This window comes from Candidatus Poribacteria bacterium, from assembly GCA_026706025.1.
In the GTDB taxonomy this organism is placed as follows: domain Bacteria; phylum Poribacteria; class WGA-4E; order WGA-4E; family WGA-3G; genus WGA-3G.
Window position 1 is genome coordinate 1 of sequence record JAPOZO010000003.1, and the last position, 57,671, is coordinate 57,671.

Below are 57,671 nucleotides of genomic sequence, written 5' to 3' on the forward strand. Positions count from 1 at the left end.
GAAAGGATACCCAGTATCCTGACTTTTGACAACTATTATTTATGAAACACCCTCAATTAATTCAATATCAATGATCGCACGTACTTCCTGTTCATAATCAAAAGGTTTTCTTTTGTAGAAGTAGGGGTAATATAGGAGATTCTCTGTATCTTCAAGCATCTTAGTTTGGTTTCGATTCTCAATGGATTCACATCGTAGTCTACTTTACCGATGAATATATTAGGTTCATCCGGTAAACTATTCTTCAAATTCTCCATAGTTGTTTTGATTGCGATACCGTTATTGCGTAGGTGATATTTGTCCCACATTGCCATTGATTCTTCATCACCGTGATGCCAACAGTTACACATGATGTATTGACGAAGTTCTGGAACACTACGGGCACGCGTGGCTGTGTAATACCGCATTATTAATTCGGGGATGTATCCTTCAAACTTATCATTGTATTTATCGGCACTTGAAAAAAATAAGCATCCTGTTGCTAAAATATCGGCGAATTTCTCAAAACTCATATATCGCCACACAGTATCTGTATTTTTAGGTTGTACGATGCCTTTCAGTTCTATAATCATAACCTGTTTCCCGATAACTTATCCTTCACTTTCCGTGAAAATCTCTGAAGGCATCACGAGTTTTCATGGCGATAGATTCAATAGTTCCTACATCAAATGTCAGCATATCCATATCTTCAAATTCAGTCTTAACATGTTTTGACATCATGGCATAGATGAACTTATGAGATCTGAACCAGTCATCTATATTATCCATATCAGGCATCTTATCTTTTATCACTCTCATTCTCACCATGTATTTATCGAGAGTCGCGGGAAGATCAGTCAACTGATAGCGTATAAATCTGATTTCTACTAATTTCCAATCTATATCAAAGCCCTTTGATTCTTCTTTCAAAGCTTTTTCAAATTTCTCCTCAAAATTAGTTTTCATGATTACCTCCTTTATATATATAGTGAGAAAAACTGTATCGCCAGCGCGTCCGCTCTTGCTTTTCTATATTCCGGTCACCTTGATATAAAAGATAACATGCACTCGGAAGAAAATCAAGTGAAAAAGGAAGCTGCTGTCCAAAGTATACCAAGCGTAGATAGCATGGAGGTGGGTCGATCCTAATGAGTTTTGACGTTCAAATCAGGTAAACTTTCCTAAATGAAATCACCTTTTTTGATTGTCAAATTTTATCAGGAAGCGGGAAACGTGTCGGCGTTGTGAGTTATCTACTTCGCAGGTGCATCTAAGACAGGTTCTAACGCGTTGATGGCAGCTTGTTCGTCCTGCTCAATTTCGATTTAGACTGCGCGTTTGGCATGCTCCAGAAGGTGTTTCGCGTGGTAGCGTAGGTTATGAGAAAAGTGGTAGATTACAACGCTTTTCTATGCCCCATTTTAATTTGCCATAAGGCAACTCAAAATGTTATAATTAGAAGGTAAACAAAGCCAATATTAGAATCAAGATTATCAATACCTATTAATCGAACCCGTATGGAATCGAAATATTCCCCTGTCGTGATGCCGTTCTCAAAGTCCCCAACACTTTTAATCGAACCCGTCTGGAATCGAAACTGGTGCTTCGACTTTTTGGCAGAAAGGCCCCGGAAGTTTTTCAGTTTATAATTGCCTATGAAATTTCAAAAAAAATAGAGAGGGCTGATTATGAAACGGACAACTTATTTTGCTATCTTTCTTGTTTGTTTGATAACCACATTCGCAGGGTGTGCGCAAAGACAGACTGAAAAAACTATTGTTATGACCCCTTTACAAGAGGCAAAAACCGCCTACTGGGCGTATCAAAAAAAAATGGTAGAACTGCATAGGTCTTTAGAAAAACAGGGGAAATTAAAAACAGAAGAAGACGCAGAAATACCTCCTTCCATCGTTAAAAAACAGGATGATCTCAAAATGAAATACCTTGGCATTTCTGAAGAACTGAGCAGTTTATTGCATCGCATCTATTTTCATGAGTATGCCGAAAAGTTTGGTAGAACTATCCGGCTTTCAGTAAGTGAGCCACCGCTACTCATTGCATATCTGCGTATCCGTTACACGTACCCTGACAAGTCAGAAGGGGCGTTAAGAGAACTCTATAGGGAATCTATAAAACGGGGTGAGGTACACGCAGTCATAGGTGGTGAAAATTGGGGATGGGTCCCTAAAAACGATAGACTTGACACCGAAAAATAGACGTGTACTCTCTACAGAATGGAGATAAGAAGACCATGACCGTATTTATGATAATCGTTAATGTTCTGTTTTTTATCTATTCTCGCTATCGTAATTATTTAGAGGAAAGCACCAAATGCTTCTACGCACAGTTGGTTATCTAATTTAGAATTGTATTTGGTCAAATACAGCAGACGGTTGATCACAGGACTTGTTGTCACTTGGGTAATGTTTAACATAGCGGTATTTCAAGTTGCCCAGGACTTACGCAATTTTGTTCATCGCAGCCTCTGTGAGAGGAGGCCCCTGTAAAAAACGCAGTCGGTTTCAGGGCACAACCTGACAGGTTATGCTACAAAAGAGTGCTCTGCGTAAGTCCTATTGCCTTAAAAACACACTCCACCGGTTTATACGCTGGCACTCTGCTGGCGATTCCTGTTTTTTCGTAATAGCTATAGCGAAACCCAATAGGTCAAAGCATGGGTGTGATAATACTTGTGTTGGGTTTCACTGGGTTCTTGCTGGCTGAAGGTTTCTGATCTTCTGTTGCTGTGTGGGCAACTCTCGGAAGGGATGTGGACATAACCGTTCAACCCAACCTACAAGAGCTAAAAGCCGATTCTCAAGCACAGATCGGAAACTATGATCCTATAAATCCCATAAATCACAGTTCTGACCTTTCTTCCCCTCAAAACCTTCATGTCACAGATGTCGCCCTGCTGGGACTTGTTTTTTTATGGGGCTGTGCGTCTACATACCATAGGTGTCAATTTAATAAAAATAACCGTCGCGACCCCCAGTCCGGTAGATTCGGTTTTGCGGTGTACATACCCAAATGCGATCTGCATTCCAACCGAACCGGACTTCTACAAACTTATCCACCTTGGGGAAGTCCCGTAGGTGTTTTTGCTGGGGGTCTTTGCTTGGGTATTTCTGCGGATTTCCGTTAGGTTGAACGGCGTTGAGAAGTGAACTGTTGGTAGGCCAAACACACCTGAAAGTTAATATCCCACTATATCTACTCAAGAACGGAGTGAAACCCAACTTTACACTGTCAGCACAGCGGAACCTTCAAAGCAAAAGTGTTGGGTTTCACTCAGTTTCTGGGGCCTGTGGTGTATCTGGAGCAAGTCGTGTTTTTCTCTGATTTGGAGGGTTTTGGTGGCATCCGTTCTACCCAACCTACGGGAAACTCAAGGTTTTCGCGTAGGAGCCGGTTCGGTTAGGAAACCGAACCTACCGGTCTGGGGGTCGGGACGGTTATTTTTTTTAAATTGACGCTTATGGGGCTGTGCGTCTACGCACCTGTCGCCCTGTTGGGATTGAGGATGGTTTGTAATCACAGTGAATCCCTAAATCACATAAATCTTGGTTCGGACGCATTAATGCGAGCGGAATAAGAAAAAGAGGAGGTAGGAGGCAACGAACAGGACGTTTACGATTACCAGACACCAGCGCGCAGGTCGGGTTTTTAGTCTTGGAAATAGATAGATGGAGGCGGCAAGGATGATAATACGTTCTATCGGTGCGACGATGCGACCGTAGTGATCCGAATCCCAATATGAGATCGGGCTTTCAAAGGCGAAATCGGAGAGTGGGTAGAAATGGTGGTGTCCGTCGTCGTGGTGTGTGAGGAAGTCGAAGGCACAATGGATCAGGAGACTCCATGCGAAAACGGTTATTCTTTCGGAGTTTAGGAGGTAGTACCCGATCCCTAATAGAATCAGGATCAGTGGGACAGAATTGAAAATATCGAAGAAATTTTGCCACGCCTCGGTGAAGTATCGGGTGCCCCAGAGTTCGTTTTCGGGTGTCCTAAGGATGATGCTTTCAATGATGAAGAAGATGAATAAGGGTAGGTCGGGTAGCACGGCGCCGATGAAGGCATAACGGTGCAGAAACGGTTTGTCTCGCTTGGAGAGGAGTGCTATATTCAGGATGGCGTGCGAGTGTGTTGTCATGGTAATTGGCTGTCAGCCGTCGGCTGTCGGCTTTCAGTAAGAAGAGGGATTATTATAGTAAAACCTAAAAATATTAGGGCACTTCTTGGCACAACGGGCAATAATGCACGTCGCAACCCCCTTTATCCCCCCTTATCAGGGGGGAATAAGATGGGAATCGCTTCGATTTGATGTGTTTCAATAATTATGGGCTTTACTATAAAACTGATTGCTGATTGCTGATTGCTGATCCGCTGATTGCTGACGGCTGATAGCCGATAGCCAATTCAAAGATGCCAGATTTCGCTTTTGAATTCGGGAAATAGGCAATCGAGTAGTACGGCTGCAGTGTCGTTTGTCCAGCAATCGACGAAATTTGATGCCAATTCTGCTGTGCGGCACCGTCCGCATAGGAGCTGCAGAAAGGTGAGATCTGGAAATTGGGCATCACCGGCTTCAATGTCTTCTGGTGTCCAGTCTGCTATCTCTTTTAGGGTACCGTGATGGAATTTGAGATGTATCCCGCTCCGATAGAAACTGATTTTGAGTTCGCCGGTGTATCCTTCCGCAACGGTGCCGATGAGGTGTTTTTCGAGGGCTGGCTGGATATGCCGTAGGAACGCTACTAAATCCGGTACCCGGATATACCATGCGTACGGCGGTTCTTTACGGACAGCACCTTTAGGGAAGACGTTATGGACGGGATGCTCACGTCCCAATATGAACTGGACGCCTGTCGTTTCTGGATTGTTGATTTCAGGTGCTGCTGGCGTTGCCTCCGCCTGTTTCCACAGTGCTCGTAATAGCGAACGGATCAGGTGCAGATACCCAACTCCCGGTTTTAGTTCCATCCGCATGACAAGTAAGTTGGTGCCGGGAGCTCCGGATTCGCAAAACCCCTTGATACACCACTGAAGATGTTGCACGTATCCGAGTTGCGTTCCCTCTATATCTTCGATGATGCGCCATTCATGCCGTGCATCACTCTCTGCGGAGCGTCCGTTGAACTCATATTCCCAGAGTGCGGGTGTCCGTGGACATACGAAAACGTGTGGTTCAACAGCCTTTGCATAGAGTTCTTGGATGAAAGCGTTATCCGCATCTGTTCGCGGTCGGAGCCGACACGTCTCGGTCTCCTCTTTTTTGAGTTTCGGGATGTGCATGCGGTCAATGACTTGTGCTGCCTCCATATCGAGTGCCATCTCATATCCGAAGAGTCGGTAATACCACGGTATACCAGTGATACCGAGCATCAGTTCTCCGCGCGCCTCGCTCAATGCATGAATCACCTCAAACTGTTTTCGGACGAGTCCTCTTCTGCGGTATGCAGCTTCGGTAGCGACAAATTCGGGCTGTCCGAACTTGAACGGGATGCCGCTATAGGTCCATGTCTGTGAAATCAGGCAGGTAGATGACACAATTTTCTGGGTCTTGGTATCTTCAACGACGGTAAAATCGCTTGCCTTACAGGTAGGGTGATTTCCTGACATCAGGTCCCGGATATTCGGTCCCACATTCTCGGCTTCGTGGAGGCGGATGTTGAATTCAGCGAGGGCGTTCGTGTCGTCCGATGTCGCGAATCGGAGTTTTAGGTTATCGCCTAAATCCATCGGAAGTTGCGATAAGATGTTGTTTTTTGACATTGATGTTCCTGTGTGGTTTCCGAGACTCTGACGGTGTGAAGTTGGGTTTCACTGTGTTCTTGGTTACGGACGACAACACGCTGGATTTGAGAGGTATTTGGAAAACACTCCTGCTTTCTGAGTTCTGTTCAACCCAACCTACGGTACTACAGGGGTATGAGCGGATCGCGAGCACAGCTCGCTCCTACAGCGGATTTCAATGTTTTTACGGTATATAAAGATTATAGCATAAAGGCAGAAAAATTTCAAAAAATCGTACGCCTGTCGCCCGCTGCGGTTAGCATTGAAACATCGTATGTGTTTTTGCTTGGGTGTTTCTGCGACCCTGACAGTGTAAAGTTGGGTTTCACTCCGTTCATGAGTGGATATAGCGGTATATTAGTTTTCAGGTGTGTTTGGTCTATCAACATCCCACTTTTCAACGCCGTTCAACCTAACGGAAATCCGCAGAAATACCCAAGCAAAGACCCCCAGCAAAAACACCTACGGGACTACCCAAGTCTAAAGGCTTGGGCTTCCAAACCGTAAATTTAGGTGGATATTTTCAGGAATCTTGGTATAATAGCCGGACGTTCTAACCAAAATCCTGTTGGGTTCAGATGAAGTTCAAGCTGCGTCCCGCGCTCTATTTTCTTATCCCGTATCTACTCGGCATCATCGTAGGCGGATGGGTATCTATCCCGTTGTTGTGGTTGTGGTTCACCGTGCTACTCTGTCTTATCGGTAGTATCGTGACGCGGCAGCGGCGGCGTTATCTCTGCTACGGGTTGCTCCATCTTGCTGTTTTTGCGGGCGGTATGCTCCGTCTGGAAACCGCTTCGCATTCACCGATTCCGCCGCATTTTTACGATCAACCGATCAGTTTCTCCGGCACCACCACATATCAACCCGAACGCGGGGAGGCGTGGGATGCGTGTTATGCCGCTGGCGAACTTCAATTGCTGTCGGATCCAACGCAGCAGGTGTCGGCGAAATTTCTCATCAGATTCCAAAAGTTAGTACCGCTTCGCTACGGCAGACATATAACCCTCACGGGTGTTCTACGGCAACCGCAAGGCAGACGGAATCCCGGCGGTTTCGACTATCGTGCTTACCTTGCCCGGCAAGATGTTGTCGGCATCATTGATGCGAAAGGGCTGCTACGGATAGATGAACAGGGCGGATTTTTGCCCGGACGCTGGATAGAGGCACTCCGTATCCGTACCGAACGTGTTATTGACAATATCTACACCGCATCCGGAACGGTAGCACCTTCGTTGCACGCGCAGTTACTCAAAGGCATCTTACTTGGCAAACGGAGCGACCTCCCGACAGAGACGTTAGACATCTTCCGAAATAGCGGTACGTTTCATGTGCTTGCAGTGTCTGGTTTGCACGTCGGGCTTGTTGCGATGTTCTGCTACTTCGGATTCGGATGCTTCCGGTTGCCACAAAAAATCCTTTGTCTGCTGACAATCCTTGCAGTGCTTATTTACGCCTCTCTGGTCGGTTTCCGTCCGTCTGTCTTCCGTGCGTCGTTAATGGCAATCCTCTTTCTTTTCGCAACCCTTATCGACAGGGATGCCGATCTCTTTAATCTGTTAGCATTTGCGGCGTTGGTGTTGCTCCTTTTGAACCCGCTTCAGATATGGGATGTCGGGTTTCAGCTGTCTTTTGTCGCTGTGGCTGCGATTGTCTATTTCGTTCCGAAAATGGAGCAACCCCTGCGTCGGTTGTGGGAAAATGAACAGGATAGCGTTCCTGTCCTGAGTAGATTTAGAAACGCTGCTGTGAAATGGCTCGTTCTCTCCTATCTTGTTACACTCGCGGCACAAATTGGGACGACACCGTTGATCGCCTACCACTTTTTCCGAACCTATCCACTCGGTTTCGTTGTGGGCCCGTTTGCCGTCGGGCTTGTCTCGCTTATCGTTGCTGTGGGTATGGTATCGGTATGTGTCGGTTTTATTTGGCTTCCGCTTGCGAAGTTGATTGCCCTCCTTAACCATGTGATTATCTCTGTTTTCTTGGCACTGATCGGGACGTTTGGTCAGACGTGGGGTGTTGTGAAGTTAGCACCGCCGACATTCGGTCTCTTCGTTCTATATATCGGTGTGTTCTTAGGTATCGCACACTGGCGATATGCCTATAAACAGTGGCGAGCTGCAAGTCTCATTGGGTTGTCTGTTTTGGCAATCTGGGTTTGGGATACAGCGTTCCACGAAAGGGGCAAGCTGCTGGAAATCGTCACGCTTGACGTTGGGCAGGGTGACGCGGCGTTTGTCCGGTTTCCTGACAATCGGACGCTGTTGATTGACGGCGGTATCCAGCGGTCATATTACGACGCAAAGAAGCAGCGGCGGGTTGACTATGATGTCGGTAAACGCGTTGTTGAACCCTATCTCGATTTTCGCGGGATTCGGAAACTTGACATGGTGGTGTTGACGCATCCGGACGTTGACCACGGCGGCGGTCTTGGGTATATCTTAGAAAATTTTGAAGTCGGACGCGTCCTCGGTATATCCGATATGTCGCTTAATTCCGAGACACATCAACGACTGCATACGATTGTGAACGCAAACCACATCCCTTATGCGTTTCCGTTTGCTGGGGCAATTGAACTCACACCGACAGCGAGGTTGAATCTATTGCATCCGATAGATGCGGCATCAACCAATTTGCTGGATCAGGATAAGAACGACGATTCTCTGGTAATCAAGCTTACATATCACGAGGTAGACGTCCTGTTCACTGGGGACATCGGTAAGAAAGCGGAGTCTCGGCTCATCGCGTCAGGGCAAGACCTGCGTTCTGAGATTCTGAAGGTGCCGCATCACGGGAGCAGCACATCCAGCAGTGCAGCGTTTATAGATGCGGTTCAGCCGCGTTATGCGATCTTCTCGCTCGGGCAGAGTAGTCTCTATCAATTTCCGCATGCGGATGTCGTTACCCGCTATCGAGAACGCGGCTGTGTCCAGATCCGAACCGACGAATTCGGTGCGATTATACTCCGTACCGATGGCAAACGGTGTTGGGTTGAGGGGGTAGAGTAGTTGTCGGCTGTCAGCCGTCAGCAATCAGCAGTCAGTCCCGTAGGTTGGGTTGAACGGTTTTAAGAAAACATATGTTGGTGTGCCAATACCCTCAAATCCAACTTGTCATCATATACGTCCAAAAACGTAGTGAAACCCAACTTCACACCCCCAGATGCCCGTAAACCGCTAATGCGTTGGGTTTCTCTCGGTTTTTTGTTTCGTGTCCCATCTATGAAGAGGGTTTAGGCTTGTGTTACTTTTCAGCGTTTTGGGGTATCCGTTCTACCCAACCTACAGAACAATACGGTTTTTTCTAAAATTGACACCTATGGTGCAATAGCGATGCGGATCTCGTCCTGACGTATTGCGTGTTCAAAGGCTTTGTTGATGTCCTCTAATTGGTATGTTTGTCCAATAAGTTCAGCAAACGGATAGCGGGACCGGTTTTCTTCTACGAAATGGAGTGCGGTGCCGAGTGCGGTGTAGTGGTAGTTGTGAACGCCTCGGAGTGTTACACATTTTGTGACAAGGTGATGTGCATCGACAGAGGTATGTGCGTTCGGATAGACGTAGCCGAGCGTTAAGACGCGTCCACCGATTGCCGCCCACGTAACCAGATGCGACAATCCAATCGTTGCGCCACTAACTTCTACCCCGAGATCAACCCCGCGCCCGTTTGTAAGTTGTTTTAGCACCGAATCAATTTCCTCGATGGATGTCTTGTCTGGGTTGAAGGTGTGTGTTGCTCCGAAGCGTTTGATGGTCTGTAAACGTTGTTCGTTGATGTCTACAACGGCAACGATATTATAGCCTTGCTCCCGCAAATAGCAGGCCGCATAGATGCCTAACATACCTGCACCGTGGATGATAGCCGATTCGTTAGGCTGTGTACCGATGGTCGTCAAGCCGTTGACTACGGTCGCAAAGGCGCAGTTGACCGGTGCCGCCTCTCCGTCTGTTACACTATCAGGGATATGATAGACAGCCGTCCCCGGCTGCAGTTGGATATGGCTGGCAAATCCGCCTGACAAAGCAGCAGCACCTTCACTCCGTGCGTGTCCGTATTTGAAAAGCGTCTCACACTTCTGTGGGAGTTCTCTGTTGACGCAATAGTCGCAGGTGCCACAAGAAGCCATGAGACTCCACGTAACCCGGTCTCCTTCGTTTAGTGGGGCACCGGTTAGGGAACGGAGATGTGTCGGTGCTGCAACGGTGCCGACAATTTCGTGTCCAAGCACACAGGGTGTATCTGCACCACGCCGACCTGATACGGTATGGAGATCGGAACCACAGATGGTCGAGAGCGTGACACGGACGAGGATATTATCTGACGTGATGGTTACAGGCATCTCACGAATCTCGAAAGGTGTGCCTGTGCCGTGAAATTGGGAAATTTGTGCTGATATTTGCATTGGGTAGTTGTCGGTTATCAGTACGATTTTTCTGCGAAAAATCTTTCAGTACTCAGTTAAGAGACAATGGGTGTTCCTTGAAATATCGGTTTTAGTCTTTTTAAGTATACAGGTTTTGATGTATTATGTCAACGAAATTTTATAGTCGTCACTTAAAGAAGTTTGCTGCTACTTGAACAGTAACCTCAACTGCCACAAGAGTCCTCTTAACTGAAAACTGCTCTCACTGCGAGGCACGATAACTGACAACTACTCTTCTGACAACCGTTTTAATTTGACAAAATTCCAAGCACTTCGTATCATATAGTAAACACTATTCTATTAGACGTAGAGGACAAAACATAGCAAAATGAACAGAACGGCTGAAGTGCTTATTGAAGCTTTACCTTACATCCGCCGCTTTTATGATCGGCAGATTGTCATCAAATATGGCGGTGCTGCGATGGAGGACGAGAGTCTTATCCATTCCGTTATGGAGGATGTCGTCTTGATGAAATATGTCGGTATTCGACCGATCATCGTTCACGGCGGTGGCCCCCGGATTACGACATGGATGGACAAAATCGGGAAAGTGCCAGAATTTGTGCAAGGATTACGTGTAACGGATGCTGAAACGGCTGAAATCGCCGAAATGGTGCTCGGATCGATTAACAAAGAGATTGTGTCGCGTATCAACCAACACGGCGGGAAAGCGATAGGACTCTCCGGGAAAGACGCTAATTTGGTGCTTGCCGAAAAACAGGAGACTCAGGTTACCGATGAAAACGGGCAGACTATAGACGTGGACTTGGGGTTCGTTGGGAAGATTATCGGGGTCAACACCGAGTCGGTTTCTGCACTTGATCGGTCAGGTTATATTCCTGTTATCACACCGATCGGTGTCGGTGTTGATGGGCAAACTTATAACATTAACGCCGATACAATGGCAGGCGAGATCGCCTCCGCGTTTCAAGCAGAGAAACTCATTATGCTCACCGACACGCGCGGCATTCTCCGAGACCTCTCGGATGAGGCATCGTTAATGCCAACGATCCGTATGAGAGAGGTGGACGAATTTATTAGAGAGGGTTGCATCGCGGGCGGTATGCTGCCGAAGGTAGAGGCGTGTATAACGGCACTCATCGGTGGCGTGTATAAAACACATATTATTGATGGTAGGATTCCGCATTCGCTGCTGCTTGAAGTTTTTACAGAGGGTGGCATAGGAACCGAAATCGTTAGATAGCGGATCGCGAGTGCAGCTCGCTCCTACAAAGGATGGATCGCGAGCGACAAGAAACACCCAAGCAAAAACACTCGCTCCTACAAAGGATGGATCGCGAGCGCAGCTCGCTCCTACAAGGGACACGAATGGATCGCGAGCGCAGCTCGCTCCTACAAAGGATGGATCGCGAGCACAGCTCGCTCCTACGGGAGGGAAGAAGATGGCTGATAGTAAGAAAATTGCTGCGATTATTACGACCTATTTTCAGCACTCGCATGCAGACGTAATCGCCACGAAATACATGAAAGGTTTTCCAACGGATACCGGACTGCAGACGCCGCGCGTTGAATTGGTATCTATCTATCTCGATCAGGTTGATGAACGAGATATTGGTGTCGGCTTGGCAGCTGCGCATAACGTTCCTATCTATCCGAGTATTCGACAGGCACTAACGCTCGGCGGCAACGAACTGGCGGTTGATGGCGTACTGCTTATCGGTGAACACGGCGATTATCCGTATAACGAATTAGAGCAACACATGTATCCGCGCCGGTATATGTTTGAACAGATTTGTGGCGTTTTTGCATCGAATGGGAAGTCGGTGCCTGTCTTTTGCGATAAACATCTCTCCTACAATTGGGACGATGCGATTTGGATGTATGAGAGAGCAAAATCACTTGATGTGCCGTTCATGGCGGGGTCTTCGCTACCACTCGGTTGGCGGAAACCGTTCTTAGAGCATCTGCTTGATACGGCATTGGAATCGGCTGTCGGCATCGGTTATGGTGGTGTGGAGTCCTACGGTTTTCATGCGCTTGAGACGTTACAATGTATGATTGAACGCCGAGAGGGTGGCGAGTCCGGGGTTGTAGCGATCCAGTGCTTGGAGGGTGAAGCGGTTTGGGAAGCGGGCGAAGCAGAAAAATGGTCTTTGGGATTAGCGGAAGCGGCGTGCGCGCAGATCGAAAATCGTCCAGATAGCACGTTTATAGAGGGGTGTCCAAATCCGACGGCGTTCCTGCTTGAGCATAGTGATGGATTCCGTTCCGCTGTGCTGATGTTGAACGGTTATGTCTCTGATTTCGCTTATGCCGCAAAAGCGGGTGATACGGATTATGCCACAGAGGTCTACTTACAGAATGGACCCCCACATTCCCATTTCAGTTATTTGAGTCTCAATATTGAGGAGATGTTCGTGACGGGGGTGCCGCAGTATCCGGTGGAACGGACGCTGCTTGTGACGGGTATCCTTGATGCGCTGATGCACTCGCGAGCAGACGGATATGTTCGTGTTGAGACCCCGCATTTAGGGGAACTCGCGTATCGCTCTTACGAGAGGATGCCTATCCGACCAGTGGCACCGCGTCCTGAAGGTGCGACGTTGGAAACACAAGTTTAAGAAGTACTTTCTGCAATCCGAACAGTGGTTATTGAAACTGTCGAAGAAAGTCAGTTGCTGTTACGATATGAATCCCTTGATAGTGCTGCAGTGGTAACAAGTGTCTCTTGTCCCCAGTAACAATGTGAGTAGCACCACCAACAACAGCACATTCTATTATTTTATCGTCGTCAGGATCTTTGGTGACCCCTTTAAGTTTATTTGTAATTTTAACGGTTCGGAGGCAACCAAGGAGTCTGGTAACGATTCTTGAGATTCGGAACTGCGGATATTCAAGTTTGGTGGTTAACTTTTCAGTAAATTCATCAATTATTTCGGCACAGATTACGCCTTCAATTCTATCTGTCATTGCGAGTTTGATGCAGTCATAAGGAGTTCCACCCCATACCATACCGGATATCAAAATATTTGTATCATAAACGACTATTGGTCGCATTCCCTGTCCTCGTGAACGAGATCATCAATAAAACCTATTCGTTCTTCTTCGGTCATAGCGTCCCAATCTAACCCGCGTGCTGCACATACCTTACGGACCTTTGCTTCGCCGTATTGTATCTGTTCAGTGTGTTCGGCGTGTGCCTGCTCAGCGAGTTTAGTGAGGACTGCGAGTTTCTCTTCCGGCGGAATCTGCTGGATAAAATCAATGATTTGTTCTGTTGTTAAATTAACAGTGAACTCCATTTTAATTCCTCCTTTTAATTGGATGTAGTAAGCGCGGCAATAAAGCCGCGCCTATTGTTTTAGCGTTCTGGACGCGCGGGGACTCCTGTATCTGCGGATTCATAGATGAGATCCATCAATTCAGATTGGATAATCCCGTTCATCGGATTTGTCCGGGGTTCTGCTCTGCCCATGAGTGTATCAATGAAGTTATCGTCAGGTGAGCCAGCGGACATGTCATCTGTAATTGGCGGTGGATCTAATGCTTCGCCACCTTTCCAGACGCGAATCCAACCGCCGCCCCAACCGTCAACTTCAATCCGACCGTTCTCAAAGACTAACGCCATGTGCGTGCCGCCCGGACTTGGACAATTACCACTGACCGCCATTGCAGCAAGGACACCGTTTTCAAATTTGACGTTAATCGAAGAGTTGATGTCTACATCACGGTCCTGATTATCGGTATAAGCATAGACTTCAGCGACTTTCGATTCGACTGCCCAGCAGAGGCTATTCAGGAGGTGCGCCCCGCTGTCATAAGCCTGTCCACCACCGGAGAGTTTCGGATTCTGCCGCCACGTTCCAGTTGTCCCGCCTTTCCAACCTTGTGTAATATACCCGATTACCAATTCCAACTTACCGAGTTCTCCGCTTCGGACGACCTCTCGGGTATAGTAGAAGTTTGGTGAGCACGGCGTATTGTAACCGATGGTAAGCGTGAGTCCGGTTTCTTCCACCTTCTCAGCGAGGGTATACGCATCTTGAGAAGACGTAACCATCGGTTTTTCCATTAACACGTGGCACCCGGCTTCAAGTGCCTGCATGCCCTGCTCAAAATGGAGTGTGTGCGGTGTAGAGATCACCACGGCGTCCGGTGTTGTCTCTTTGAGCATTTTACCGATGTCATCATAGGCACCCGGACGTGGGCTGAGATCGGACAGATTCCGATCAATGTAGCCCTTGGCGATGTCTGTACTTACATCACAGGTGCCGACGATTTGTACGTCGGGGTTTGCGTTCATACGTCTGGCGTGGCCGGAGGAGTTTCCGCCACACCCAATCATGGCAAGTCGAATCTTCGCCATATTTTTCTCCTTGTTTAGTAGTTGTCAGTAGTCAGGGCGGATTTTTTCAAAAATCCTTTCAGCAGTCAGTAGAAGAGGTTATCGTTTAACGAGGAACGCTTTACTGATTGCTGATTGCCGATTGCTGATTGCTGGCTGCTCCGAAACCTAATAAACGAGTGGGCTTTCATGCTGAAACTTCGATAAATCGGCGACACGAATCGCGTCATCGCCGAACACCCGCGTAAAGATATGCCCGTTATGTGACTTCGTGTCACCATGCATGTAGCAGACACTAAACGCGCGTCGCGGAATATCCGTATCGTTTGTCCCGGAACTGTGCAGCATCCAATTATGGAGTAAAACGACTTCTCCCGCTTTCAGCTCCATCGGTAGCGGTGTAGCCTTCGCGACGATGTCGTCGATGTGCTCCTGTGTGAGAAAACCGGATCCATTTTCAGGGTTGATGAGTCTGCTATGCGACTTCGGAATGATATGTACACAACCGTTCTCAATCATTGCTGGGTCCAAGGCGGTATAAATGGTAATCTGCGGATCGCGGTCGAGATCCTGCCACCTGTCTTGATGCCACGTGAGCTGCGTGCCTTCGTGTGCGGGTTTATTCATGAACATCGCCCGAAAACAGGTAACTGGGGTATCATCGCCGTAGATTTTTGCGCAAACTTCCTCAAAAACCGGTTTCTGGAGATACGCCAAAAAGATCGGATCGAGTTCAAGGTTCTGAATCTTCCGATATAGGAGTGTTGCCCCTTTGTGTCCTTTAGACTGCGGTCCGGGTACGTTTTTTCCGGGTTCTCGGTCAAGCTGCATCATGATCTGGTCGTAATCCAAGGGTGCTTTGCCGAGCATGATGTCATCCATCCGTTGTTGTATTTGTGCGAGCTCGGCATCCGTTGCGACTTGTCCGATGCGCACATAACCGTTTTCCTCAAAATGTTCCCACTGTTCGTCTGTTATATGGTGTTCCATGCTGTACCTCCGAGTTGAGCATGTCGTGGTTCCAACTTTTGTATAGCAAGTTTTGACTTGTAAGCTGTGCCAAAAGTCTGTATACAAATTATAGCATATATTTTACGATGTATAAAAGCAAATTGCGATTTTGGGTGAATTTTAGAATTACTTGGACATCTTTAGCAAACACAAATCCCCGTAGAAGAAACACCCCAGCAAAAACACCCCCCTTATCTGGAGGGAATTTGGTTATTGATTGTCTAATCTCAGGGATTTTTTTAAATAATGCAACCTTTTGAAATCTAAGTTACGTCACTACAATCAATGGATGTTAAATTTCAGGCGAGTTGTTCCGCATAAATTGAACGGTCTCTTCATTTTCAAAAGACACTTCGGAAGGAGAAAACCGTGCGCTTTTTCATGATTAATCTGATTCTTGTCTTTTTGTTCTTCTTTGGGATTGGTTACCTTGCTTTCGGCTAAACTCCTGACAAATTAAGGACGCAGACACTTGAGCAGCGAGAGGCAGAAGATAATACTGACGGATGTTTAGCCCAACCGGAGATCAATTTTTTAGTTTTTTCAGAAATAATGCAACCTTTTGAAACGTAAGTTACGTCACTTCAATCAACAGACGGAATAATTAATTCGGGAAGGAGGCGTGCAATGCAACAGAGCGATGCGCAACTCATTCAGCAGGTATTACAAGGGAACCAGGAAGCATTCAGTCCCTTAGTTAAAAAATATCAAAAAGGTGTTCATGCGTTGGCGTGGCGGAAAATCGGTGATTTTCACATCGCCCAAGAAATTACGCAAGACGCGTTTCTCAAGGCGTACCGGCAACTACGGACATTGAAAGACCATAACGCGTTTGGCGGCTGGCTTTACGTTATCGTAGCCCGCGAGTGCCTTGATTATCTCCGAAGGAATCGCATACCCATGGAATCCCTTGATACTGAGGATTCAAACGAGGTGGACAAAGTGTCATATTCTCAATATGTAGCAGAAAAACAGGAAGAGGATGCCGATGAGACGCGCCGCGAGGTCGTCAAGGAGCTGCTGAAAAAATTACCGGAAAGCGAGCGGACAGTAATGACGCTCCACTATCTCGGTGAAATGACAATCAAAGCCATTTCTGAGTTTCTCGGTGTCTCGCAGAATACCGTCAAAAGCCGTCTCAGCCGCGCACGCAACCGTTTACGGAAAGAGGAAGACGTAATTCATCAGAACCTCGGCAGCTTCCAACTTCCGGACAACTTGGCAGAGAACATTATGCAGGAGGTTTCACGTATAGCACCCGTTCCGCCTGCGGTGAGTAAACCGATGGCACCTTTAGCAATTTCTGCCGCCGCTGCTGTCTTGATTTTCCTAATGATCGGGGTTGGCACACCGTATCTCTCCCGTTTTCAGAAACCGTACAGTCTAAACGCCACCTCAGAACCGACGGTTGAGTTGATTGACGCGGTTTTTGTTGTGGATACCCCGGCGAAGCCTGCGATCCGATATCAGCCAGGGAGTTCACATACCCCGGGTAGGAGTCCCGGCGCAGGTCAGAAACAGGACGAATCGCTTTTTGCCACACTGCCAGTTGATACAGTGGAAGTTTCAACGCCGAAGTCTCAGTGGAACCAGACTAAGGGTCCCGAAGGCGGGGTCGTTAACAGCCTCTTCATGGCATCTAACGGCGACGTTTATGCCGGATCGGGTGCGGAGCTCTATAGGTTAACAGACGATAGAAGCACGTGGATACCTGCCAATACTGACGTGTCTATTAAGGGTTACTGGCAAATGGCAGAACATGAGGATACCCTCTACATCGTTTCTGACACGGAAACGCTTGCTTCGGTAGATAGAGGTGAGACCTGGCGCGTGCAGGGCGCGCGTCCAGAAGGGCAATTAATTGACACTGTCATAACAGATGAAGCCCTTTACTTGGGGCTTGTTGAAGGTGTGTTCCGCTCTGTAGATGCCGGTAAATCGTGGACATCTCTTGGTGATGGAAGCCTGGCGGATAAGAAAATTCAGGCAATCACGGCTATTGGCAACACTGTCTTTGTAGGTACAGATAAAGGCCTCTATCGCCACAGTTCGGAAGGCTGGGTGCAATTACAGGTAGGTGAAACCGGAAATATTCGCGCATTGGCGAGTGCTGAACACCGACTCTACGTTGCTGTCGGAAATGATGTTCAGCATAAGATGTTTTCGATGACCATATCAATTTCATCGACATCTAAGACCACTTTGTCGCTTTACCGATCAACAGACCTCGGAGATTCGTGGCAAGCAATAGATTTCCCAGAAACAGTTTCCGATTCCAAGGAAAACGGTTGGTTTAGTTTTTCCCATGAAGTTAACAAACCTCAAGTGGCAGCACAAACGGCAGACAATTCAGAAGTAGAAGAGACTTCCCGCCTTAAGATGGTAGCAGGGCAAGAGAGACTTTTAGTCTTAGATGGCGGGAATAGTCATTACTCCAGTGATGCCGGGGAGACATGGATATCTTTAGATACAGGCACCCTAAATATGGCAGATACTTTCGCCGTTGCCATGTCGGGTGCGAATACTTTCTACACAGGGGGACGATTCGGGATTCTGCGCACGACCGATGCAGGCGAAACATGGCATCCGTTTAACACAGGATTGGTGAGGACGAGTGTGGGCAATTTGGTACATGCCAATCATGCGCTCTACGCAACAATATGGAGAGAACTCGTTGTCTCATTTGATGGGGGTGAATCGTGGGCACCTGTGCTACGTCGTCCTGAAACGCTTATGAGTCTGATGAAATTTAACGATATGCTCTATGTCAAAGGTGTCCAAGAGACATCGCCGCAACTTTTCCGCGTATCTGCCGAGGATAACGGGTTAGCCCCTGTCCCCGAAATGCCGAGTTTAGTGGTGTCAGACGTTGAAACACTTATCCGTGAAAAATTTGAAAATATCCTTTCGGAACTCGTTCAAGATGAACCTGAGAAAAACGCTGAGGAACGTACGGGATTAACACTTGGAGATCTCGATCTCGATCTCTCTAAGCTCAGCACGGTTGGTAGTCAGACCTTAGAGAAAGGTGTGGTTGAACTCATTCAGGCATATTTCGGGAGTTTTGCTGTCAGCGGTAGCACTTACTATATGGAATATAACCAGCAACTCTTCAGGTGGAAGCCCGGTATGACGGAATGGTTTAATACCGGCTTAGCAGATGCAGGTGAGGCTATTGATTCTGTTGCTGACCTTGAGGATCAGGGTTCCATAGATTTCAAAATCGCTGTCTCAGGCAAAACCGTTTATGTTGGCAAACGGGACGGACACCTCCTTCAATCGTTTGATGAAGGCGACACTTGGAACGATGTCACGACAGCCCTCCCGTTTTCTGTTACGCAATTCAAGGCTATCGGCTTCGCCGGACCAACGCTTTACGTGGCAACCGATAAAGGTGTTATGTATTCAAGCGATGGGACTCGCTGGCACACGGCGATCGATGCAGAAGGCGCACCGCTTGTTATAGAAAAAATGGCAGTTGAGGACACAACCGTATACGGTGCAACTGCGCAACAGATATATCAATTGAAAGAGAATTCAAACACATGGGAACCCGTTACACCGGAAGTTCCGAGCGAGATTAACTCGTTTACTGTTGATGGTAATATACTTTATGTTGGGACGCCTGGGCATGGCGTGCTACGTTTTACGCTGCATTAGTTATCAGTTGTCAGTGCGGTTTTTTCTCCGAAAAAACCTTTCAGTTATCAGTAACAAGAGGTGTTGGAATCACCTAAAACTGTTTAGTGAATCTAAAACCTCTTAACCGATGACTGATAACTGATGACCGATAAAAAATATAAAAAAAGGAGATTTAAAAATGTTAAAGACGATTGGACGCTTAAAAACACATTACCTCAGGTTACACCTACAAGGCAAAACAGTAACGCTTTTGTTCGCCACTTTACTGATGGCGATGAGTTTACAACTGACCCTCCATGCAGGGACATCTCAGTTTCTCTTTGATATGGATGCGATTAAAGATCCGGGCAGTTTGGCGGTGAAACTCGAAGACACGCGCGCACCGGTGTCCCAATGGATCGCATCGCAATTGTCCGAAGATATACAGTGGCTGTTAGTCGGATACGATGGCGTAAGCGATCCGTCTCCGAAACTCCAAGAAGCACTGCTATCAGAGCTGAATCGGCTGCTTCAAGCGGGTCCTCTCTATGATGCGCAAGTGTTCGCTGATATTGAACTCAGCGAAGAGACGCAGGTGCTCATTGCCCAAAATCCGAAAGATGGAGAAGCGTTGGTTCGCCTAAATCGGTGGCTCTTAGCAGATACCTATCCTTATGAATTAGCCTCACTTTCAGGGCAGCAAGATGCTGAGGATGCCAAAGGTATTGCGGCATGCAGGGAAAATTTGAGGCAGATAAAACTGGCACGTGAAAAATATCGAGCTGCCAATGCAGATACAGATCCGCAATGGCTTTCCGAACTTGCCCCAGAATATCTGGATAGCAAAACACTTCTTTGTCCTGCAGATGCGACAGCGGGCGTGCCTGGAGTTTTAACCGAAGGCGCGTCGGATCCAACACTGCCGTGCAGTTATCTCTATGAGATGCGTCCGTCTAAGAAAGGTGATCAGGAAATTCTGTGGATGCAGGAAGGTGATATGACGCCCATCGTTCGGTGTGAACATCATCGCCTCAACTTAAGTGTTGCTGGGAAAATTTATCGAAACGGACCGGAAAGAAATATCTATAATAGCAACAAGACAGAGTTTTCTGCCTTATCTGATTTTTTACGTGACTTACGGTCGCAACACGGAGAGAATTTTCTCAAGACACAAACGGTCAGAGAGGAAATTAAGACAGCGACTGAGACATTGGTACTCAAACACGTGCCGAAGGTGCTCAGTCGCATGGAGGTTAGTATCCTTGAACAAGCTAAGCCGCAGATAGAAGCACAACTTGGAAAAGGTATTCTTGAGACACAAATGGGTATGGAGATCCTCCAACAAGTGACCGTGCAGGTGAGAGATCAAGTTAAGGGACAACTGCAGTCGCAACTTGAAGCGCACCTCGGCGCAGAATTCCTTAAGACAGAAGAGGGCCAGGACATCCTTCAGCAGCTATCGGTGTTGATGTCTCCTTGACGTGCCATTTTGCTTTTCCGAGTTCGGGAGGCGAGGATTGAATCCTCGCCTCCCGAATAAAACCGCAGGAAACCTCATAACTAAAATCTTATAGGTAGCAACTTCGAGTGTAATATACAACGACTATTCCAAAAACGTGAACGGTTCATAAAATAAAAAACCGGAGGAGAAATTATCATGTTAATGACGTTGATTCAAAAAGAGATTATGCATCATATTTTGAGCGTTCGGTTTGTCGCTCTCCTTCTAATGTGTCTTCTGCTGATTCCACTTACGCTTTCTATCGGTTATCGAAATTACCAACAAAACCTTGTGGATTACCAAGAAACCGTCAAATTGGCAAACATCGAGGAAGCAAAGATGAATCCAAAAATGGAACTGAAGCCGGAGTTGGAAGTTTCTAAACTTTTCCTCAAGCCGGCCCCCTTGAGCGTTTTCGCAAACGGATTAGGGGATGCGCTACCGAGTTATCTTGGAATGACGCGCAACGGAATTACACAGGGTGCTCCGGCTTTGGTTTCAGATTCCCTTTCTTATCTTTTGGGCCATCTCGATTTTCTTTTCCTCGTTGGCACTGTTTTCAGTTTGCTTGCACTCCTGTTTACTTTTGATGCCGTTGCTGGTGAAAGAGAGGCGGGAACCCTTCGGATTACGCTATCAAATTCCCTACCGAGGGACCTCTTCCTATGGAGTAAACTGATCGGTGGTTACTTAGTGTTCGTCGTTCCGTTCTTGGTATCGCTGCTTTTTGGTTTACTGATGCTTGTTTGGCAAGGCTTTCCGCTTGGCGAACCCGAAATTTTCCCACGGGTGCTGAGTTTAATCGTTGTCTCGTTACTCTACATCGGGGTATTTTTTGCGATAGGGACGGTAATTTCGACTTATTTAGATAATTCCAAGACGGCACTCATCCTCGCGTTTACCGTCTGGGTATTTGCCGTGTTAATTACACCGCGTGTTGGGTTCCTCGCTGCGAAATTCATCGCCCCGACACAAACATTGCAGAGTGTCTATCTCGAAAAGACTGCCCTCCGCGAGAATTTCAACGCAGAACTTGAAGAAAAGAAACAGAAAATGCATGACGAATTCTGGAAAAGCCGTTCTAACAACCAACCGCAACCTACAAGTGAAGCAGATATTGAAAAGACCCTTGAAGCACATTTCGCGTCGGGTTTTGGTCCAACAAAAGAACTCGACGAACAGGTGAAACCGCTTGTGGAGGAATTTCGACAGAAATTCAAGGAGGGTGCTGACGAGATAGATCGACGTTATAAGCGCGAAAAAGCACGGCAAGAAGCGGTAGGGGAAATCCTTTCACGGGTCACACCAACATCTTCGCTTATTTATCTCACCACAAACCTAACACAGACCGGAAAGACAAAACGAGACAACTACTTTCAAACTGGCGATCGTTATTATGATGCGCTTGATACGGATTGGTTTAGCAAAGTTGTAGATCATGTTTCTATGAGAATTGTGGCAGCATATGATACTGTCCAAATGACACAACCGCCCCCTTTAGAAATCACAACCTTGGGAGAGACGCTTGGTCAATCGATGGTGGACATCCTATTGCTCTGTTTTTTTGCAGTGATATTGACTACCGGGGCGTTTCTGAAATTCTTCCGTTCCGATATTTAAAGCGATCATTACATGCGACGTCAAACACAAACCGAGTGAAACCTAACACTTTTGGGGTTTCCGGGGTTCTATCGGTATGAAGTTGGGTTTCACTGTGTTCTTGAGTGTATAGGACGACATGTCAGATTTGATGTGTCTTTGAAACCCTGCAGTTGTCTTCTGAGTTCCGTTCAACCCAACCTACGGACGCTGATCTAAAACTACTATTCCGAAGTATGGAGTGGTTAATTAATAAAAAACAGAGGAGAAATTACCATGTTAATGACGAGGACACCAAAAGGTATGAAATTGATAGTTGTTGGACTGAGTGTTTTTCTCTTTACTTTCTCTGCATGGGCAGGTAAGTTTTTGGAGAAATTTGATGACCGAGATTTAGAGGCGTGGCGAGAATTAATTAGGCTTGATTCAGATATCGGGCGAACTTCTTGGGAAGTCGTTGAGGGTACGCTTGAAGGTGCCACGCGTTCCGCACTGATCCGTTTACTCACGATGGGGAACGAGAGATGGAGCAATTATGACTTTGAATTTGATGTCAAGCCTCTGGAAAAACACAATGAGGGTAACATTACGATTGCAGCACGGGTTAAGGGAAACCGAACGATCATCTGCATAATTGGTGACGGTCCCAGGTTCGCTAAACCGGGAGAAGGAATCCCAGCTGTGCCTGAACCCATGGCGACATGTATGGGTGGGAATTTTCACAGTGCTACAGGCATGCGGATTTTTGCACAGGCACCGAGTCCACTTTTGAAATTAAATAAGTGGTCGAATCTGAAGGTGAGCGTCCATGGCGATACCCTAACTTTCTGGATTAACGGAAAGGCGGTTTTGGGACCGGTAGTTATGGAGCCGAAGGAAGGCACACTGCCTCTTCTGAGAGGTAAAATCGGCGTAGGGCTCGCAAATTATACAGCGAGGTTTGACAACCTCGCCATTACCGGTGGTAGTGTCAGAGATAACGGGGGGTTCTCTGTATCACCAAATGCGAAAATCGCAACGACATGGGCAAGTCTAAAGCAGTTCTAATACCATTTCTAAAAATTTACATCGCATTAGCCACATCTTTCACCCAAACCCGGTAGGTGCCTAAGTCCTAAAAATTGATTAGTGATAGCCAAATCAATTCGGGAAAAGGTAGAGAAAAACCCAATTTTGACTTTTACAAAAGATCAAAGGATAAAAAAATAGCGGAGAAATTACGATGCTAATGACATTGATTCAAAAAGAGATTATGCACCACATTTTGAGTGTCCGGTTTGTTGCGCTGCTGTTAATGTGCCTTTTGCTGGTGCCACTGACCCTTTCGATCAATCATCGAAGGTATAGCCAGAACCTGGTGGACTACCAAGAGTCGATTAAACGCGAACAGGCAGAAGCGAAAGAAAATCCGCCGAATGCGCAGGACCCGAACACGGAGGTTTCCAAGTTGTTCCTCAAACCTACACCTTTGAGCGTGTTTGCGAACGGTTTAGAGGATGCGCTGCCGACCTATCTTGGCATGACGCGTAATGGGGTCCGGCAAGGTTCAGCAGGCGTTTCTCAAGCCTCCGTTGCGTATGTATTGGGCAATCTCGATTTCCTGTTTATCGTAGGGACAGTTTTCAGTCTGTTGGCACTGCTGTTCACGTTTGATGCTGTTGCTGGGGAGCGGGAGGCGGGAACGCTGCGGATAAATCTATCGAATTCCCTGCCGCGAGATGTGTTTTTGTGGAGCAAGTTAATCGGTGGCTACATTGTGTTTGTCGTTCCGTTTTTAGTGTCATTCCTGTTAGGGTTGCTCCTAATCACTTGGCAGGGATTTCCGCTCGGTGAGTTCAAAATTGCACTGCCTGTATTGGGTCTGACGCTGATCTCGTTGCTCTATATTGCTGTATTTTTTGCGATAGGCGTGTTCATTTCAACCTATCTGGATAATGCCAAGACCGCGCTGATTGTCGCTTTCACGTTTTGGGTGTTTGCGGTGTTGATCGTGCCACGCGGCGCGTTTGTGGTGGCTAAACTCGTTTCACCGACCCGGACACAGCAGGCGGTTTATATGGAAAAAACGATACTTCGTAATAACTTGAGTAAAGATAAGGATGAAAAAATTGGCGAAAAAATGGCTGAAGCGTTCGCGAGTAGTGAAGGTATTGCTATTCGCTCAGACGACACAGCATTCCAAGAAAGAATGGATAAACTCAGAAAACCGATTGAGGAGCAGTTTCGACGGGCGTTTCAGAATCAAACGGACAAGATTGATAGGGACTATCAGCGTGAGAAGGATCGGCAAGAACAAGTTGGAGAGACCCTTTCTCGGATCGCGCCAACCTCTTCTCTGAGTTATATTGCGATAAATCTAACGCAAACGGGTAAGTTGAAAAGGGACGGCTACTTTCAAACGGGTGAGCGGTACTACAGCCAACTTGATGACTCGTATTTCAGCGAAGTTTCCGACGATGCACTGGCACAGATTCTGCAGATAGCGAATCGGATGACTGATTCTTCTGAATCCGAAACAGACAAAATTCCACCGCCGCCAACCTTGACGGAGCCTTCTTTATCGGACACGTTGCGTCGCTCTGCAGTAGACGTGTGCTTGCTCGGTTTTTTCGCGGTGGCGTTTACGGCGATAGCATTCCTAAAATTCTTCCGTTCTGATATTTGATACGGTTGGATATCATGTATGCTGCTATGTTTGCTCCAGGCCCGGTAGTATCGTCCCGTAGGTTGGGTTGAACGGATGCTCCCAAAACGCTGAAAAGGAACACAAGGCTCAGCCTGCACCATAGACGGCATCTCAAACAGAAAATTGAGAGAAACCCAACACCTTTGCGGTTTCCGGGCACCTGAGGGTATCAAGTTGGGTTTCACTGCGTTTTTGGATGTATAGGACGACAGGTTGGATTTGAGGGTATTGGCACACCGACATATACCTTTTCAACACCGTTCAACCCAACCTCTCGAAGAGGTTTTAACCACGATAGAGATCGCATCGAAAGGAAAATTATTATGAAATTTGTGTCTATTGTAGCAATCCTTTTTCTCTTCACCTCCTCTGTATGGGCAGGGACGTTTGTAGAAACCTTTGGTGATGGTGATCTGGAAGGATGGAAGGAACTCGTCCAGTTGAATAAAGCCCCTGGTTCTTGGGAAATTGTTGGCGATGAACTGCACGCCATAAGCCGTGAAACGTTTATACGTTTACTTACGACCGGAGATAACACATGGGAAGACTACACCGTTGAGTTTGATATCAAGCCGCTTAAGAAACACGGTATTTCCAGTATCTCGATTGCTGCACGGGTTAAGGGGACATGGGTAGTTTACTGCAGTGTTGAGGATTTAGTGGTTATAATCGATGATAAACCTCCAGTTCACCAACCACGAATAGTTTGTGTAGTAGGCAATTTACACGGTGTATCATTCGCATCTCTCCACGATGCTCGACATCCACTCTTAAAGTTGAACAAATGGTCACATTTAAAATTAAGTGTCCAAGGCGATAGCTTCACCTTTTGGATTAATGGGGAGCAGGTTATGGAACCTACGAAACTTCAGATTTTCAGAGAAGTTGCGGTTTTTAAGGACTTTCCTGACTTTCTGACAGGTGGTGTAGGCTTCGGTCTCTCGAATTATACGGCGCGTTTCGATAATATTACGATCACCGGCGATACGATTCCAAACAGCGGTGGGTTCACCGTAACATCCCAAGACAAACTCGCGACAACTTGGGGAAACTTGAAGCGGTTTTAATTTCAACAAAAATCACATCTAAAGGGGAATCTCTATGAAATGTGTGAGTATTATAGCAACTCTTTTTCTTCTCACCTTCTCTGTATGGGCAGGGAGGTTTGTCGAAACCTTTGATGATGACTTAGCCGACTGGCAGGAACTTAACGCGCATAATGCTGTACCCGGCTCATGGGAAATCATTGATGCGGAACTTGAGATGACAAATCCTGGAGGGGGTGCCCGTTTTTTTACGACAGGGGACGAAACGTGGCAAGATTACAGTATCGAGGTTAATGTGAAACCGCTCGAAAAACGCGGACCCGGAAATATCGGGATTCTTGCACGGGTTAAAGGAAACCGGGCAGTTTGGTGTCTGGTGAGTGACCTCTTCTTAAACGATCCTGAATCAAAAGTGATGTGTATCAGTCGCGACTTTAATGAAAAAGTACACGAAGCACTGTACATAAAACGTCACAGACTTTTAAGATTGAATAAATGGTCTAAACTCAAATTGAGCGTCGGTGGAGACCACTTCACTTTCTCGATAGATGGAAAAAAAATAACGGAAACAGGAGATCCTTTTATCCTTTTACATCGTGGTGAAGAACTCATGATAAAGACAAAAGATATTGCATCGCATCCTGCAGGCAGTGCCGGTTTTGGGCTCGCGAACTATACGGCGCGCTTTGATAATATCACGATCACCGGCGATACGATTCCAAACAGCGGTGGATTCGCCGTAAAATCCCAAGGCAAACTCGCGACAACTTGGGGAAACTTGAAGCGGTTTTAATCTTAAGTGAAATCACATCGAAAGGAGAATCTCTATGAAGTGTGTGAGTATTATGGCAATCCTTTTTCTGCTCACCTTCTCTGTATGGGCAGGGAGGTTTGTCGAAACCTTTGATGGTAAGAAACTTCGAGAGTGGAAGGAGCTTGTCCAGCATAATGCTGCTCCGGGTTCTTGGAAGATTATTAATGGCGAACTCGAGGCAATAAGCCGTGGAAATGCAACCCGTTTGCTCACGCTTGGGGATGAAACGTGGCGAAATTACATTGTTGAACTGAATGTAAAGCCTCTCAGAAAACATGGTCCCGGAAACATCGCAATTGCCGCCCCGATTCAGGGAACCTGGTTGATGTACTATGTAATTGGGGACCTTCCTTTTCTCGGACGTGAATCCATGGCTACGGCGATCGCTGGCAATTTTCACCTGAATAAATCTGTCTTTTTTAGTTTTGAACCCAGTCCATTTTTTGACGTAAACAAGTGGTCAATTCTGAAGTTGAGCGTTTATGGAAATACTTTTAACCTCTCAGTTAACGGTAAACAGCTTTTTAAAACTATAGGAGGCATCCCTATCCCATGGGCTAAAGTATTTCAAGTGATTGATCCGGAATTCCCCGACTTCCAAACAGGTGGGGTTGGCTTTGGTCTCACAAATTATACAGCGAGATTCGATAATATTACCATTACTGGCGAGGGAATTCCAGACAGAGGCGGGTTATCAGTAATGCCAAGAGCCAAACTTGCAACAACGTGGGGCAGTTTGAAGCGATTTTAGAAAAATTTCGCAAATGTAGGGCGAGGTTCTTACGCTTTACCATTTGTTGATCGGTAGGCGAGGTTTAATCACCTCGCCTTTTTTCTGTTACTGATGTGTGATTTTTCCGCTTACACCATAGGTATCAATTTAGGGATTTTTCACGGTATTTTAGAACAGTTATTATACACATGCCGCCCTTACAGGGCTTGGGTCTTTGTTTGAGACCACTTCTATAAACATGACGTCCCTACGGGACTGAAGAGGTTTTTGAAGTCTTCAAGGTTTTCGCGTAGAATCCGGTTCGGTTGGGAAACCGAACCTACCGGTTTGGGGTCGCGAGGGTTATTTTTTCTTGACATCTATGGTGATTTTTTCCGCTTGTTCCTATTTACAATGTATCTATAATTGCGATTAGAAAAAATAATGCAACCTTTCAATATTCGGAATTCGTCACTTTAATTAAAAGATGGAGATGGACGCTTCCGGGGGGCTTGTCATGAAACAGAAGGATGCCGAACTCATTCAACGGATATTAGCGGGTGATCAGGACGCATTTACGCCGTTGGTCAACAAATATCAGAAAGGGGTTCACGCGTTGGCGTGGCGCAAAATTGGGGACTTTCACATCGCACAAGAGATTACGCAGGACGCGTTTCTTAAGGCATATCAGAAACTCGGAACCTTGAAAAGTTACGAGTTGTTTGGCGGCTGGCTTTACGTGATTGCGTCAAATTTGTGTCTCGACTATCTCCGAAAGAATCCCCCACCGGAACAATCCTTGGAAGTTACCGATGTAAGCGAGGTGAATCAAGTGTCATATTCTCGATACATAACAGGAAAGCAGGCAGCAGAAGCGGATGCGTCACGTCGTGAAGTCGTCAAGAAACTGCTCCAAAAACTGCCAGAGAGCGAAAGAACGGTGATGACGCTGCATTATCTCGGAGAGATGACGATTAAAACGATCAGTGAGTTCCTCGGCGTATCCCCGAACACTGTCAAAAGCCGGCTCAGTCGGGCGCGGAACCGTTTGAAGAAGGAGGAAGACATGATCCGACAAAACCTCGGCAGTTTCCAACTGCCTGCGAACTTAACAGAGACCATCATGCGAGAAGTCTCGCGTCTTGTTCCCGCTGCACCTGCTGCGAGTAAACCTGTATTGCCGTGGGCAGTCTCAGCAGCGTCTGCCGTTTTGATTTTTCTGCTGATGGGTGTTGGTGCACAATACCTTTCGCGTTTCCAGAAACCGTACAATCTAAACGCCACATCGGAGCCGACGGTTGATCTTATTGAGGCACTTTTTGTTGTGGATACGCCTGCGAAGCCTGCTGTTCGGAATCAGGCAGGGCATTCCGCTATGCCGGGTAGAAATCCAGGGGCAGGTCGGCAGCCCGAGGCACGACTCTTCGCCGCAGCAGCAGTAGATGAAGCGGAGGTTGTAACCCCGACACCACAGTGGGCGAGAACCAAAGGTCCGGAGGGCGGTATCGTCAATACCCTCTTTACGACGAATGCTGGTGATATTTACGCAGGGACCCCTTCCAGCCTCTATAAACTCACAGCGGATTCCGGCGCATGGAAACACGTCAACACGTGGAGTGCGAGTTCTCTTAACCTCCAAGACTGGATAGTAGGTGCGATACAGATGACAGAGCACGGTGATAGGCTCTATCTCGCCACGGATACTGAAATATTAGCATCCAAAGATAAGGGGGAGACATGGAATGTGTTAGGTGTCCATCCAGAAGGAGGATCCAGAGGCTTTGCGGTAACCGACTCTGGGTTTTATCTCGCACTTATGGAGGGTGTTTACTATTCCAAAGATGGCAAGGCATCGTGGGTAGTGCTGAAAGATGGTATGGCAGCAGAGAAGGTTCGCGCACTTGCTGCCGTTGAAAATACGGTGTTTGCTGGCACGGATAGTGGACTTTATCGGCTCAATGCTGAGATGTGGGAACTTGTATCCGTGGGTCCGGTAGATAAACATGGAGAAAAACCTATAATCCATGCTATGGCTGCTTCAAAACATCGACTCTATGTTGCAGCCGGAAGAGAAGTTACAACGGGGTTTGGGGCACAATTGAAAACAATAATAACTGGCGGTGACTGGTGGTCGCTTTACCGTTCAACGGATTTGGGGGAGACATGGTATGACATAGATCCGAGAGAAAGGACGGAGAATGAGAGGAAACAAAAAGGTGGATTTTCGATTCAATTCCCGGTACGTGGTAAAGATTCGACACAAATGGATTTCACTTACTCGAAGGTCAAGATAATTACGGCAGAAGGGAGGGTTATGTTAGCGGATTCAAGAGAGCTTTTCTATTCAGTTAACGCAGGTGAGACTTGGCTGTCTTTAGATTTAAAGGATAGATCAGCCGGCGTTAACAACCTTGCGCCACCTATTGTGATGTTGGATGCGAATACCTTCTACATAGGCACACAATCTGGGGTCCATCGCACAACCGATGCGGGTGAATCGTGGGATCAATTTAATACCGGACTCGCTGGCACGACTGTTATGTATTTATTCGCTCTTGATGGCAAACTTTATGCGTTCACGATGAATGGATTTGTTACTTCAACGGATGGTGGCGCATCGTGGATACCGCTTGCCAAAGGTGTTGACGTTAACACAAATAAGGTGGACAAATTTGGCGGTCATCTCTACGCAAGGCGGATAAATGGCACGACCCCTCAAATTCTTCGATTTTCAACACAGGACAATAAACTCACCCAGATCGCTGGGATGCCTATACTTATTGAAAAAGTCAATCCGATGAATAATGATCTAACAAATCAGATCGAACAGACAAGCAATGAGGCGATATTGGAAGCACTGACAGATGCGGGCAAACAGAAGTTTGAGGATGGTAAAGCTCCAAACTTTGAAGATATTGATCTTGAGCGGTTAGACGAGTGGCAGGACACAATGAGTAAGGTAATCCAAGAGCAGGCTGCAGCTTCCGTGAAACTGGTTTTGGGAAGCTTTGCTGTTAGTGGCGAGACGTACTACGTCGAATACGGGCAGAAACTTTTCAGATGGAAATCCGGTGAGACTGAATGGTACAACACGGGGTTAGTAGATGAAGGCGAAGACGTTTTTTCGACTTTATTTTCTGACCCTTTTGACTATTCCCGTGGTATTTCTATGCTAACGAATATGATAGATTCTGTGGGTTTCAAGATTGCAGTCTCAGGAAAAACCGTTTACGTTGCAAAGCGGGATGGACATCTTGTTCAATCGTTTGATGAAGGAGACACTTGGAAGGATGTCAGGCAAGAACTTCCGTTTTCTTTTGCGGCGTTTAAGGCACTCACTTTCGCGGGAGCAACTGTTTATGTGGCAACTGACAAAGGGGTGGCACATTCAAGCGACGGTGCCAACTGGCACGCGGCAACCGATGCGGAAGGTAACCCGCTTGTCGTGGAGAAGTTTGCAGTAGCGGGAACGACAGTATATGGTACAGTTGGGCAATATGTGTATCAGTTGAAAGCGGGTTCAAACACGTGGGAACAAGTGACACCTGAGATTCCAGATACCGTATTTTCGCTTGCTGTTGATGGAAACACCCTCTATGTTGGGACTTCCAGCAGTGGTGTACTACGTTTTACGCTTGATGAATAGAGGTATAGACCGTTTCCTTATGTCAATCACTGACACAATGTAAACACCACATAGGTAATTCTAAAATCTAACCCAAGTTGCTACTCATAAGATTTTAGGCGTGCGGAGACCATTTTCATTGAAAGTGATTGATTCTCCGCAGGATTTTGTAGCGTCCAATTTTAGTTTGCGTCTCCGCAAGCACAATCTGGAAGATTATGCTACAAAGATGGCAACTTGCGTTAAAATCTACTCTAAAGGAGAACAGCATGTATTTTCTGAAAAAAGGCTTGCCTTTTGCTATGGCTGCCATTGTTGTGGGTATTGGTGCATTTTTTTGGGGGCGTGCTAACAAACCGGGTCCTCCGGTCACCATCTATAAAGCCGTTCAACCTGCGCCGAAAGCAAACGAAACACAAAACACCCGTACGGAGATTGCAGATCATGTTTATATACCGCCAGAATCAACCTCAGAGGCAGGTCATCGTGGTCGCTCACCAATTGAACTCCGAGAGACGGAAGGCGAAGAAGTAACATCTAATGCCGAGGGCGATATCAATAAATCTATGGTTGGCGAAGAACCCACACCGCACCTCGCTAAAGGTGAGGTGCCTCCAGAACTCTCACGAGAAGCCATGGAGCGAAGGCATGAAGACTATAGACAGCAGCAACGTGTTCTTGAAATCATGGAGGAAATAAGAAGTTATGCCAACAACTCCGTGACCAGTGGAGAAGATACTTTACGTGTTCTTGAACTTCAAGAAGAACTTCTCCGTATTCAGCAGAAGCGAGGACTGTTGGAGCAAACAGGCGGGGATGTATTTAAGGTTCTCGAATTTAGTAAAATCGTAGCCACACACACGACTGATGATGGAAGATTTCCGACGGCCAAAGCCTCTGTTTTGATTGAAGGTATAAGAGCGCTCACGCCGGATTTCCCAGAAAAACAAGTTGCACTTGAACACCTCAACCAGGTCGTCGCCACCGCTATGGAAAATGGAAACGAATACTTTGATCTAAACCTTTTCAATGAGTAAAAAGCAGGAGCATTTTTTCTTTAATAATGATCGCCCCAAGAATTTTCAGACAAGGAGCATTGGCGGTCTGGGTTCTCAATTTGGACACTAAGATGTGGAGGAAATTGATATGCGCCGGAAACGATTATATATCTGTCTGCTGATTGTGCTCGCTGTGCCGCTTGTTCTCAAATTTGGATGCGTGCCCCAAACACTCGGCAGAACTGGCTTTGGTGTTACGCTGTCAGTTACCGGGATGACACGCTTTACTTCTGTGTTTCGTGTTTTGTATGCGTTGCAAAAGATTGATGCCCTGGTTATTGATGATGCGACTTACAAGGTAACAGAAGCCAGGCTGCCAGTTGGTGAAGTGAACCGTAAACCCCAAATTTCGATAAAGCACGTCCCTTCTACGGGTGAAGTTTCGTTTGAAAAGGTTACAGATGCGCCAACCGAACCTATTTTACGAAATGAGATTGGATGGCACCTAAACCCTGATGCGCCTAAGTACTTTACTGTTGAAGTATGGGCACTCGCTGGAGCAGACCCGAAGCAGGGTGTGAACGAAGCAATTTCTGAACGTGTGAGTGCAGTATTAATTGAGACTGTTGAACGATCCGGTTTTGAGGCGAGTATAGAAAGTATAGAACCGCGTGAGGCAGATTACAAACTTATATTTGATTAAATCTAACATAAGCATCTCAATACGCATTGTTATTCCGATGTTAGCAAGATTTGATTTATCAAAGGCGCGCTGCCAAGCGTGCCTTTTTTGTTTGCATAAACCCTCTTTCTGAAAATATCGTTAAATAATGCAACCTTTTAATATCGAAACCCTGTCACTTAAATCAAAAGATGTTAGGATTCCGAAGGAGCTTGCAATGGAGCAGAAAGATGCGCAACTCATTCAGCAAGTACTACAGGGCGACCAAGAGGCGTTTGCTATCCTCGTCAACAAGTATCAGAAAGGTGTGCATGCCCTTGCGTGGCGGAAAATTGGTGATTTTCACATCGCTCAGGAAATCACGCAGGACGCGTTTCTCAGGGCATATCAGAAGCTCGAAACATTAAAAAATCACAACTTGTTTGGCGGCTGGCTTTATGTCATCGCGGCACGCTTGTGTGCTGATTGGTTTGAAAAGAAATCCTTACCGGAACAATCCTTGGAGGTCACTGATATGAGTGAGGTGAATCGCGGGTCATACTCTCGATATGTAGCCGAGAAACAGGAAGCCGAAGCCGATGAGACGCGTCGTGAAATCGTCAAGGAACTGCTCCAAAAGCTGCCGGAGAGCGAACGCACAGTGATGACGCTGCATTATCTCGGAGAGATGACAATCAAAACCATTAGTGAGTTCCTTGGTGTATCCCCGAACACTGTCAAGAGTCGCCTCAGTCGGGCGCGTAACCGTTTGAAGAAGGAGGAAGCCATGATCCGACAAAACCTCGGCAGTTTCCAACTGCCTGCGAACTTAACAGAGACCATTATGCGAGAAATATCGCGTCTTGTTCCCGCTGCACCTGCTGCGAGTAAACCCGTCTTACCGTGGGCACTCTCGGCAGCGTCTGCCGTTTTGATTTTTCTACTAATAGGTGTTGGAACACAATACCTCTCTCGTTTCCAGAAGCCGTATAATCTAAATGCTACATCCGAACCGACTGTTGATCTCATCGAGGCAGTTTTTGTTGTTGATACGCTTGCGAAACCCGCTGTGCGAAATCAGGCGGGGGGTTCTACTATACCGGGTAGAAATCCGGGCGCGGGGCAGCAACCTAATGCCCGATTCCTCGCCGCCGCAGCGGCTGAGGAGACCGAAGTTACAACCTTAATACCGCAGTGGACGCAGACCAAAGGACCGGAAGGCGGTTTCGTCAATAATTTCTTCACGACGAATTCGGGTGATATTTACGCAGGGACCTCAACGAGTCTTTACAAACTCGGAGCCGATGGACGTGCATGGCGACGTGTCAACGCGAGAAGGCTCGGTTCACTGAGCATCCAAGATTGGTTGGGGACTGCGGCACTGATGGCAGCGCATGGTAATATGCTTTATCTCGCTACCGATACTGAAATATTGGCATCCGAAGATAAGGGTGAGACGTGGCATGCGTTGGGTACGCATCCAAAAGGAATTGCCAGAGGATTTGTGGTGGCTGACTCAGGATTTTACCTCGCGCTTACCGGCGGGGTTTACTACTCCAAAGATGGTAAGACTTCGTGGGTTGCTCTGAAAGGTGGCATGGGACTTAATAAGGTTCGTGCACTTGCAGTTGTTGAAAATACGGTATTTGCTGGGACGAGTAGCGGACTCTATCGGCTTAACGCTCAGACTTGGGAATTGCTGGCAGTTGGTTCTACAGATTTGCACGGCGAGAAACCCGTGATCCATGCTTTGGCTGCTTCAAAACATCGACTCTATGTTGCAGCTGGGAAAGAGATGGAAAGGGGGTTCGGCACGCTATTCAGGTCAAGAAAAACAGACGACAATTGGTGGTCCCTTTATCGCTCAACAGATAAAGGTAAGTCGTGGTACCCTATAGACCCACGCGAGAGGCAGGAACGTGAGGCGGGTAGGCAGCGGAGGGGTCAAGCTTCGACGGGTTCCCCACTACTCGGGTCAGATAACATTCCGAGCGTTAAGATATTCGCAACAGCTGCAGGGGTTATGGTGACGGATGCAGAGGGCGAGTTTTTCTACTCCACAAACACTGGAGAGACATGGACGACCTTAGAAAAGGATGGGTCAGGTGGCGGTATCGCTCCGCCGCTACTGATAGCCGATACAAACATTTTTTATAAAGGTGGCCAGTCCGGGATTCTGCGCACAACCGATGGCGGCGAATCTTGGCATCCGTTTAATACGGGGTTTGTTAGCACGCCTGTTACGACTTTAATCGCTGTTAAGGATAGACTCTACGCAAACTCGGTGAATAATAAGTATGTTACCTCAACAGACGGTGGTGAATCATGGACGCTGCTTCCGAAAATTGACGACAGTGTCCTTATCGCTGCATTTGATAGTAACATATATCTGAAGAAAGGACAGAATATGAATTTACCTTCACCGCTACTTCGTCTATCTACTGAAAACAATGGCTTAGAACTTATACCCGATATGCCCGGTTTTGAGGGGGGCAATTCAAGTAACACGGTACAGACGGAGATAGACGTGCCTGAAGAAATGATGATCACGGCTTTGCGGGAAGTCTTGCAGGAATCATTTCCAGATAAGGTTAATCAAAATATTGAGGGTCTTGATCTTGAACAGGTAGCTGAGATACTCAAGGATATCAATCCTGACCAATTATCTGACCGGATAATTGAGAAACTCGAGAGTAACCCTGATTATGCCAAGGTAATGAGTGAGGCGTTCAATAAGGCTTTTGAGGAACAAGTTTCAACGGGTATGCCGTCGTTTTTTGGTAGTTTTGCCGTTAGTGGCGAGAAGTACTACGTCGAATACGGGCAGAAACTTTTCAGGTGGGAACCCGATATGTCTGAATGGTACGATACGGGGTTAATAGATGAGACTGAAGTTGTTTTTCCTGTTGACTATTCTGCTGAGGCTTCCACATCTATAAATGTCCGTGATTCCATAGGTTTCAAGATTGCTGTGTCAGGTAACACCGTCTATGTCGGGAAACGGGATGGTCACCTCTCTCAATCGTTTGATAAGGGGGGGACTTGGAGTGATGTTACTGCTGATCTCCCGTTTTCTGTTACGGCGTTTAATGCAATCACCTTTGCGGGATCAACTGTTTATGTAGGGACCAACAGCGGGGTGGCACATTCAAGCGATGGCACCCATTGGCACGCGGCAACCAATACTGAGGGTGAACCACTTGTCATGGAGAAGTTTGCGGTAGAAGGAACAACGGTCTATGGTACAACCGGGCAATACGTCTATCAGTTGGAAGAAGGTTCAAGCACATGGAAACGGGTGACACCTGAAATCCCGGATTCCGTCCTTTCGTTTGTTGTGGATGGTAACGTGCTTTATGTTGGGACTACCAGCAGCGGCGTGCTACGTTTCACGTTTGATGAATAATAGCGGGTTGCCCGCTCCTACCCCATCCTGGCACAATGAATGTCGGTCCCTCGCCGCGTTTCGCGATTCGATATATGTGCTTATGCCACGCATGCCGCAAGTGGGAGAAAAAAGGGGAGTGGAATATCTGGATGCCCTGAAAAAATTATGTGTCAAACCAAACGAAAAATCTCATAAGAGATTTCTGAAGCGATTTAGCAATGGAGGTAGAAAGATGAGCCAAGTCGAACCGTGGGTAGTTTCACTGCTCGTAAGAAAAATAAAATATTTTGCTGTACTTTTCATGGTTGTAGGAGTTGCTCTTTTGAGTCTGGCTCTCGCAGCGGATGCAGTGGCTCAGAAGATACTCATACAAGATGGATTTGAGAACCATCCCCTAGACAAACTAGATAAACATCCCTTGTTGAAAGGGCTCGGTTTTAAAATAACGAACAAACCTGTCAAAACCGGCAAAAAATCGTTTGCTATTTCCGGGAAGGCATTAGTCCATACCTATGGCATACCGATAAGAACAGATGAACCGATCACATCAGTTGAATGCTGGGTCTATATTGAGAAAGGTGGTCGTTCTTTCAGTTTGAAGCTTACTTCAAATGATGAATCTTTTGACAATAGAGGCCCCGATGTCGGTTGGGATACGGGATTTGTGCAATTTTATGCTCACGACAGGTGGCAGGAGATTGGTAAATTTGCCATCAATGAATGGAGATATATCCGGATTGTTGCCAATTTTGACAAAAACGTGTTTGATTTCTACTCTGGAGGCAGCAAACGCGAGGTTTTGCGTGCCAGACCGAAAGAACGAATCCCGTTTCGGATGAAAGCAGCTGGACCCGCCGCCACGTCAATTGTTTTTTCTATGGAAAGATCAACTGTCCCGGGGTACATTGACGATCTGATCGTCTATGAAGGCGAAAACCCAATAGTCCTTGCTGTTGAACCTAACCGAAAACTCGCGACGGTATGGGGACATATCAAGCAACAATAGTTCTAATATAACTCGAGTTGCCACCTTGTAGCATAACCTGTTAGGTTGTGCCTCTTCGCGCCGAAAATAACACGGAACGCTCCGAATCTTTCGCAAAAATGAAGGCTGCTTGCTTAAAAATGGTATCCGTGGGTCTAAAATCATTAGGTAGCAGTTGGGTTAATATAGAGAATAGGACACGGTGTTCTTGCCTTAGCAAGCCTGTTATGTAAAAGTTGATGCCGGCCGCGAGTCTCCACCGGTTTACCGTCGGCAAGCGACTGTTGTGTGAGATATGCTTCGTATGCTAAAAAAAGTCGTCAATTTTACAGAAAAGGGTTAGGATACTCATCAGAGAACTCCTTTTGGTTAGAGAGTATGGATAACCTCATCAGGACTTACACACATTGCGTAAATATCGGACGTTTGGACGGAAAAAAAGGTAATTTCTGTCCTTTAAACCCCCTAAATCCCCCTTATCAGGGGGACTTTAAGAGGAAATGCGTAAGTCCTACTCATTATACCAAAGGGGTTCTCTTGATACAAAAACTTTCAGTTATTTATCAAACTCCCGTTAACATAACCCAAGTTGCTACCAACGGATTTTTGGCATTCTAACACGGTTTTTCGGAGCCTTTCTTCACCCCTAATGAGGTTTAAGAAATAAATTGGGTAATCTTCTAACCAGACCCGGTTCGGTTAGGAAAACGAACCATAGGTGTCAATTTTAAAAAAAATAACCGTCGCGACCCCCAGGCCGGTAGATGCGGAATGTAATACAAGGAATGGATTTAGTCTATTCCCAGACTAAATCCCCTAACCGCATCGGATACTTCGCGAAAACCTTGATGACTTCAAAAACCTCTTGAGTCCCGTAGGTTGGGTTGAACGGATGCCACCAAAACCCGAGAATCAGAGAAAAACACAACTCGCGCCAGAGACACCACACCCATCAGAGACCGAGTGAAACCCAACGCTTTGGATTTCAAGGTTCCGCGGTGCTGACAGCGTAAAGTTGGGTTTCACTCCATCCACGAATAGATATGGCCGGATATTGACTTTCAGGGGTGTTTGACCTGTTAACAGTCCACTTCTCAACACCGTTCAACCCAACCTACGGGACTAAATTGACACCTATGGTGCGGTTAGGAAACCGCACCTACTGAGCCTTGGAGTGCTGAAATTACCCGATTAAATTCCTAATCTTCATACGGGGTGAGGAAAGGGGTTGAAAACTTATTCAAACGTCTATAACGCGTCAGGTAACAACTTGGGTTAAAACTAAATGCCCCTGGCATTATAGGAGGAATTTATGCGTATGAAACGCACGCGAACTTATGTGATATTAGGAATGGCGTTGTTGCTAAGTATGAGTCTATTGACCAAGAAGATCGCTCCAGCGAAACATCAATATTCTGGCAATGCCCAGAAAGTCGTCAATGGCATAGGTGTCGTCACGTGTCTCTACGTCAATCCGATGTTTCTGCGACACGACGAGGGTGTAGCAGTCGCTGGCAGGTTGAACACTTTCACCGTGAGGCTAAACAGCTAACAGGTTTGGAAAAATGCCAATGTCGCCTCGCGCGTATCGTGCGGAATCACATCGGTGCTGCGTTCCTTGTATGGGTTTACCTGATGCGGAAAGCTTATGAAACCGGTCAAACCCTTTATCAAGTCAAACATGGCATGCTCTCTGAGTATCTGCGTCAACAACTCAAATCACCTATGATAAAAATTAAAAATGCGTAAGTCCTACGTATAATGGTTTTGCCTTAAAACCCCCTAAATCCCCTTATCAGGCGGACTGGCAGTCTGTTTCCCGATACAAAATTCTTAATCTGATTCATATTTCTGAAAATTCTGCACCCTTTTTGTCTGTGAGACGCGTCATTAATAGTAGAAAGCGCATTATGAACAACGAGAAAGGTTGTCGTTTAAGGTAAACTTAATGCAGCTAAACGACACAGAATCTTGCAGCTGCTAATACCGAGCAGGGTTCTCAAAGTATGAGTTAGGAGACGTTAGGAGACATAAAATGAAGATTAAAGACTATGACACGGCAATTCGGCTAAAGCCGAGCAGAATCACCCTTATCCTTGCTTATGTTAAAAGAGCCAACGCGAAGTTGGATGTGGGTGACAATATCAGTGCTATTGAAGATTATAATGAGGCGATCCGTCTGCAACCGAAAAATGCTGTCATTCTTACTGTTGCATATCTCAATCGTGGACTTGCAAGGTTCAATATGGGTGACACTATAGGCGCGATCAGGGATTACGACGTGGTTATCCGTCTGCAACCGAAAAATGCTGTGCTTGCCAGTGCCTATGTCCATCGTGCTATAGCGAAGTCTAAATTAGGGGACAATATCGGTGCGATCAACGATTATGATGATACGATCCATCTTGCTTTAGAGAATACTGATTTTGCAGCCTACATCTATAGTAAACGAGCCGCTGCCAAGTTGGAGATATGTGACAATATAGGCGCGATTGAAGACAGTGATACGGCGGTTCATCTTGATCCCGACTTGGCTGAAGCGTATGGGATCCGAGATGCGGCAAAGTCGAATCTTCGGAACTATGCGGAGGCCGTTTAAGTTTGTGGGCACCCACAAGGAGTGCCGCCGCTGAAGGGACCCTACCATTGGCGAGGTTTGACACCTCGCCAATGCCCAAACCACCCTACATCGTCAATCTTCCCGCTCGTATTGCGCTTTTAATGTCAACGCAATTCACTTAAATCCGTTATAATTGATAAATTTCTCCGTCTGAGGTCCGCCAGTCAAGCCTCTGAAAATCAGAGATGGCGTTTGACAATAAGATCTTAACTTGCTAAAATGTCACAACTTTCTCGTATTGTGTTTAGAAAAGTATGAAAACGCGTATTTTTATCTTATTCCTATTGCTAATCGCATCTGGACTCACACACGCCGAAACGACTGACGGCAGAATCGCTTTTGATTGCCCTGATGCACCACACGCCCAATTTCAATTCCATTTTACTCGCGAACTTATCGCACTTGCTGGCACGACAGCACCTTTTAACACAGTGTCGGATATTTATTTCCGCACCTATGACGCTGAAGTCGGTATATTTGATCAATTCGCGCAGTACTATGGTGAGACCTTGAAAACCGCAAACTGGCAAAGTCTACAAGAAGATAACGACGTATTCCTCTATACGCTGGAGGCATCCAGTGTGCAGAGTTCGCAGTCAGATAAAGCGATTTTGGGTATCTTCGCAGTTGTAAAAAGCGACAGCGATGTGCATCTGCTAAACATCGTAGGCAATATTCCGCCGCAACAGACAAGGCAGCTTTTAGCGAATCTGGGTCAAATTGGGATAGAGGTCTCTGCATTAGAATCGCTTGATGCGCAAATATTTCAGAAATTTGAAAAACCACCAGAACCGATGGCACCACCAACCTTGTTGCGTACCACTGGCAAGCAGCCAGATTTTTTTAGCGTGAAGTTTTCAACGAAAAGAGAGGCGTCAAAGTTTGGCTTCTCGTTCTCAAGAAGCCACAATGAAACCCTTCATGGACAGTGGCATTACTATGGGCATCCGATTGAACAGATCCATATTCGGTCTGACAGTAAAGCGCGTATAGCCGAAATTAGTGAGGCACTTCAAAAAGGACCCGCTGACATTGAGGCTGTAATGGCGCGTCTTCCATCCGTAAATACATCTGAATATAAGAAGAAACTTATTGTTCACACATCGGAACGTCTTGCGACGATTAGCGTTGGGAATATACCAGACCATAAAAATGAACCTTTTATGTTAGCGAAACAGTTTCGGACCGGAGAAGGGGAGCCAATTCGTGAGATACGGATTCAAGGACATCGAGACACACATCTGAAGGATGTTAAAAAGGCACTTGAAAAGGGGCCGGAAGACATCGAAAAGGCGATCAGAACACTGCCGAGCGAGATATCGGGTTTAGAAGATGCACGTCTCCGAATTGAAGGGGAAGGTGCTCAACGTACAGCGATAATTACCATAGTCGAAACACCGCTTCCCTTACGTTTTTATTTTGATAGTGCCCCGTGGGCTGGGTTCAATCGCGTCACTGGATGGGAGTTAGGGGCACGTGTCAATTCTGGTTATCGGAAAGGGGAGCGTCCAAACACATCTTACAACATCAGCGTTCCGAGTGTCTTCCGTGGCGATGATCTCTCAAAATTTTTCGGACGGGTCGGTTATGGATTTGGTAATAAACAGTTCTATTACCGGATTGGTGGCAAGGCTGCTTGGGATGAACCTGATTCGTGGCATCTTGGATTAACAACGCAGTTCCATCGCACGACAAGCGTCATTGCCCCGGATCTTTTTCCGTTTTATGATGATACAGGTATGAGCATTCTCCGAGTTTTGGGGGTGCCGGATCATCAGAATTACTATTTGAGGGAAGGACTTGAGATCGCCTTACAATGGAGACCTATTCGGCAAAGGCATTCGTTCAAACTGAGTCTACTTGCGGAGTCACACGACAGTCTACAAAAAAGCACGGATTGGCACTTCTTCAACTGGCGGTCAAAATCAGAAGTGCGTGAAAATCCAGTAGTAACGCCGGGTAGAATGCGGAGTGTCATGTTCAGATACGATTACAGTACTCGGCACGATTTTCTCGGTTGGCACAATACCTTTTTCGCTGAGCATAGCAATACGGCGATCGGATCCGATTTTGATTTTACACGGTATCAACTCCACCTACGCTATGCGCATCCGTTGGGTAGCCATCAGGTACGCACACGGACAGTCGGCAGCTTTTCAACCGCACCGCTGCCGATTCAACGCCAATTTGTTATCGGTGGACCCGGGTTACTGAACGGCTATCCGCTTTACGCTTTTGCGGGTGACCGGGGATTCCTCTTCAATATCGAGTTTCTTTTCCATTTGCCTGCGTTAATGACTTGGAATAGCGTATTCGATTTTTCCGATTTCCCTCTTTTTTTAGCGCTGTTTTTTGATGCCGGGCAGGCATGGAACGCGTCAGAGGAGAAATACATTTTTGAACCCAAGAGCAATGCTGGTATCGGCTTGCAGTTCGGTGAAACAGATCTTATCTTGCGGTTTAACGTTTCACAAGCCTTTGAAGCCGATCAAGGAATTCAGTTCAACACAGCGTGGTTTTATAGTTTCTAAGCGAAATTAATTCTGTTTAGGTGTCCTTTCTGACCGCACAGTTTCAAATGCAGGGGGTATAATGCGATGCGAAGACGCACAAACCGTGCCTTGTTGCTATCATTTGGTCTACATATTGCGTTGGCGTTAATGCTCTCCCCGTTTCTTGTGAATCATTTCGATGCAGAGAAAGAGAGCATATCTGCGGAGATCCTGGAAGTGGACTCGGAAAAACGGGTGAAACGGCAGGTTTTGCCGCCGCGTCTGCGGCTAATGGCACGAGCGGCAAGTGCTGAAACATCATCGGCTTCACCGGCTTCACCGACTTATGCGCCGCGGGTCAGTGCGCCTAAAGCACCCGTTCATACCGATGTTGCGCCTGATGTCGTTACACACGCCGATATACCAAAAGCGGATCGTCCCAGTGTCGTTTCCAATACCAGTTTTGGCGAAGGGAAAACTCTGGGAGGTCCCGTTGCCATTGAAGGGCAGAATGGAAGAGGCGCGGGTGGCGTTGGTGTCGGTTTCGGTGGACCTGATCGTCAAGGGAGTGGCTTTGGCATGGGGTTAGCCAGTGGGATGGGTGTATCGGAAGCCGGACTGGATATCCCGGTTCGTATAGATACAGGACTCGGTATTTTTGGTACGGAAGTGAAACCCGGGCACGGATTAGTCGGACAAGTTTATGTACCCGGGGAGGTTATCTCCCAAATGCCTGATTTTGACAGCTTGGTACCTGTCTATACTTTTGTCACAGCAAACTTAAATGTCCCTAAACGAATCTATACCGCGGGCTTTCCGACACCTGAGAAGCAGTCTGTCATTGAGAATTTTGCGATTCGCTTCCGTACCGAATTGGAGATTAATATACCGGGTACGTATATCTTTGAACTCAGCTCAGATGACGGCTCACAATTATATATTAATGGGTCTCTCGTTGTGGATAATGATGGAATCCATTCAGTAATAAGTAGGCAGGGACGTATAAGGCTTGGAACGGGCATACACCTTGTTGAGATACACTATTTCCAAGGTCCTCGAGATGCTATCGCCCTACAATGGTTTTATCAACCCCCAAATGGCTTCAGACAAATTGTGCCACCCGATGTGATCTATCACCCCGGCGAACCACAAATTCCAGATGCTTTGAAAAAACTACAGCAACGCCTGAAAAGGGTTCAAGAATAGTAACGGAGATGTAGATGAAATATCCCATTGCGGGTACGTTAGTGCTGTTCTTATTTCTGATATGTTATTCAGTCAATTCACAATCCGACAACGGGCTTGTCCCTTTTGATTGCCCGGATGTGTCATCGTCTCAGTTCCAATTTGATTTACGGCGCGATGTTATCGCGCTCGTTATGGAAGACCCGACCTCCGACGTTGCGCCACTGTTTAAAAGCGTGGATAACTTATATCTCAGGAACTACCGAAACCGAGCTGGCAATTTTAAGAAGATGATTAAGTATTACAGCGAAGCACTGAAAACACGTGATTGGAGTGCGTTAGGACAGTATCCACAAACTGATGCTGAGAAAATTAGTCTTCACCTTTACGTTCTGCTTCAGAATGAAACCGTTAAAGGCATCTTCGTCATCGTCAAAGACAAGGACGGAATTTACCTGATAAACATTGTCTGCGAGATTCCGAGGCGGCAGCTGGGTGAGTTATTGATGAACCTGAATCAACTCGGTATCGAAATTCCGAGATTGATGTCGCTAAAGCCTCGTGATTTAGAACTCGCGCCGCCACCGCCACCGCCACCGCCTGAACCCCTTAAACCAGATCCAGAGCCCCCGATTACAGAGAAACGTGAGACAGCGGAACCCACCACAGATGAGACCCCTGAGCCACCGCCGCTTTGGGATTGGTATGCTGATGGCGATAGGATTCATGAGATACAGATTCAGAGCAAGCTCACATCCCCTGAAGGCACCGATCCAAAGTTGATTGAAGAAACAATCGTAGCCGAAAGGGAGAAGCTCCTGAAGATTCTAAGAAACGGCTCTGGTGAACTCAGAGAGGTTATACCAATTCTATCAGGCGCGCTTGATGATTCCAGAAAGGTATCTCTGCGGACTACAGAAGAAGGGACGAAACGCATCGCTATCATTAGCGTGATATCTATGAAGAAAATATCGGTGCTGAAATCTATGGAGATCTCAGGTAAGCGAGAACAGGTAACAGTGGAGGATACGTGGTTCCTTTCACAAGAAGATCAGTTTGATACGCCGCTTGCAGCAACACGATTTTGGGCAAAGGATGTCCCGATTCACGAGGTCCGTATCCGCGGCAATCAGAAGGTACCAGAATCGCGTATTCGGCAGACGCTTGATAACGCTTCACCTGATATTGATAAGGCACTCAGGACGCTCTTTAAAGTGATGCCCTATTTTGAGGAGGTCCGGCTACAGGTTGATGAAGCGGATGCAAAGTATATCGCCACGATCTCTGTAGAAGAAAAACCACTTTCTACAGATGCCTATCTCGGTCTCAGTCCGCCGATACGCCTCGGTTTTAACCGCGTGACAGGATGGGAAATCGGCACAAGTTTTGAAGCCGGAAAACGCAAAGAGGTCGGTCCTCTCTGGATGTGGAGCATCAGGAATTCACAGCGCAATCAAATCTCAAGGCTGTTTGGAAAAGTCAGTTATGCATTCGGCAACCCACATATCCATTACCATCTGGGGGGAATTGCGAATTGGGGAAAACCGTATGCTTGGAACTTGAAGCTTATCGGGCAACTCCACCGGTTGACAGATGCAGTTGCCCCTGAACTTTTTCCGGGCTACAACAGCGGAATAAGCATTTTCCAGCGTATTATTGGTGTGCCGGACCTTCAAAATTACTATTTGCGACAAGGTGCTGAGATCGGATTGTATTGGGCACCGATTATGCCGACGCATTCGTTCAGGTTGTCAATGCTTGCTGAGTCACACGCAAGTCTTCAGAAAAGCACTGATTGGTTTATTACCAATTGGACATCGAAACTAAGTGTCAGAGAGAATCCACCGATAACTGCCGGTCAGCTGCGGGGTCTTATCTTTCAATACGATTTTCTGAATAGAACAAAATCCCTCGGCTGGCATAATACTTTTCTTGCTGAACATAGTAGTGCAGCTGTGGGGTCTGATTTTGATTTCACACGATTACAATTACACCTTCGATATGCTTTCCCACTTGAGAATAACCGAATTCGGACCCGGCTTTTGCTTGGTTATTCTAACTCGCCATTGCCCATTCAACGCCAATTCGTGGTTGGTGGGATGGGTGGACTTAGAGGATATCCTTGGTATAGACAAGAAGACGGAGCTGATGGTATAATAACCTATGAGAGTGGACATGCATCTTCTCCTTATGCGTTCGCAGGGGACAGCGGATTTCTTCTCAATATTGAATATCACTACAAACTGTCGAATCTATTGCGTTGGAATATTTTCAAAAATGCGTTTCTCGTGGCTTTCTTTGATGAGGGACAAGTCTGGAACGTATCTGATACTGATTATACCTTTGATCCAAAAGCAAGTGTTGGCATCGGTTTACAATTTGGTCAAGACGACTCTGCTGTTGTAGTTAACGTTCCGAGTTTACACTCTGGACGCGACGATTCTTTCTTTAGGGTTAACATTGCCAAAGCCCTTGAATCTGGTCTTGGTGTTCAAATTACGACTGCTTGGTATCGCAGTTTTTAAGTCGAGTGAACGTCTTTATCTCTGTTATGATATCCGTGCCGACTGCTTCTATGAATTCACTGGAGGATGCGGATACATTCACTTTCGTATTAAGATTGTCTCTGTTTGGAGCGAGCAATCATGCGAATTATTCTATTACTAACGATTATTGTCATAATGTCTGTCCCGGCAGTGCTTCTGGACGGAGAAGGCGACAGCGACCTATTTACCTTTGTTCGCTTGAAATATAGCGGGCAACTCACGCGACTGCGTAGTTGGAGTGTGGATTGGCCAGCCTCGGATCGGAATTTTATCTGGCAGCTCAGTAAGCAGACGAACATTTCGGTCGCGCCCCGTGAAAAGATTATTGAGGTCGGTGCGTTAGAGTTATTTGAATACCCTTTCGCGTATATGCTCGAAGTCGGTAGCCTCAGGTTAAGCACGAGCGAGGCAGAAAATCTACGGGAATATCTCTTACGTGGTGGGTTTATCTTTATTGACGATTTTCACGGAGAACGTGAATGGAAGTGGTTTTATACTGAGTTCAAGAAAATTTTCCCTGATCGTGAACCGGTGGACATCCCGATTTCACATCCAATTTTCCGCTGCTTTTTTAAAATTGACAAGTTGATCCAAATCCCTGGGCTCCGTTCGCTCTTTAATGATCGCACCTACGAACGACACGACGGATATCCTGCGTACTGCCGTGGTGTTTACGATGATTATGGCAGATTGATGATGATGATCAATTTTAATTCCGATCTTGGCGATGCATGGGAACACGCCGCTGAGGACTACTACCCGCGTGAGTATTCGGATATGGCACTGAAGATGGGTATCAATGCTGTTGTTTATACGCTCACCCATTAGTCAAGATTCTTCTTTTCAAAGTTGTAATGGGTCTCCATAACCCATAAATCCTGTTAAACTTTTTGCGTTAATGAGAGTCTAAATCAAGAATCCTTTCTGGGCCAGTTTCCGTATATGTTCGCGCGTTTATAGGTTCGCAGGACATTTCGATGATAGAAACTCCGTCAGTAAAAAGTAGGGAGACAACAAAATATGCTCACTCGTAAACAGAAGTTAGATTTTTATGAAAATGGCTATATCTCTGTTCCTGGTGTTGTGCCAAGACTGATGGTGGATGCCGCGCGAAAGGCGATAAATCACTCCATCGGCGCGGTTGGCATGCACGAAGGAGACTTAGAACGCTTTCGGGCACAGTCCTATTGCAACGAGATTCGCAATGCTCCGGAACTCGTAGATCTTTTCGGCAAGACCCCTATCCGTCAAATTGCGGAGTCGTTGATGGGTGAAGGGAATGTCCAGATACCTGGTTCTGCCCAGATTGCGCTCCGGTTCCCGGGTCCGTTGGGGACAGATCCGAACGAACCGCGTGGACATCTTGATGGGTTGGGAAGTGGCACAAATGGTATGGAAAAAGGCGTTTATCGGCGTGGTTTTACTGCCCTTGCGGTTGTCTACCTTGCGGATGTACCGGAACCATATAGCGGCAATTTCACCGTCTGGCCGAAATCACACAGTTTCTTCGCCGATTATTTTAAAAAGGAAGGACATGAGATATTGGCAAACGGGATGCCGCGACCTGAACTCCCTGAGGGACCTAAACAGATAGTGGGTCAGGCAGGGGATGTTGTCTTGACGCATCATCAGATCGTTCATTCTGCGGCACCGAACGCCGCTGCTGATGTCCGTTACGCTGTGATTTTCCGGCTGCGTCATGTCGATTGTGCCGAAAACGGTTACGATGCCTACACAGATATATGGAAAGAGTGGCCCGGTATTCAAGAGGTTATTACGCCGACGGAAGGGTAGGGGTTGAAAGAAACAGTACGGGTGGTGCGAGTGCACCACCCGTCCAGATTTGGATCACTTCGTCTCTTTGATGTCTGCCCAAGTCGTGGTAAGTTTGTCAGCCGGTTCAACAGCAAATGGATTACTTTGTCCCTTGGCAAGACGTTCTACTTCCTCTTCGGAGAGTGCCCGATGGAACAGCAAGAACTCGTCGATAAGTCCATTGAACGCCCACGTTGGTCCGACTGCTGCATCAAACGCAGCGGCTTCTGATCCAATTCCGATAAATCCGTACCGTGCCTGTCCTGCCCCGATCACTTTTGATGGCGCGGCTATTTTCTCATCTAAATCGCCATCAACATAGATGCGTTTCTCTTTGCCATCAAAAGTTGCGACGAGATGATGCCATTTGTCATCTGCGACATCCGTTTTCCCAAACCAATCATGTATTCCACAACAGGTGTCAAAGGCAACAAAGGTTGTACCAGCATTTGCACCGACATCATCGCCTACGGCAAAACGGAAAAATTCGCTTCTGTCCCAAGAGGCGATCATGCCTCTTACGTCCGTTTTTGCCCAAGCGGCAAGCGTAATTTCGTCAATCGGATCTTTATACATGTGTTCCCGCACCGAAATATATTGCGCTGCACTACCAGGGAATTCCATGCATTCTCCGACTTTGCCCTTTACAATTTTTAAGTCATTACCGTGTAGAAAGCCATCATTTCCATTCCCAGACACGTCTAAGACATCATCACCTTTTAGTGTATCTTTGTTGAAGCTATAGTAGATGATAAGTTCATCATCGCTGATGCCCTGTGCATGGCCCGCTACTACTGCTCCTGTCAGCATCAGACTTAACACCAAAAACTTGAAAATAAAATCAGCTTTCATCGAGAGCCTCCTTTATATGGAACACGCGCGTCAACACGTGTTTTCAGAGCGGTTAATATCTCAAAACATAAGAGGTTGAGGTTGAAATATAGTGGGCAAAACCTGATTGCAGTATATGACCCAAATTGCCACTTAATAGATTTGACTAAATAAACGAAAGCAATATAGGAACACCTCCTTCGGAATTCACCGAGTTACAGTTCCAATAATCCAAGTTGCCTTTTAATAAGATATGAGCACTTGGAAGTTTGCTTGTAAATCCATGGGAACTCTCTTGTAGCGTTCTATCCTACCACAGATCCAAACGCTAAAATGGAGTATCTCATGGATTTAACTAAAGAGTTGGTGTTGGAATGCAGTGCGCAATTCCTAATTACAATATATATATAAGAATTGTCATAAAAAAGCAACAATTATTTTTCGTCTCTTGTCAGGAATTTTTCCAGATAGTACACATCGCAGAATTTGCCTTCAAGTTTCACATGTTTCTTGGCAATGCCGATTTTTTCAAAACCGAGATTGCCATAAAACCGGAGGGCACGCGTGTTGTCCGCGATTACCTGAATAGCGATTTTTTTAAAGTTTTCGGCGTGGGCAAACTTGAATGATGCCTCTGCAAGCAATTGTCCAATCTTGCGTCCTCGGTAGTTAGATTGTACCCACGTCCCGACTGTTGCTACATGTTGCATTGAATCGGTATATTGCGCTAAGGCATCTGGTTCAATGATCTGAATGCCAACGATCTCGTTGTCTACCTCTGCAACAAACAGCGCGCTTCGATCACACAGCCCTTCAATAAAGGCGCGTTCCTCTTCTACTGTGAACGGGTTGGTTAACGCGGTGTATTTTCCTTCCAAAATAACCGAGTTAATCACCGCCGCAACGGCTTTCGCGTCATCTGGTATCGCTTTTCTAATGACAGGTTCCATGTTTTTCTCATCGGATTGTGTGGCTACTTACCACTGTGTTTTTAGGTATCCTCACCTTTTTGTTTAGGAGTATCCACCGATACCGAGTAGCATCCGTTCTTCCATGTCTGCCTCTTTAATAAAATCGTGTGTTAACCCGTCTTCGGGTTGTGCCCCGCCGTGTGGCGATTTCCGTAACCATGTCGGTGTATAACTTAGGATTAACATTCGCCGTTTGGCGTTTAGCGTCGGTAAGCCTCGGTGCCAGAGATTACCGTGGATGAGGACACCCCCTCCAGCTTTCACCTGTAGATGTACCTCACCTTCTACAGGTTCGTGGACAGTCGGTGATGCTTTGTCTAACCAGTTGTGAGACCCCGGGACAATAGCGACTGCCCCTGTATCTTCATTCAAATCATCGAGATAGATGAGACAATCGATGCAGTGTGGACGTGAAAACCATGGCGGGATTGGGTTCGGAATCACTCGCATGTGTTGGTGCCACGGCGTTTGGTGTTCCCGACCATCACCCGGATAAGTGATGCGTGCGCTCAAACCACGCAGCCGGACGAGCGGTCCCATCATCGCTCGTGCGATTGACAGGGTCGGTTGAAATTTCAAGAGCTGAAGAAAAACTTCATCTTTATCCATAAGGTGGCGCGGGATGAAGCCCCAACCTTTCTTACCAGCAATAGCACTGTCGCGTTTTTCCCATTCCCGTTCTTCCAAACGATCCAAAGCATCTCTCAGCTTTTCGAGTGCTTCACCTTGAAAAAGTCCTTCACGAATAAGATAACCGGTCTCGGCAAACGTTTGTAGTTCTTCGGAAGTGGCATGCACATCCACTTCCCAGTGCTCTCCCGTCTCTCCGGATGGATCGAATCTGTTCATCATTTCATAGTGAAGTTTATGTCGTTCCATAGTTCCCTCAATTGATTTTAAACAATAGATATTATGTTTCCAGCGCAACGATGGCTTTCACACACCATAGGAAAATCTCTTTCTGGTTCAGCGTTGACATCGGTGTGGGCAATAATCAGTTGTCTTCAAGACTGGTGAACAATTCGCGATATACAGGTAAGGCGAGCTCCAATTCTAACGCTTCATTGATCCCAAACCATCCAATTATTGAGTGTTCCTCTGGTTGTAGATGCTCTGGTTTACCTTTCCAATCGGTTACGACAAATACATAGTAGGTGTGATCGTTGTTGGAATCAAACAGGGTTGAGATGTGTTCAAACTGAATTGGTGTAACACCGATTTCCTCTTGCAACTCCCTGATGAGGGTCTGTGTTAGTGTTTCACCATTTTCGCGGTGTCCACCAATCATATCCCAGACGCTTGGATAAGAAGTCCGGTGTTTAGTCCTTTTGCCCAACAGAATTTTTCCGTTCCTGAACAAGATTCCGAGCGCGCAAACTTTTAATTCCACGGTTCTCCTTTCACATTTTCAATGTATAGTTTGGAGAGGCCTCTCATCGCCAATCTGCTTGTGGACAGTGTTTTGTTCAATCCCCCGAATAAATAGTATGCTGGAAACAAATTTATTAAATTGTGGGCATTACATTTCCACCACACACCGGAATATAAGCACCCGTGATATAACTCGCCAGATCTGATGCGAGAAAAAGCACTGCATTGGCGATTTCTTGGGCAGTCCCCCGACGCTGCATCGGTACTTTGCTCCAATAGTGTTCATCCGATTCACTCGCCGTGCTTTTTTCACTGATCGTCCATCCTGGAGCCACTTGGTTGACAGTAATGCCGTGTGCACCTACCTCTTTCGCGAGCACCCGTAGCACGCCGTCCATACCGCGCTTTCCTGATGTGTAGGCACTCTGTCCTGCAAAGTTTTGCATCGAACATTCCGTATTAATACTGATGACGCGTCCCCATTCTGATTTAATCATCGCAGGAACGAACGCTTGTGCCATGTATACATTATGCAGGACACAAGATTGGAACTGGCTCTCATAGTCTTCGGGTGACTGCTCTAAGACGGATGTCCAGTTGTACTGAATGACAGCATTGTTGACGATAATATCCGCTGCACCGAGTGTGTTCACGACAGCATCACGCATAGCGTTTATTGAATCCTGATTCGTGACATCTGCCTGCACAACGGCTGCCCGTACATGCTTGGCAGTGATTTCGTCTCGTAGGAGACGCGCCGTTTCCTGATCCCGGTGGTAGCAGATTGCGATATCCGCACCCGCTTCCGCCAGCGTCCGTACCATAACACGCCCTAACGCGCCTGACCCCCCTGTAATTACTGCCACTTTGTTGCTAAGATCAATCGGAATCATATTTGCCTCTATATGCTATCACTGTAAAAAATGGGTGGGAATACGAGACATCGGATAGTTCGCGTCCTCGTCTCGATTGGCAATAATCTCGGGGATTTCACGATCCCAATAGTCAGGTACTGTATTCGGACGACTGTGCCATGCGAGAATTAGGGTGCGTCGAACATCGGTAAGGTTTTTGTGGGCGGAGTGCAAGATACGCGCGTCTGCTATTACCAGCGAACCTGCCTTGGCACAGACATCTACCTGATCCGGGTGATCACTGAACATGATTGGATGGTCATCATCAATGAACCGTGCGCCTTGTTCATGTGCTGGCACTAATATGTCGTGCAAATCAATCCGTTTGCGATGCGTGCCTGGAATAACCTTTAGACAGCCATTTTCCCGGTTTGTGTCGGTGAGATAATAATTAAGAAAAATCGTTTGGGGCCACGGTGCACAGCTGAGCGGATCGTTCCAGCGCATCCAATCTTGATGCCAATAGAGTGGGGGTCCCCCGGATTCCTTCGTCAGAATAATGATCCCGCCAGAGGTCGTGAAATCTCCGAAACCGATTTGTTCGAGTGCGTCGCGTGATGGCTGCCACTCCAATAGTTTCTGAATATGCGTGTTATCCTCGCCGCGGACGTTGACATGCTGTCCTTGATAGACGACATCGTCGGGTTCCACATGTCCGGCGATTAGGCGTTCTGACTCGTCGTGAAGTTCTTGTAAAAATTCCTCAGTTAGAACATCGTCAACAACGCAGAAACCCTCTTCAATCATCTGTTCTCGTTTTTCTAAAGCGACTTCAGGTGTCATTACTTACTCCTTTGCCTGTGAATACTGTTCTGAAACTGATGCCAATAGGAGGCAGCTTAAAGGTTTATATTATTCTATACAAATTGGCAGGAGAAAACAACAATTTTTTCTACCATCCGATTATACTTGCCTTAGCAATAAACATTGACTTCCTTTACGGCGTATGCTATACTTTAGAAAAATAGGAGGAAGGCAGATGGTTACTCGGGAAGACATCCAAGCGACTTGTGACGACATCGTGCGTGAATTCGCGCCATTGCAGGTTATTCTCTTTGGGTCTTATGCGTATGGCACGCCAACCGAAGATTCGGATGTTGATTTGCTCGTCGTCATGGATATTCCTGAATCAGAGACGCGCCGCCACAGCGTGGAGATTCGGCAGCGCATTCCGCGTCGTTTCCCAATGGATGTGCTCGTGCGATCGCCAGAGGAAATCGCCTATCGTATTTCATACAACGATTGGTTTCTCCGAGAAATCACGGAAAAAGGAGAGGTGCTTTATGAATCCAGAGGGCTCTTCAAGAAAATCTGGGAAAAGGAAAGAGGGATGATGAATCCGTTAACGCTGGAATGGGTACAGAAGGCTGAAGGCGATTATGCGGCAATAGCATTGCATCAACAAGTAGCATCACCGAATTTCGATATGCTCTGTTTCCATGCCCAGCAGTGTATTGAAAAATACCTCAAAGCGTGGCTTCAAGAGGCGAATACCCCTTTCTCAAGAACACACGATTTGGAAACATTACTGGATTTAATAGTACCTACTGTCCCCGCTTGGCAGACTTGGCAAACTGACTTCGTAAAGATTTCCGATCATGCAGTGGATCTCCGCTATCCGGGTAAGTTTGCCACTGCCTCTGAGGCACAACACGCAATGAAAGTTTGCAGCGCGGTCCGTCAAGCCATCCGATCTGAACTAAAACTTCCTCAAAACGAATCAGAAAGGCAGGTTTAGAAGGTGAAAATGATGGGAAAAACAGTAAATATTCCTATACTCGAAATCTCCGAACAGGAACGTGCTGAAGGCAAACCTACCCCGGAAAGCGTTGATGCGGGTGAGCGTCTTTTACGCGAGGCAGGCTTGGTCGTCATCGAAAGCGTTCTCCGGCGCGACTGGATAGCTGATCTTGATGTCGCTATGGAAACCGTACTCAGTAACGAAGAGGAGAGACAGAATGGCGAAAATCCGATGCTAAAAATGCCGTTCATGGATCCACGTATCATTGATAACCCGTTCGCGATGCCGATTCTGAAAGCAGCGATGGGTGAACAAATTTTCGCATACCTGCCCTATGGCTGCAATTCAACGCGTCCGGGTAACGATATCCAGTGGATTCACCGAGATTCGGGGCAACTCTTCCCGGAACTACCGTTTGCACTACCTGTCACAACAATTGTCGTCAATATCCCGCTCGTCGATTTCACGGTAGAGAACGGTGCCACCGAAGTATGGCCTGGTTCGCATCTCATCGTTGATGACGAGGCAGTCCGCAATACGCCTTACAACGTCTGTGAAGAAGAACGCGCCGCAAATTATCCGTCATTTCAGTTAGAGATGCCTGCGGGTTCGGTTGTTGTCCGAGATATGCGGTGCTGGCACCGGGCGATGCCCAATCGGACAGAATCTACTGTTAGGCACATGCTCGCCTTGGTCTATTTTAGACGGTTACATCACGCGCCTAATGCCCCCGGAATCTTCGGCGCACGCGTCCCTGAAGAGATATGGAACAATATGTCTGAAGAGAGTCAAGAGATTTATCGGTTTCAGGCACACGATTAAGAAATCACACGGAGGAAAATATGGAACGAACACTGCTAATTCATCCTGAGATGCCTGAGATTGACAGGGAACACGGTTTTTCTAATATCAATGGACCTTCACTCGTTCGTGTGCCTGAATGGGTGGAGAACCCGTTGGGCAAATATTATCTCTACTTCGCACACCACCGCGGTGCCTATATCCGCTTGGCTTATGCTGATGCTATTGAAGGCCCCTATACTGTTTATCGTCCCGGCGTGCTACATCGTGATAACACTGTATTCCGAGAGGGAGATCACATCGCTTCACCGGATGTACATATAGATGAAGAGAACCACCGTTTCTTTATGTATTTTCATGGGAGTTATCGGGGGCAGTCAACCTGTTGGGCGACTTCTACGGATGGTGTGAGCTATACTGCTTCGGATACAGGGGATAAACGCATGGGTGCCTATTATCGCGTTTTCTGGTGGAAGGGTTACCCGTATGCAACGTATCACGGTTGGTTAAGTCGGGGACAAACCCCTGAATGGACAACATCGTTCATTCCGCGAGACACGCCGCTTTTTCACCGTAAGTCGGAAAAAGACAACACCGGTTTCCCACGGCACACAGCGAACCTCCTTGAAGGTGATACCCTGACCGTCTATTATTCACTTTACGGTGATAGTCCAGAGCGTATCCGAAAAAGCACGGTTCAGTTAACAGAGGATTGGAACGATTGGCAGCCGTCTGAACCGATAGAAGTTATCGCGCCGAAACACGATTTTGAGGGGGTAGATATGCCGATTAGACCCTCGACAGGTGGGTTAGATCGGGAGCGGGTGCATGAACTTCGCGACCCGGCGGTTTTTTGTGAGGATGGAGACACATGGCTGCTCTATTCTGTAGCGGGTGAGCAAGGGATTGCGATTATGCGTATATCATAACGGTTGATTCGTTGTCTAATTTACCGACTCTTTTCTGTAATTCTATTGACGTTTCTCGATGAGTCTTCCGACGAAAAAGATTAAAATGCCGAGGGTTAATAACCCCATCTCAATACCCATCAATTTGGATTCACTATAATCGAGCGGATTGGTAAAGACAAAGAGAAGTGCTGCGCCTAAACACGCTATGCCCATCAGTTCTAAAGTTTTTCCGATATAATACACGAATTCTCCAATACCGTTTGAAAAAAAAATAGGGCGCGGTTGTTGTCCCACGCCCTACAGCAACGGATTAGTAGAGGCTTTTGATGCGTCCCCACTGAATCAATTTTTGTTGTTTATTCGGTTCAATTTTCGCAGTGAAGACGAGATCGGGAAGGAACTCATCTTCTTCAGTATAACCGTCCGGTGCCCATGTGATTTTATGGCGTAGGCTTCCGCTATCGACATCGTTATAAGTGATACAGAAATCAATAGTATTACCCTTGCTTGCGATGTCATCAAGCCGGAAACTTAACTCACATGTTTGTCCATCGTTTCCCCATTCCACTCGCGTTAATGGGTGTTTGAGTACACCGGTTCTGTCGCGAATCGGTATATCAAATCGGTAAAGATCGTCCTTTCGTCCTAAGTGGTGTGGCCCCAAGTGAAGCGTAAGATGATCTTCCCGAAGGAGTTTTGTTTGGCGCGTTTCGATTTGATCGTCCGTTAGCTTAACGGCTACATAAAGGAACCCGTTTCGCCAAACCGCTGCGAAGGATCCAGTGAAATCAGAAGATTCGTGCCAATGTTGCCCGGTAATTAGATCTTGTTCCATTTTTCCGGGGGCCGCTATCTGCCAAGCTGGGTCATCAAGATAGCCGTCTACGATCGGGGCAACTGGCGCGAGTTCTGCATTATATTGAAAATTTTGAAGGTTTTCACCGATTATATGCCCTAATGCATAAGACGTTGTCATTAGCAAAAGGCTGATTGTTACAATTATCTGTTTGTTAAGGTTCATGAATTCCTCCTTTTCCTATCTACCTTTGTCAGAGGGGTTCAATAGCGTTACCTTAGTTTTATCTTGCTTGTCGCCGGATTTGTATCAGACAAACATTCCGACGAACGTTGAAAATTTTGTTGCTTCTATCCGTAATTTATTCATTAATTTATAGTATACCTTAAAACTTATTCTTTTATCCAATTAAAATTACGAGGCTATTTAGTTTTAGACTTTTTGTCCAATTTAACGGGACAACCATGATCAGGAGGTGCTCTTACAGCAAAACATCTGAAACTGAAAATCGAAAATTTTGGAAAACTAAATGCCTCTATAAAATTACCAATATTGCGCCTCAGATTTCCGAATATGTCTTTTTTTGAAAAATCAGTTGAAATTTGGTAAAATATTTGTTATACTTTTAAACAGGTTTTAAAATCGCATTTTGTCTGAGCTCAGATTTTATAGAGAGGCAATTGGTTGTGAATAAAAGTACAAGAAGCATGATGATATGGTGGGTAGTTATTGCTGGCATTGTAGTGCTCGGTATTTACCAGCTATTCAACCGCAGAGACCCGGTTTACCAACTGGCAACCTCTGATTTTCATCAATATATAACACGCGAACAGAATGTGTTTGATGGATACCTAACGCTGGATGAGGAATGGATTGAAGGTCGGTTCCGTCAAGACATTATTGATGAAATCGGTGCCGAGATTCTGAGTAATGTGCTGCCGCAAGAACGGGATGCTCATCTTCCACCAAGATGGGAAGGCGAATTTAGAGCAAGCCGTGATGCTATTGATGATTATGACATCCAAGCAAAGCTTGATGAAAATGGTATCCGTTATAATGTTGAGCCGCCATCTAAATTTCCGCAGGGGCTGCTTATCTTCGGGACGACGATCGTACCGCTCCTTATCTTCTTGGGTTTAATGATTTTCTTGTCCCGTCAAATGCAGGGGAGCGGAAATCGAGCCCTCTCTTTTGGAAAAAGTCGGGCACGGCTGCATTCTGAGAATCAAACAAAGATAACATTTGAGGATGTCGCTGGTGTCGATGAGGCAAAAGAAGCACTTGAGGAAGTTATCCAATTTCTGAAGACCCCGAAAAAGTTTGAACGTCTTGGTGGCAGAATCCCGAAAGGTGTACTACTCATGGGACCGCCGGGTACTGGTAAAACAATGCTGGCGAAAGCGGTTGCGGGTGAAGCAGATGTTCCGTTCTATAGTATCAGTGGTTCCGATTTCGTAGAAATGTTTGTCGGTGTAGGGGCATCTCGCGTGCGGGATCTGTTTGAACTCGGCAAGAAGAAC

Annotated in this window: 45 protein-coding genes and 1 pseudogene (1 of these 46 running past the window's edge); 28 read left to right on the forward strand and 18 right to left on the reverse strand. The window is 46.6% G+C overall.

The window, feature by feature from the left end:
- Positions 1-56: 56 nt before the first annotated feature.
- Together OXH00_00535 and OXH00_00540 are read right to left on the reverse strand one after the other, a co-directional pair.
- Positions 57-572: a hypothetical protein gene (locus tag OXH00_00535; GenBank protein ID MCY3739483.1), complete on the reverse strand. Its 516-nt coding sequence runs from the start codon at positions 570-572 to the stop codon at positions 57-59.
- A gap of 25 nt (positions 573-597) precedes the next feature.
- Positions 598-945, reverse strand: coding sequence for a hypothetical protein (locus tag OXH00_00540; GenBank protein MCY3739484.1), 348 nt, complete (start codon positions 943-945; stop codon positions 598-600).
- A gap of 968 nt (positions 946-1,913) precedes the next feature.
- Here OXH00_00540 and OXH00_00545 point away from each other — a divergent pair.
- Positions 1,914-2,195, forward strand: a complete 282-nt coding sequence (locus OXH00_00545) for a hypothetical protein (protein ID MCY3739485.1) — start codon at positions 1,914-1,916, stop codon at positions 2,193-2,195.
- A gap of 1,361 nt (positions 2,196-3,556) precedes the next feature.
- Here the strand turns inward: OXH00_00545 and OXH00_00550 are convergent.
- Entirely contained in the window at positions 3,557-4,135 is a 579-nt protein-coding gene (locus tag OXH00_00550) for a hypothetical protein (GenBank protein MCY3739486.1), read from the reverse strand.
- 266 nt (positions 4,136-4,401) lie between these two features.
- The gene (locus OXH00_00555) at positions 4,402-5,757 is read right to left on the reverse strand and encodes a GNAT family N-acetyltransferase (protein MCY3739487.1); all 1,356 of its coding nucleotides are present in this window, start codon (positions 5,755-5,757) and stop codon (positions 4,402-4,404) included.
- Positions 5,758-6,356: 599 nt separating this feature from the next.
- Here OXH00_00555 and OXH00_00560 point away from each other — a divergent pair.
- Entirely contained in the window at positions 6,357-8,789 is a 2,433-nt protein-coding gene (locus OXH00_00560; protein MCY3739488.1) for a DNA internalization-related competence protein ComEC/Rec2, read from the forward strand.
- Positions 8,790-9,097: 308 nt separating this feature from the next.
- Here the strand turns inward: OXH00_00560 and OXH00_00565 are convergent, their stop codons facing one another.
- A complete protein-coding gene (locus OXH00_00565) occupies positions 9,098-10,183 on the reverse strand; it encodes a zinc-binding dehydrogenase (GenBank protein ID MCY3739489.1) in 1,086 nt (361 codons plus the stop codon).
- 349 nt (positions 10,184-10,532) lie between these two features.
- On the opposite strand from OXH00_00565, the gene argB reads away from it, so the two are divergent.
- Both argB and OXH00_00575 read left to right on the forward strand, forming a co-directional pair.
- Positions 10,533-11,408 carry an acetylglutamate kinase gene (gene argB, locus OXH00_00570; protein ID MCY3739490.1) on the forward strand — a complete coding sequence of 292 codons (876 nt, stop codon included), beginning with the start codon at positions 10,533-10,535 and terminating at the stop codon, positions 11,406-11,408.
- A 199-nt stretch (positions 11,409-11,607) separates the two neighbouring features.
- Positions 11,608-12,786 carry a hypothetical protein gene (locus tag OXH00_00575; protein MCY3739491.1) on the forward strand — a complete coding sequence of 393 codons (1,179 nt, stop codon included), beginning with the start codon at positions 11,608-11,610 and terminating at the stop codon, positions 12,784-12,786.
- Positions 12,787-12,814: 28 nt separating this feature from the next.
- On the opposite strand, the gene OXH00_00580 is transcribed toward OXH00_00575, so the two are convergent.
- From OXH00_00580 to OXH00_00595, 4 genes are all read right to left on the reverse strand, one after another.
- Positions 12,815-13,222, reverse strand: a complete 408-nt coding sequence (locus OXH00_00580; protein MCY3739492.1) for a putative toxin-antitoxin system toxin component, PIN family — start codon at positions 13,220-13,222, stop codon at positions 12,815-12,817.
- A complete protein-coding gene (locus tag OXH00_00585; protein ID MCY3739493.1) occupies positions 13,210-13,467 on the reverse strand; it encodes a hypothetical protein in 258 nt (85 codons plus the stop codon). The genes OXH00_00580 and OXH00_00585 overlap by 13 nt, the downstream gene beginning before the upstream one ends.
- A gap of 59 nt (positions 13,468-13,526) precedes the next feature.
- Complete coding sequence (locus tag OXH00_00590) at positions 13,527-14,531, reverse strand: Gfo/Idh/MocA family oxidoreductase (GenBank protein MCY3739494.1); 1,005 nt, start codon at positions 14,529-14,531, stop codon at positions 13,527-13,529.
- A 147-nt stretch (positions 14,532-14,678) separates the two neighbouring features.
- The gene (locus OXH00_00595; GenBank protein MCY3739495.1) at positions 14,679-15,500 is read right to left on the reverse strand and encodes a phytanoyl-CoA dioxygenase family protein; all 822 of its coding nucleotides are present in this window, start codon (positions 15,498-15,500) and stop codon (positions 14,679-14,681) included.
- Between the two features lie 648 nt (positions 15,501-16,148).
- Here OXH00_00595 and OXH00_00600 point away from each other — a divergent pair.
- The 14 genes from OXH00_00600 (at position 16,149) to OXH00_00665 (ending at position 38,709) form a co-directional block, all read left to right on the forward strand.
- A complete protein-coding gene (locus OXH00_00600; protein ID MCY3739496.1) occupies positions 16,149-19,181 on the forward strand; it encodes a sigma-70 family RNA polymerase sigma factor in 3,033 nt (1,010 codons plus the stop codon).
- A gap of 160 nt (positions 19,182-19,341) precedes the next feature.
- A complete protein-coding gene (locus tag OXH00_00605) occupies positions 19,342-20,622 on the forward strand; it encodes a hypothetical protein (GenBank protein ID MCY3739497.1) in 1,281 nt (426 codons plus the stop codon).
- A gap of 177 nt (positions 20,623-20,799) precedes the next feature.
- Positions 20,800-22,263, forward strand: a complete 1,464-nt coding sequence (locus OXH00_00610) for an ABC transporter permease (protein ID MCY3739498.1) — start codon at positions 20,800-20,802, stop codon at positions 22,261-22,263.
- A 255-nt stretch (positions 22,264-22,518) separates the two neighbouring features.
- Complete coding sequence (locus tag OXH00_00615; protein MCY3739499.1) at positions 22,519-23,289, forward strand: DUF1080 domain-containing protein; 771 nt, start codon at positions 22,519-22,521, stop codon at positions 23,287-23,289.
- Positions 23,290-23,464: 175 nt separating this feature from the next.
- Positions 23,465-24,907 (forward strand): ABC transporter permease, encoded by a 1,443-nt coding sequence (locus tag OXH00_00620; GenBank protein ID MCY3739500.1) that lies wholly within the window; start codon positions 23,465-23,467, stop codon positions 24,905-24,907.
- 344 nt (positions 24,908-25,251) lie between these two features.
- On the forward strand, positions 25,252-25,995 hold the full coding sequence (locus OXH00_00625) for a DUF1080 domain-containing protein (protein ID MCY3739501.1): 744 nt from the start codon (positions 25,252-25,254) through the stop codon (positions 25,993-25,995).
- A 34-nt stretch (positions 25,996-26,029) separates the two neighbouring features.
- Positions 26,030-26,767, forward strand: coding sequence for a DUF1080 domain-containing protein (locus tag OXH00_00630; protein ID MCY3739502.1), 738 nt, complete (start codon positions 26,030-26,032; stop codon positions 26,765-26,767).
- 34 nt (positions 26,768-26,801) lie between these two features.
- A complete protein-coding gene (locus OXH00_00635) occupies positions 26,802-27,539 on the forward strand; it encodes a DUF1080 domain-containing protein (protein MCY3739503.1) in 738 nt (245 codons plus the stop codon).
- A 478-nt stretch (positions 27,540-28,017) separates the two neighbouring features.
- On the forward strand, positions 28,018-31,146 hold the full coding sequence (locus OXH00_00640) for a sigma-70 family RNA polymerase sigma factor (GenBank protein ID MCY3739504.1): 3,129 nt from the start codon (positions 28,018-28,020) through the stop codon (positions 31,144-31,146).
- A gap of 248 nt (positions 31,147-31,394) precedes the next feature.
- Positions 31,395-32,162: a hypothetical protein gene (locus tag OXH00_00645; protein ID MCY3739505.1), complete on the forward strand. Its 768-nt coding sequence runs from the start codon at positions 31,395-31,397 to the stop codon at positions 32,160-32,162.
- Positions 32,163-32,271: 109 nt separating this feature from the next.
- Positions 32,272-32,826 (forward strand): hypothetical protein, encoded by a 555-nt coding sequence (locus OXH00_00650; protein MCY3739506.1) that lies wholly within the window; start codon positions 32,272-32,274, stop codon positions 32,824-32,826.
- A gap of 196 nt (positions 32,827-33,022) precedes the next feature.
- Positions 33,023-36,190: a sigma-70 family RNA polymerase sigma factor gene (locus tag OXH00_00655; protein ID MCY3739507.1), complete on the forward strand. Its 3,168-nt coding sequence runs from the start codon at positions 33,023-33,025 to the stop codon at positions 36,188-36,190.
- A gap of 214 nt (positions 36,191-36,404) precedes the next feature.
- On the forward strand, positions 36,405-37,178 hold the full coding sequence (locus tag OXH00_00660; GenBank protein ID MCY3739508.1) for a hypothetical protein: 774 nt from the start codon (positions 36,405-36,407) through the stop codon (positions 37,176-37,178).
- Positions 37,179-38,469: 1,291 nt separating this feature from the next.
- Complete coding sequence (locus tag OXH00_00665) at positions 38,470-38,709, forward strand: hypothetical protein (GenBank protein ID MCY3739509.1); 240 nt, start codon at positions 38,470-38,472, stop codon at positions 38,707-38,709.
- Here the strand turns inward: OXH00_00665 and OXH00_00670 are convergent.
- A complete protein-coding gene (locus OXH00_00670) occupies positions 38,706-38,870 on the reverse strand; it encodes a hypothetical protein (protein ID MCY3739510.1) in 165 nt (54 codons plus the stop codon). The two genes, OXH00_00665 and OXH00_00670, sit on opposite strands and share 4 nt — an antisense overlap.
- A gap of 322 nt (positions 38,871-39,192) precedes the next feature.
- On the opposite strand from OXH00_00670, the gene OXH00_00675 reads away from it, so the two are divergent.
- From OXH00_00675 to OXH00_00700, 6 genes are all read left to right on the forward strand, one after another.
- The gene (locus OXH00_00675) at positions 39,193-39,756 is read left to right on the forward strand and encodes a hypothetical protein (protein MCY3739511.1); all 564 of its coding nucleotides are present in this window, start codon (positions 39,193-39,195) and stop codon (positions 39,754-39,756) included.
- A 275-nt stretch (positions 39,757-40,031) separates the two neighbouring features.
- Positions 40,032-42,308 (forward strand): hypothetical protein, encoded by a 2,277-nt coding sequence (locus OXH00_00680; GenBank protein ID MCY3739512.1) that lies wholly within the window; start codon positions 40,032-40,034, stop codon positions 42,306-42,308.
- A gap of 66 nt (positions 42,309-42,374) precedes the next feature.
- Positions 42,375-43,475, forward strand: a complete 1,101-nt coding sequence (locus tag OXH00_00685; GenBank protein ID MCY3739513.1) for a PA14 domain-containing protein — start codon at positions 42,375-42,377, stop codon at positions 43,473-43,475.
- Between the two features lie 14 nt (positions 43,476-43,489).
- The gene (locus OXH00_00690) at positions 43,490-45,979 is read left to right on the forward strand and encodes a BamA/TamA family outer membrane protein (GenBank protein MCY3739514.1); all 2,490 of its coding nucleotides are present in this window, start codon (positions 43,490-43,492) and stop codon (positions 45,977-45,979) included.
- A 120-nt stretch (positions 45,980-46,099) separates the two neighbouring features.
- Positions 46,100-46,828 (forward strand): DUF4159 domain-containing protein, encoded by a 729-nt coding sequence (locus OXH00_00695; GenBank protein MCY3739515.1) that lies wholly within the window; start codon positions 46,100-46,102, stop codon positions 46,826-46,828.
- Positions 46,829-47,020: 192 nt separating this feature from the next.
- Positions 47,021-47,794 (forward strand): hypothetical protein, encoded by a 774-nt coding sequence (locus OXH00_00700; GenBank protein MCY3739516.1) that lies wholly within the window; start codon positions 47,021-47,023, stop codon positions 47,792-47,794.
- 54 nt (positions 47,795-47,848) lie between these two features.
- On the opposite strand, the gene OXH00_00705 is transcribed toward OXH00_00700, so the two are convergent.
- The 6 genes from OXH00_00705 to OXH00_00730 form a co-directional block, all read right to left on the reverse strand.
- Positions 47,849-48,667 carry a LamG domain-containing protein gene (locus OXH00_00705; GenBank protein MCY3739517.1) on the reverse strand — a complete coding sequence of 273 codons (819 nt, stop codon included), beginning with the start codon at positions 48,665-48,667 and terminating at the stop codon, positions 47,849-47,851.
- A gap of 413 nt (positions 48,668-49,080) precedes the next feature.
- A complete protein-coding gene (locus OXH00_00710; GenBank protein ID MCY3739518.1) occupies positions 49,081-49,596 on the reverse strand; it encodes a GNAT family N-acetyltransferase in 516 nt (171 codons plus the stop codon).
- A 63-nt stretch (positions 49,597-49,659) separates the two neighbouring features.
- On the reverse strand, positions 49,660-50,496 hold the full coding sequence (locus OXH00_00715; protein MCY3739519.1) for a phytanoyl-CoA dioxygenase family protein: 837 nt from the start codon (positions 50,494-50,496) through the stop codon (positions 49,660-49,662).
- A 115-nt stretch (positions 50,497-50,611) separates the two neighbouring features.
- Complete coding sequence (locus OXH00_00720; GenBank protein ID MCY3739520.1) at positions 50,612-51,007, reverse strand: NUDIX domain-containing protein; 396 nt, start codon at positions 51,005-51,007, stop codon at positions 50,612-50,614.
- Positions 51,008-51,122: 115 nt separating this feature from the next.
- On the reverse strand, positions 51,123-51,878 hold the full coding sequence (locus tag OXH00_00725; GenBank protein ID MCY3739521.1) for an SDR family oxidoreductase: 756 nt from the start codon (positions 51,876-51,878) through the stop codon (positions 51,123-51,125).
- Between the two features lie 21 nt (positions 51,879-51,899).
- On the reverse strand, positions 51,900-52,685 hold the full coding sequence (locus OXH00_00730) for a phytanoyl-CoA dioxygenase family protein (GenBank protein ID MCY3739522.1): 786 nt from the start codon (positions 52,683-52,685) through the stop codon (positions 51,900-51,902).
- A 196-nt stretch (positions 52,686-52,881) separates the two neighbouring features.
- On the opposite strand from OXH00_00730, the gene OXH00_00735 reads away from it, so the two are divergent.
- Genes OXH00_00735 through OXH00_00745 form a run of 3 tightly spaced genes read left to right on the forward strand, consistent with a single transcriptional unit; the run spans position 52,882 to position 55,373 of the window.
- On the forward strand, positions 52,882-53,640 hold the full coding sequence (locus OXH00_00735) for a HEPN domain-containing protein (protein MCY3739523.1): 759 nt from the start codon (positions 52,882-52,884) through the stop codon (positions 53,638-53,640).
- 9 nt (positions 53,641-53,649) lie between these two features.
- Complete coding sequence (locus tag OXH00_00740) at positions 53,650-54,465, forward strand: phytanoyl-CoA dioxygenase family protein (GenBank protein MCY3739524.1); 816 nt, start codon at positions 53,650-53,652, stop codon at positions 54,463-54,465.
- Positions 54,466-54,485: 20 nt separating this feature from the next.
- Positions 54,486-55,373, forward strand: a complete 888-nt coding sequence (locus tag OXH00_00745) for a hypothetical protein (protein MCY3739525.1) — start codon at positions 54,486-54,488, stop codon at positions 55,371-55,373.
- 42 nt (positions 55,374-55,415) lie between these two features.
- Here the strand turns inward: OXH00_00745 and OXH00_00750 are convergent, their stop codons facing one another.
- Positions 55,416-55,598, reverse strand: a complete 183-nt coding sequence (locus OXH00_00750; GenBank protein ID MCY3739526.1) for a hypothetical protein — start codon at positions 55,596-55,598, stop codon at positions 55,416-55,418.
- A 67-nt stretch (positions 55,599-55,665) separates the two neighbouring features.
- Positions 55,666-56,376, reverse strand: a complete 711-nt coding sequence (locus OXH00_00755) for a hypothetical protein (GenBank protein MCY3739527.1) — start codon at positions 56,374-56,376, stop codon at positions 55,666-55,668.
- An 806-nt stretch (positions 56,377-57,182) separates the two neighbouring features.
- On the opposite strand from OXH00_00755, the pseudogene ftsH reads away from it, so the two are divergent.
- Positions 57,183-57,671 (forward strand): annotated as a pseudogene (gene ftsH / locus OXH00_00760) (ATP-dependent zinc metalloprotease FtsH) (it continues 1,083 nt past the right edge of the window).

Bases quoted from the DNA above. Each gene is read 5' to 3' on its own strand.
- OXH00_00635 (MCY3739503.1), top strand. From the start codon at position 26,802: ATGAAGTGTGTGAGTATTATGGCAATCCTTTTTCTGCTCACCTTCTCT.
- OXH00_00620 (MCY3739500.1), top strand. From the start codon at position 23,465: ATGCTAATGACATTGATTCAAAAAGAGATTATGCACCACATTTTGAGT.
- OXH00_00700 (MCY3739516.1), top strand. From the start codon at position 47,021: ATGCTCACTCGTAAACAGAAGTTAGATTTTTATGAAAATGGCTATATC.
- OXH00_00680 (MCY3739512.1), top strand. From the start codon at position 40,032: ATGAAAACGCGTATTTTTATCTTATTCCTATTGCTAATCGCATCTGGA.
- OXH00_00745 (MCY3739525.1), top strand. From the start codon at position 54,486: ATGGAACGAACACTGCTAATTCATCCTGAGATGCCTGAGATTGACAGG.
- OXH00_00650 (MCY3739506.1), top strand. From the start codon at position 32,272: ATGCGCCGGAAACGATTATATATCTGTCTGCTGATTGTGCTCGCTGTG.
- OXH00_00655 (MCY3739507.1), top strand. From the start codon at position 33,023: ATGGAGCAGAAAGATGCGCAACTCATTCAGCAAGTACTACAGGGCGAC.
- OXH00_00640 (MCY3739504.1), top strand. From the start codon at position 28,018: ATGAAACAGAAGGATGCCGAACTCATTCAACGGATATTAGCGGGTGAT.
- OXH00_00610 (MCY3739498.1), top strand. From the start codon at position 20,800: ATGTTAATGACGTTGATTCAAAAAGAGATTATGCATCATATTTTGAGC.
- OXH00_00715 (MCY3739519.1), bottom strand. From the start codon at position 50,496: ATGGAACGACATAAACTTCACTATGAAATGATGAACAGATTCGATCCA.
- OXH00_00705 (MCY3739517.1), bottom strand. From the start codon at position 48,667: ATGAAAGCTGATTTTATTTTCAAGTTTTTGGTGTTAAGTCTGATGCTG.
- OXH00_00665 (MCY3739509.1), top strand. From the start codon at position 38,470: ATGCGTATGAAACGCACGCGAACTTATGTGATATTAGGAATGGCGTTG.
- OXH00_00685 (MCY3739513.1), top strand. From the start codon at position 42,375: ATGCGAAGACGCACAAACCGTGCCTTGTTGCTATCATTTGGTCTACAT.
- OXH00_00560 (MCY3739488.1), top strand. From the start codon at position 6,357: ATGAAGTTCAAGCTGCGTCCCGCGCTCTATTTTCTTATCCCGTATCTA.
- OXH00_00660 (MCY3739508.1), top strand. From the start codon at position 36,405: ATGAGCCAAGTCGAACCGTGGGTAGTTTCACTGCTCGTAAGAAAAATA.
- OXH00_00755 (MCY3739527.1), bottom strand. From the start codon at position 56,376: ATGAACCTTAACAAACAGATAATTGTAACAATCAGCCTTTTGCTAATG.
- OXH00_00555 (MCY3739487.1), bottom strand. From the start codon at position 5,757: ATGTCAAAAAACAACATCTTATCGCAACTTCCGATGGATTTAGGCGAT.
- OXH00_00615 (MCY3739499.1), top strand. From the start codon at position 22,519: ATGTTAATGACGAGGACACCAAAAGGTATGAAATTGATAGTTGTTGGA.
- OXH00_00575 (MCY3739491.1), top strand. From the start codon at position 11,608: ATGGCTGATAGTAAGAAAATTGCTGCGATTATTACGACCTATTTTCAG.
- OXH00_00625 (MCY3739501.1), top strand. From the start codon at position 25,252: ATGAAATTTGTGTCTATTGTAGCAATCCTTTTTCTCTTCACCTCCTCT.
- OXH00_00595 (MCY3739495.1), bottom strand. From the start codon at position 15,500: ATGGAACACCATATAACAGACGAACAGTGGGAACATTTTGAGGAAAAC.
- OXH00_00550 (MCY3739486.1), bottom strand. From the start codon at position 4,135: ATGACAACACACTCGCACGCCATCCTGAATATAGCACTCCTCTCCAAG.
- OXH00_00675 (MCY3739511.1), top strand. From the start codon at position 39,193: ATGAAGATTAAAGACTATGACACGGCAATTCGGCTAAAGCCGAGCAGA.
- OXH00_00565 (MCY3739489.1), bottom strand. From the start codon at position 10,183: ATGCAAATATCAGCACAAATTTCCCAATTTCACGGCACAGGCACACCT.
- OXH00_00545 (MCY3739485.1), top strand. From the start codon at position 1,914: ATGAAATACCTTGGCATTTCTGAAGAACTGAGCAGTTTATTGCATCGC.
- OXH00_00585 (MCY3739493.1), bottom strand. From the start codon at position 13,467: ATGGAGTTCACTGTTAATTTAACAACAGAACAAATCATTGATTTTATC.
- OXH00_00740 (MCY3739524.1), top strand. From the start codon at position 53,650: ATGATGGGAAAAACAGTAAATATTCCTATACTCGAAATCTCCGAACAG.
- OXH00_00710 (MCY3739518.1), bottom strand. From the start codon at position 49,596: ATGGAACCTGTCATTAGAAAAGCGATACCAGATGACGCGAAAGCCGTT.
- OXH00_00535 (MCY3739483.1), bottom strand. From the start codon at position 572: ATGATTATAGAACTGAAAGGCATCGTACAACCTAAAAATACAGATACT.
- OXH00_00630 (MCY3739502.1), top strand. From the start codon at position 26,030: ATGAAATGTGTGAGTATTATAGCAACTCTTTTTCTTCTCACCTTCTCT.
- OXH00_00600 (MCY3739496.1), top strand. From the start codon at position 16,149: ATGCAACAGAGCGATGCGCAACTCATTCAGCAGGTATTACAAGGGAAC.
- OXH00_00735 (MCY3739523.1), top strand. From the start codon at position 52,882: ATGGTTACTCGGGAAGACATCCAAGCGACTTGTGACGACATCGTGCGT.
- OXH00_00695 (MCY3739515.1), top strand. From the start codon at position 46,100: ATGCGAATTATTCTATTACTAACGATTATTGTCATAATGTCTGTCCCG.
- OXH00_00690 (MCY3739514.1), top strand. From the start codon at position 43,490: ATGAAATATCCCATTGCGGGTACGTTAGTGCTGTTCTTATTTCTGATA.
- OXH00_00730 (MCY3739522.1), bottom strand. From the start codon at position 52,685: ATGACACCTGAAGTCGCTTTAGAAAAACGAGAACAGATGATTGAAGAG.
- OXH00_00645 (MCY3739505.1), top strand. From the start codon at position 31,395: ATGTATTTTCTGAAAAAAGGCTTGCCTTTTGCTATGGCTGCCATTGTT.
- OXH00_00605 (MCY3739497.1), top strand. From the start codon at position 19,342: ATGTTAAAGACGATTGGACGCTTAAAAACACATTACCTCAGGTTACAC.
- OXH00_00590 (MCY3739494.1), bottom strand. From the start codon at position 14,531: ATGGCGAAGATTCGACTTGCCATGATTGGGTGTGGCGGAAACTCCTCC.
- OXH00_00580 (MCY3739492.1), bottom strand. From the start codon at position 13,222: ATGCGACCAATAGTCGTTTATGATACAAATATTTTGATATCCGGTATG.
- argB (MCY3739490.1), top strand. From the start codon at position 10,533: ATGAACAGAACGGCTGAAGTGCTTATTGAAGCTTTACCTTACATCCGC.
- OXH00_00540 (MCY3739484.1), bottom strand. From the start codon at position 945: ATGAAAACTAATTTTGAGGAGAAATTTGAAAAAGCTTTGAAAGAAGAA.